We start from the raw sequence: 55,195 nt of genomic DNA on the forward strand, positions 1-55,195 counted from the left end.
GGGGAGTGGCCATGGGCAAAAGATTACACCGACGGGTTTACTTTCTCAAAAACTACACTACACTGGGCAGTGTAATTTTCTGGGTGTCCCGTTCGTCCCATGCCCCGAGCCATCCGCCTTCGCCGCTTCAGCCTGATCACCGGAGCCTTGATCGTGAGCGCCTGCCTGTTCTCCTCCGTCCGCACCCACCCGCCCCTGGGGCACTACGCCGACTCTCCGCAATTCGCCGGCGGGCGCTTCCGCAACCCGCTGCCGCGCCCGGCGCTTGGCTTCTGGAAGACCCTGCGCCTGATCCGCGACTCGCTGTGGAACAAGCCCGCCGACGCAGTCCCGGCGGTGGCGCCGCCGGTGCTGGCGCTGACCGCGCAGCAACTGGCCCAGGCGCCCGACCACAGCCTGTTCCGGCTCGGCCATTCGACCCTGCTGGTCAAGCTGCGCGGCGGCTGGTGGATCACCGACCCGGTGTTCGCCGAACGCGCCTCGCCGGTGCAATGGGCCGGGCCCAAGCGCTTCCACGCACCGCCGATCGCGCTGGACGAATTGCCGCCGCTGCGCGGCGTGATCCTGTCGCACGATCACTTCGACCATCTCGACGCGTCCACCGTGCGTCGTCTCGCCGACACCGCCGGGGTGTTTCTCGCCCCGCTGGGCGTGGGCGATCGCCTGATCGCCTGGGGCGTCGACCCGGCCAAGGTGCGCCAGTTCGACTGGTGGCAGGGCACGACCATCGACGGGGTGCGGTTCATCGCCACGCCGGCGCAGCACTTTTCCGGGCGCGGCCTGTTCGATGGCGACAAGACCTTGTGGGCGTCGTGGACCATCCTCGACGAGCCCGACTCCGATCGGGCGCCGGGCGGGGCTTCGCTGCGGCTGTTCTTCAGCGGCGACACCGGCTACTTCGACGGCTTCAAGGAGATCGGCCGCCGTTACGGGCCGTTCGACGTGACGATGCTGGAAACCGGCGCCTACGACGCCAACTGGCCGTTCGTGCACATGCAGCCGGAGCAGACCGTGCAGGCCCACCTCGACCTGCGCGGGCGCTGGCTGCTGCCGATCCATAACGGCACTTTCGATCTGGCGATGCATCCGTGGACCGAGCCCTTCGAGCGGGTGGCCGCGCTCGCGGCGGAGCAGGGCGTCGCCCTGACCACGCCGCGCATGGGCGAACGCCTCGATCTGCGCGCCCCGCAGGCGATGACGCCGTGGTGGCGCGATGCCGGCGAGCCCATAGCCGCCGAGGCCGCGGTCCAGCGCACGGTCGCCCTGTGAGGCTGCGCCTGCGCGAACGGCTGGACGCCCAGGCCCGGCGCGGGATCACCGCCGCGCTGTTGCGCGCCGATCTCGGCAGCCGGGTCAACTTCGAACCCGACCTGGAACAGGACGCGCAGATCGTGCGGGTCGAAAACTGGCTGAGCGTGGCCGAAACGGTCGACGCCATCGCCCGCAGCGGTTATGCGGTGGCGGCGGTGATCGACGCCAGCAACGACGCTCCGCGTTCGGCCCGCGCGGGCTAGGGCGAGGCGCGGCCTTCTTGCCGGTCGACGAAGAAGTTGTAGATCGGGCCGAACATCAGGGCGATGTACCAGCCGACGGCGTAGCTCTTGACCAGCCCGAGCAGGACCGCGGACCAGGTCAGCAGTTCGAAGTCCGGCATCGCTGCGGCCAGGACCGAGCGCGCGGCCGGCCAGTCCGGAACGAACAGGTGGGCGACCACGCACAGCCCGAACGAGGCCGACAGAAACAGGCTCAGCGCCATGCCCAGCGCTCCGACCGGCAGGCGCGCCGTCGACCCGGCACGGTCGGGTCTGGAAGCGGAAGTGGCGTTCATCGGCGTGCTCCTTTGCAGCCACGCTTACTACAACACCGGCCGGGCCGGCCCGCGTTGACCTGGATCAAGGCCGCCGGCCCGGCTGAGGCCGGACCGGCGTGTCCAGAACCGGTGTGTCCAGAATCGGCGGACCGGGTCGGGCCGGCCCATTGCTGCACGCCGCGAGACGGAACCGCCGTCAGGCCGACGGCGGGTGCTGCTGGGCCGGGTGCGAGGAGTGGTGGCGGAAGCGTTTGGTCAGCCACTCGCCGAGGTCGTCGACCACGGTGAACGCCGCCGGGATCACGATCAGGCTGAGCAGGGTCGAGGTGATCAGGCCGCCGATCACCGCGATCGCCATCGGCGCGCGGAAACTCGAGTCGCCGGAGAAGCCCAGCGCGATCGGCAGCATGCCCGCGCCCATCGCCAGGGTGGTCATGACGATCGGCTGGGCGCGCTTGCGGCAGGCGTCGACCAGCGCGTCGTGCTGGCTCAGCCCGTGCTCGTCCTCGGCGATCACCGCGTAGTCGACCAGCAGGATCGAGTTCTTGGTGGCGATGCCGATCAGCATCAGCAGGCCGATCAATGCCGGCAGCGACAGCATGTTCTGGGTCAGCAGCAAAGCGCCGAACGCGCCGCCGGCGCACAGCGGCACCGCGGTCAGGATGGTCAGCGGCATCAGCGCGTGGTTGAACAGCAGCAACAGCACCATGTAGATGCAGATCAGGCCCGCCGCCATCGCCAGCAGGAAGCCGACGAACAGCTCGACGAAGACCTCGGCGTCGCCGGTGTTGAGGAAGCTCACCCCCGGCGGCAACTGCTGGACGCTGGGCAACTGCTGCACTGTTTCCATGACCTCGCCCAGCGGCCGGCCGTTGAGTTCGGCGGTCAGGGTGACGTTGCGCTGGCGCTGGTAGCGCGAGATCTGCGACGGGCCGCTGCCCAGGCGCACCTCGGCCACCGCCGCCAGCGGCACCGGGCCGTAACGGCCGGGCACGCGCAACTGGCCGATCAGCGCCGGGTTGGCCAGGGTGGTTTCGGCGAAGCCGACCCGGATCGGAATCTGCCGGTCGGGCAGGTTGAGCTTGGCCAGGCGCTGCTCGTAGTCGCCGGCGGTGGCGATGCGCGCGGCCTCGGCGATGTCGGCGGTGGCGACGCCCAGGTCGGCGGCGCGGGCCGGGTTCGGCACGATCTGGATCTCCGGGCGCAGCAGCGAGGCCGAGGAGGTGATGCTGCCCAGGCCGGGGATGCCGCGCAGGTCGCGTTCCAGCGCGATCGAGGCCTCCTGCAGATGCTGCGGGTCGTCGCCGGACAGCACCAGCTGCAGCAGGTTGCCCGGTTCGGAGCTGACGTAGCTAACCCGCACCCCGGGCAGGTCGGCCAGGCGCTCGCGCGCGTCGCGCTCGAGCGCGCGTTGGTCGCGCTCGCGATCGTCGGCCACGCCCCAGTCCAGCACCAGGGTGGCCTTGCGCACGTCGGCCACGCCGGTGGTCGACGGGTCGCCCAGGTCGAGCACGCTGCCGATCGCGGTGTAGACCTGCTTGAGCTCGGGGATGTCCTTGAGCAGCAGGCGCGCGCGCTCGGCCAGCGCTTCGGTCTCCTCCAGGCGCGTGCCCGGCGGCAGTTCCAGGCTGAGGTTGCTGCGGCCCAGGTCGGACTGCGGGATGAAGGTGGCCGGGATCAGCGGCACCAGCGCCAGCGAGGCGACGAACAGGCCGGTGGCGATCCACAGCGTGCGCGCGCGATGGCGCAGCGCCGCGTCGACCCAGCCCAGGTACCAGCGCATCAACCGCGAATCGGCGGGCTCCTCGCCATGCGGCTTGAGCAGGTAGGCGGCCATCATCGGGGTCAGCAGGCGCGCCACCAACAGCGAGAACAACACCGCCGTGGCCGCGGTCCAGCCGAACTCGCGGAAGAACTTGCCGGCGATGCCGGGCATGAACGCCACCGGCACGAATACCGCGGCCAGGGTCAGCGAGGTCGCGATCACCGCGTTGCCGATTTCGCCGGCCGCCTCGCGTGCGGCCTCGATCGGCGGCTTGCCCATGCGCAGGTGGCGGACGATGTTCTCGATCTCGACGATCGCGTCGTCGACCAGGATGCCCACCACCACCGACAGCGCCAGCAGGGTGATCAGGTTGAGGGTGAAGCCGAACCAGTACATCACCGCGAAGGTCGGAATGATCGACAGCGGCAAGGCCAGCGCCGAGACCCAGGTCGCGCGCCAGTTGCGCAGGAACGCGAACACCACCAGCAGGGCCAGCAGCGCGCCTTCCCACAGCATGGTCATCGACGAGTCGTAGGAGCGGTGGGTCTCGTCGATGGCGGTGGTGACCAGGCGGAAATCGATGCCCGGATGCTGGGCCTTCAGTTGGTCCAGCGCCTTGTGCACGCCGGCCTCGACCTCGACCTCGCTGGAACCGCGGGTGCGCGACATCGAGAACGCGACCACGTCGCGGCCGTCCAGCAAGGCCGCCTCATTGGGGTCGGCCGCGGCATCGCTGACCTTGGCCAGCGCCGACAGCCGCACCGAACGCCCGTCGGGCAGGCTGATCGAATAGTCGCGCAGCGCCTGGGCGTTGCCGACCGTGCCCAGGGTGCGGATGGTCTGCTGGGCGCCGTCCAGTTCGGCCTTGCCGCCGGCGCGCTCGACCTGGATCGCCGCCAGCTGGTGCGACACCGCACCGGCGGTGACGCCATAGGCGAGCAGGGCGTTCGGGTCCAGGTCGACCCGCACCTGGCGCTGCACGCCGCCGACCCGGGTGACCCGGGCCACGCCGGGCACGCCGTACACCGCCCGGGTGACCTCGCGGTCGACGAACCAGCTGGCCTCGTCGGCGCTCATCTGCGGCGCGACCAGGGCATAGGTCATCAGCGAGCCGCCGATGTCGACCTTGGAAATCACCGGCTCCTGGATGTCCTGCGGCAGGTCGGTGCGGATCCGGGTGACCGCGTCGCGGGTATCGTCCAGCGCGGTCGCCAGGTCGGCCTCCAGGAAGAACTCGATCTGGGTCGTGCTGACGCCCTCGCTGACGGTCGACATCACCCGCTTGACGTTGGTCACCGTGGCGACCGAATCCTCGATCTTGCGCGTGACCTCGGCTTCCAACTGGCTCGGCGACGCGCCCGGCTGGGTCACCGTCACCGTGGTCATCGGAAAGGCGATGTCCGGGAAGCGCGCGACCGGCAACTGGTGGAAGCCCCACAGCCCGGCCACGCACAGCACGAAGAACACCATCACCGCCGGCAATGGCCGGCGGATCGCCCATGCGGAGAAATTCATGGCGTCGCGCTCTCCTTGGTCGTCGCCGTTGCCGCGACCACGCGCACCCGATCGCCGTCGCCGAGGAAGCCGGCGCCCTGCGCGACCACGCGCTCGCCGTCCTTCAATCCCTGGACGATCTCGACCATGCCCTGCGCGGTCTGGCCGGTGCGCACCCGCCGGCGCTGCACCGATTGCGCGTCCTTGAGGGTGAACACGTAACTGTGGCCGTCGCGCTGCACCACCGCGGCGCTGGGCACCATCAGGGCGCGGCCGTCGCCGGTGACGATGCGGCCTTCCAGGTACACGCCTTGCTTCAGCGCCCCGGGCTCGGGCAGGTCGGCGTAGACGGTGCCGGTGCGGGTCTGGCCGTCGACGCCCGGGCTGACCGCGCGGATCCGACCGGCGATGGCCTGGCCGGCGTGCGTCAGTTCGACCGTGTTGCCGACCGCGACCAGCGACAGCTGATCCTCGGGCAGTTCGGCGCGCCACTCCAGGCGCCCGTCGCGGATCAAACGCAACAATTCGTTGCCGGCCGCCACTACCTGGCCGGGTTGGACCAGGCGCTTGGAGATCACCCCGTCGGCCGGCGCGCGCAGCTCGGCGAAGTCGCGCCGCAACCGGGCCGCGTCGCGCCCGGCCCGTGCGGTCGCGGCCTGCGCCTCGGCCTGCACCCGGGTGGCGTGCAGTTCGTCCAGATTGCCGGCGCTGATCAACTGCTGCGTGGCCAGCTTGGCGCCGCGCTCGTAGCTGACCTGGGCCAGCGACAGCGAAGCCTGTGCCTGGCGCAGCGAGGCCTCGGCCTGGGCCAGTTCGCTGTCCAGGGTGCGGTGGTCCAGGGTCAGCAGCACCTGACCCTTGAGCACGCTCTGGCCGACGTCGACGTTGAGCGCGGTCACCCGCTGGCCGCTGAGCTCCACGCCCAGCTGCATTTCCTCGAACGCCGACACCGGCCCGGACACCAGCACGCTGCGCGCCAGCGGCCGCAGCTGCGCCGGCGCCAGCGACACCGGCAAGCCGGCCGAGGTTTTAGCCGCGGCTTCGTCTTCCTTGGCGCCTCCGCACGCCGCCAGGGACAAACCGAGCAGAACAGGGACTAGCCAACGCCGGGGGCGTGCACGCATGGGGATTCCGTAAGGGCAGGGGAAACGGGGGCGCGCGGCAGCGCAGCCTTCGTCGTGCGGACCGGTCGGCGGCTGCGATCTCTGCGCGCATCGCGACCAACGTAGGCAGACGAGTTTAAGAAGGGATTAACGAGGCGCCCGGCCGGCCCGCGGCGCGAACGATACGGCTGCGGCGAGTCGGTGGGGAAGGGAGCGGGGGAGTCGGCGGGCGTTCCGGCCAGCGGCGCGAGAGCGCAGTGACGACAGGATGGCGGCATGGCCGCAACGGCGCGGGCTCCCGAATCAACGAGCCGGATGCGCCTCGCCTCGGGGCGCCTTGCTTCGGCTTGCCGCCGTTCCACGGCAGGGAGCCCTCTCCCTGGATGCGCCATTGCGCCACTTTCGTTGCTCGATCTCGGTAATGATAGGCGAAATCCGGCGAGGCGCCAGTTGCTCTCGAACCCGCCGTCGCGGCGCGGCCGCGTCCCGACCCTTTTGTCCAGGAACCTGCGATGCCACTGATCGCCCACGATCCCCCGGAACTGTTTCCGCCCTACCGCGGCTATGTCCACGCCATGGAAGTGGCGGGCGGCACGCGGCTGCTGTTCATCAGCGGCCTCAACGCCTTCGAGGCCGACGGCAGCACCATGCCCGAGTCGTTCGAGGACCAGGCGCAACTGATCTGGAAACATATCAAGACCATCCTCGCCGCCGCCGGACTGGGCATCGACAACCTGGTATCGCTGCGTACCTATCTGGCCGACCCCAAGTTCGACCAGGCCAACGCCCGCATTCGCGCCGAACAACTGGGATCGCATCGGGTCTCCTCGACGGTGGTCTGCTGCACGCTGCTGGAACCGAACTGGAAGCTGGAAGTGGAGGCGGTGGCGGCGGGTTGAAGCCGGCCAACGCGCATCGCCGCCGCCGGTCCTCTGGCCGGAGAACGCCGGCGGGCGAGACCGCCCGCGATCGTTCGCCGCGTATGTTGCGGCACAGCGCCGGGTTATGAGCGCTGCCGCGCCGGCCCTGCGTCCTTATGTCGCGGAAGCGACTCCAGGAAACCGCGCGTCAGCGCCACCGCGCGATCCAGATGGGTTTCCAGCAGCCAGTGCCCGCCGTCGTCGAACAGATGCAACTGCGCCTGCGGCAGGTCGCGCAGGTAAGCCCGCGCCGCGGCCTCCGGCATATAGCCGTCGCGCGGTCCCCACAGGATCAGGGTCGGCGGCGCCTGCTCGCGCAGATACGCCTGGTAGCGCGGGAACCATTCCAGGTTCTCCTTCAAGCCTTCCATCAGTGCCACCGCGATATCGGCGCGTGCGGGCGTGGTCAGCGCCCAATGCAGGGTCCATAGATCGGGACTCATCCGCGGCTCGAGATCGGCGACGACCCCGTTGAGGAATTCGTCGCGATAGCCTTGCTCGCTGACCGCATCGGTCAGCGCCTTGCCGGTCGCGTCGGTCGGATGCGCGAAATGACGCAGCAAGCCTTGGTACTGGGGCCCGAGCGTATCGGCGTAGATGTCGCCGTTCTGCACGATCAGGCCGGCGACCTTGTCCGGCGCCTGGATCGCCAGGCGCAAGCCGATTTGCGAGCCGTAGTCGTGCAGATAGAGCACGTAGCGCTGCAGTCCGAGCCGCTCGGCGAACGCGGCCAGGAAGCGGGCATAGCCGGCGAAGCCGTAATCGAAATCGTCCGGCGTGTCGCTGTAGCCGAAACCGGGGAAATCCGGCGCGATCAGCCGCCAGCGATCGGCCAGCGCCGGCATGAAGTTGCGGAACTCGAACGAGGAGCAGGGATAGCCGTGCGGCAACAACAGCACGGGGGCGTCGGCCGGGCCGGCCTCGCGGTAGAAGGCCTCGCAACCGTCGACGACGATGCGGCGATGGCGGACGGCGTCGCTGCTGCGTGGTATCGGCGATGCGATCGGCGCGTTCATGCGTTGGCTCCGGTCCTGGCGGGCTTGGGTCCATTTACCCGGTGGCGTTGTTGTTCGCGCGTGAGCGCTGCGCCGGCGCCGTACACGCTGCGCTTACCTTTCGCGGCCAATCCGGTCGGCAACCCGCGCGACCGCCGTGATTCGGCAGTCATCGGATTCGCGACGCTTGCGCTGCCTCCCAATCCTGGGGAATACCCTAGGTGCAATTCGCCTCGCGCCGCTGTTAGCGTGTGACGAACGACCGAATTCACGGGGCCGACATGAGCACCATCTCCGGATCGGGCGGCTATCTGCCTCCAACCGGCGTCCCGGCCGATGCGTCGAGCGGCCCGGGCCTGCCGACTGGCGCCGTGCCCACGAACGCCGGCCCCGTGCCGACCGCTGAGACGATCGAGCACCTGCATCAGGGCGAGGGCTCGCCCTGGACCGCGCAAGGGCTCGGTTACGACCAGGCCGAGAACGCGTTCTTCACTACTTACTATCGCGACGATCCGTCGGACACGATCAGCATCGATCCAGGCAACAACGGCACTCAGATCGAGATTGCCAATCCGCAGGACGCCTTGCCGAACGTGCGGCTGTCGGTACAGGATCGCGCCAGCGGCGGCGAACTGCGCGACGTCTATCTCGCCGGTCTCGACGGCAGAGCCGAGTTGAGCAAGGGCGGCGGGGTCGCCGTGGCCGGCGACTTCGTCTACGTGGCCGATACCAGCCAGGTATATGTGTATCGCCGCAGCGACATCTACAACGCCACCCCGGGCGAGATCGTTGAGGCGGTGCACGTCAACCAGGTCGAGGAGGGATCGGCCAGCTACATCAACATCCACGACGGCAAGGCCTATGTGGGGCGCTGGGTCGAGAACCACCCCTGGCGCAGCGCCGGCGACGGCGACCCCGAGGCCCACGTCTACCGGATCGACCCGCAAACCGGCCGTTTCGTCGACGATAGCGGCGGCTATCGTTACGACAGCGATCCGCGCGAGACCTCCGCCGACCCCTTGGCCACCATCGAGACTCCCTACAACGTCCAGGGCATCGCGGTAGACGACGACGGCATCGTATTCAGCGCCAGCTTCGGCGACTTTGGCCCGGCCCCCAGCGACCTGATCTGGCAGAACTGGTCCGATCCGTCCCGCTACGAGCTGAGCGAAGAGCAGCACGAGTACGACGTGCCCGACTACAACGAGGGTATCCAGATCGTCGAAGGCGACATATTCGTAGCCACGGAAGAGGGCGCCGACAAGTACGACGGCGAGGGCGGGCTGAACGAGATCCGTCGCTACGACCTGGACGAGGTCAAAGACGACTGAGTGATGGTTCGCGGCGCGTCAGCGGGTAACGAGTCGCTTGCCAGGGCAACGATAGGCCGGGTGAAGTGGGGTCGGCCTGGTGCGCTGGCATGGGAGGGTTGTCGAGTCGAGTAGGGCGCTACGCCGCACGCCGCCGAGGTGCGCGCGCCGTGCCGGTGTCATCCGCGTCCCGTCGCACAGACCGTCAGATTCGGAATCCGCACGCCGCCGTCGGCGGTCGCGTAAGGCTGCAGACACTCGCCCAGCCTGCGGTCGAACTCCATCCGCTGCGCGAGCGGCTGGTCGCCCAGCAAGGCCGAGAATTCCGGCGACACATCGATCAGATAGCGGCCGCAGTCTTCGGCCGACGAGAACTCCAGCGCCATGGCCATTTCTTCGCTGCGCACCTCGCTGAAGCCGGCGCGAGCGAACAGATCTTGCAACTCCTCGTTCGCGGATCGATGCGAAGCAGGAGCTTGCGGCGCAGGCGAGGGCAGTCCGAACAGTTCCCGCGCCACCGTCGCCGCCAGGTCGGCCATGGGGCGCCCCTCCGGCCCGGATTGCCAGACCGCAGTGACGAACCGACCGCCGGGTACCAGAAAACGCCGGATCGCGACCAAAGCCTGGAACGGATCGGGCAGGGACGTGACGCCCCAGCGGCAAAGCGCAGCATCGAAGCGAGCGTCGGCGAAACCCGCCTCGACCGCATCGGCCTCGACGAACTGCACGTTCGCCAGCCCTAGTTCCCGGGCCCTGTCCCGAGCGATATCGAGCATCGCCGGCGAGAGATCCGTCGCCACGACCCGTCCCGATGGCCCGACCCGGCTCGCGGCCATCAGCGCCGGCTCGCCGATGCCGGTGCCGATGTCCAATACCCGTTGTCCGGGCTCGATCCTGGCCAAGGCCAACATGCGCCGGCTCACGCCTTGCGCGCCGTTCTCGATGGTCGGCCACCACTTGGCCCAACCGGCGGCGACACTGTCCCATTGACGGCGTTGCTCGTGTCGACGGCGCGCGGGATCGTTGGACGGGAGGCTCACGAATACGCTCTCTTTTTCCCTTGTAGGCTACCGCCAGCATGGTTTTGGCCGGTTTCACCGGGTTTAACACGTCGTACTTGAGGGCCGGCCTGCAGGCATACGGAGATCTTCCGGGCTATCTTGTCCATACAGGGAGAATCCATCGTGAAGACAAGGATTTGGGCGGTCATGCTGTTGTTGCCGTCGATAGCCGGCGCGCAAATGGTTTACAAATGCGTAGGCAAGGGCGGGGCGATTTCGTACCAAAGCGAATCTTGTGCGGGCGGCAAGACTGCCAAGTCCTGGTCGGCCACACCCGAAGCGCCTCCTACGAACGAAGAGTTGTGGAGGCAGCATCGAGCCAAGAAGAAGGCCGAGGCCGACTCGCGCTACCTGTCCCGGCTCGCCGGCCGATCTCGGTCGGGCGCGGCCACCGGAGCAGCCGTCACCTCGGGCTCGTCGGGCAGCAGCCAGTGCGAACACATGAAGCGGATGCGCGACGCCAACGTTGATAACAATACCGGCTACGACGGCCGGCGAAACTGGGCGGACCAGGTTTACAACGCCTGCAAATGAGAGCTCTTGTTCGCGGACAGCGCCGCACAGGATCGTACCGGCCTGCGCTTCACCGGCCTGGTGACGGTGGACACCTGGACGGCTGGTGCATAGCAAGGAGCTGCAACCACAGACGGCCCCGGCGGCGTATCGCCGGTTCCAGGCGGTGCTGAATCGCCCCTTAGACCAGCGCAGGGGACGAGTCGTAACGGTGACCTCCTGTCGGTGTGAATACCGCCAGGAGAGCACGCAGGAGCCGCATCAGCCGCAACCAGATGCCTCGTCTATGATTTCGCATAATGCATATTATGTTATAGAAAAGTACGGCTTACCCAGCCCCCAAGCCCCCAGCCTTGGCATCCTTCGCTGCTTCGCCAGGCTCTTACCATCTGGAAACTCCCCCTTGAACCAGTTCCTCGCCAACGCCGCCACCAGGTTTTGCGGCGCTGTACGAGCGCTCCCGTCACACCAAATCTAGGCGGCAACGGTTAGCTCGCACTGTCGCCGCTTCGCCCGATTGGTTTGTACGCTCGGCGTGCCTGGACATTCGTCGATCCTGATCGCCTCGTCCAGGCGGTGGCCATGGCTTGTTGCCAGTTCGCCTGGTTCGACCGGCTGGCGGCGGGTCTCACGTGGCGAATTCTGCGCCCCTGGGGCTGCCGCAGCGGCTCAGAATTCAAGCTCAGGCGGGTTGGCCGAGGCATCCATGACGGTCGTCGCTCGCGGCACCGTCGGTGGATTCCGAATTCATGCAACCGGCCGGGACCTGCGCGGACAGACAGACGCCAGCGCTCGTTCGCGGCTCACGATCGGAGGAAATCGCCGTGAGACGCCGCTGCCGAACCGCAGCAGTACGGGCGGCTCGGATGCGGGCGCCGAGGGCGCATTCTGGCCCGCTCTGGGCGGCGCTTTGGCGCAGATCTCGACTTCCGTGGCGCGTCACTTATTCGTCTATCCGTTGGCCGATTCGTATCGCCGCCGTTGAGGCACGGCGCTGCGACGGTTGCAGCAGGACGCTACGCCGGCTTCCAAACATCGAACTTCGCATAACGCACTTCTGTCTGCGACCTCATAGATCCCGGCACCGCTGATAACGCCCTTCGCGGTCGCGCAACTGCTCCCAGCCGTTGTCGAGCCGCTTCATGCCGAGTGCGCCGGCAGGCCGATCACGCTCGGCGACGGGTGCGGCCGGCCGAGGCCGCGCGCCAGCACCATCGAGGCGTTGTAGTCGGTGCTCTCGCAGACCTGGCGCAGCCAGGGTTGTGCCGGGTGGTGTTCGGTTAGGCGCTTGCAATCCACCGGTTGATAGCTGGCCGCGACGCTGCGCGGCGGCGCCGGCGGGCGCGGTTTCGGTTTCGAGACATGCAATTGCGCCATCGCCAGCGTCGGCCACAAGGCCACGATCAAGATCGAAGTCCGCATCCCTGCCCCCTCAGGCATCGCAGTCGAATCTATGGGTTCATCGCATGTTTCGGTCTGCCGACTTTCGGCCTGTCGACCTCTGCAGCCGTCGCGGCGTCGAACCGGATCGGCCGCTCGCGGTCGCCGGCTTCAGCGGCATTCGGCCTTGCCCGGCTGGATCTGGAATTTCTGCGGACCCGGCATGGTCGACTTCTCGTAGATCACCTTGACCAGCACCGAGCAGGCCTGCGAGGACACGCGGTAGCCGCCCTGGGCGCGCTCGATGCGTTCGATCGGCGCCTGCTTCAATGCCTCGGCCACTTCTTTGCTGCCGGTTACGGCCTGGATTTCGCGGCTGCTCTGCCAGAACGGCGGCAACGCGGCCAAGGCCGGCACGGCCATGGCCGACAACGCGGTGGCGATCGCGATGCGATGGATGCGATGAATGGCCCTGCTGCGCATGCCCTACTCCGCCGGGCGTCGTCGCGCGCCCTGTGCGCCGATCCTACCGCGCTTGCGCATTATCGCGCCGTCGTCGCGCGCTCCAAGATGAGCACTCGGTCGCATTCGGTCTCGCGCGGCGCAACGAGGCTGCCACATCGGACCGATACGGTGACGCTTCCCCCTGCTCTCACGTGCCGAGCCGCCGCCATGCACGATCGCGACGATACCGCCCTGCCCCGCCGCCGTTTTCTCGGCCAAAGCGCCGCCGCCCTCGGGCTGGGCGCCGCCCGGCTGGCCTTGCCTGCGCTCGCCGCGCCGGCGGTGATCGCCTCGGAGACGGCGCGCCCGCGCCTGGATTACGGCATTCAGTTCGGCGATGTCGGCGCTCACGGCACGACGGTCTGGGCGCGCAGCGACCGCACCTCGCGGATGTGGGTCGAGATCGACCGCGACGAGCGCTTCCGCCGCCCGCTGCGCCTGTGCGGGCCTTGGGCCACGCCCGCCAGCGACTTCACCGCGCGCCTGGATCTGCCGCTGCGGCCCGACGGCCAGCCGCGTCATGTCCGGGTCGCGTTCGAGGATGCCGACAGCGGCTTGCGCAGCGCCTGGAGCCAGGGCCGCCTGCGCGCGGCGCCGGACCGCTCGCGGCCGGTGCGCTTCGTCTGGGGCGGCGACGTCGCCGGCCAGGGCTGGGGCATCAATCCCGAGATCGGCGGCATGCGCATCTTCGAGGCCATGCGCCAGCGCGACCCGGATTTCTTCCTGCATTCCGGCGACAGCGTCTACGCCGACGGCCCGATCGCCGCCGAGCAGGCCGCCGAAGATGGCCGGATCTGGCGCAACCTGGTCGCCGAAGGCGTGCATAAGGTCGCCGAGAGCCTGGACGAGTACCGCGGCCGCTACCGCTACAATCTGCGCGACGCGCACCTGCGCCGGTTCGCCGCGCAGGTGCCGCAGCTGTGGCAGTGGGACGACCACGAAGTGGTCAACAACTGGTCGCCGGGCAAGGACCTGGAAGCCGATCCGCGCTATGCGGTGAAGGACATCGACCTGCTGGTGCGGCGGGCGCGCCAGGCGTTTCTCGAGTATTCGCCGCAACGCCGGCTGCGCGACGCGGCAGCGACGCGGATCGACCGGGTGGTGCATTACGGGCCGCTGCTGGATGTGTTCATGCTCGACATGCGCAGCTACCGCGGCGCCAACACCCACAACCTGCAAGCCGCGGCCGATGCCGATACCGCCTTCCTCGGTCGCCGTCAGCTGCGCGAACTGATCCATAACCTGCGCCGTTCGCGCGCCACCTGGAAGATCGTCGCCGCCGACATGCCGCTGGGCCTGCAAGTGCCCGACGGCACCGACGCCGCCGGCCGCAAGCGTTGGGAAGCGGTCGCCAATGCCGACCCGGGCCTGCCGCGCGGGCGCGAGCTGGAGTTCGCCGAGCTGCTGCGGGCGATCCGCGACGTGCCGAACGTGGTCTGGCTGACCGCCGACGTGCATTACTGCGCCGCGCATTACTACGACCCGCACCGCGCCGCGTTCCAGGATTTCGCCCCGTTCTGGGAGTTCGTCGCCGGGCCGCTCAATGCCGGCTCGTTCGGGCCCAATGCGCTGGATGCGACTTTCGGCCCGCAGGTGGTGTTCCAGAAGGCGCCGCCGCATGCCAACGCCTCGCCGCTGGCCGGCTACCAGTTCTTCGGCGAGGTCAATATCGATCCGCTGACGCGCGAGTTGCGGGTGGATCTGCGCGATCTCGACGGGCGCAGCGTGTATGCCAAGAGCTTGCCGGCGGTTTGATCGCCGCGGCGGCGAAAGAGTGCCGGCGTCTCCTGGGTAGGAGCGACGCGAGTCGCGACCGCGGGGGCGCAGTTCGCGACGCGGCGATCGGGAAGCCGCGCGATCGCGGCTCGCGCCGCTCCTACCCCTGAAGCGACTTTCAGCGATCAGTGCTTGAGGTCGAGCTTGGCGGTCTTGTCGCGGTAGCTGCGCTTGGGGTCGGCGCCGAGCAGCAGTTTGACTCCGGCCAGCAGGCTGTTCTCGTTAAGCCAGACTTCGGCCTGGTCCGGGTCCAGCCGCAGCAGGGCGAGCTTGGGGTCGTCCTTGCCGCCCTCGTACCAGGCGGCGATGAAAGGATTCCACAGGCGTTCGATCACCGTACGGTCGAGCTGGGAGCGCAATTGACCGGTCACGGTCGCGAACACTTCGTGGTCTTTCGAGGTCAAGGTCATCGTCGCGGCGGCCGCGCCGCTGCCCAAGGCCTCGACCAGACCGTTGTCGGTCGCGGTAAAGAACCAGATCGGCCCGTGCTCGTGCTCGTACAGGGCGGTCATCGGCCGCGGCAGGCCCGGGCCTTCGGCGCTGTCTTCCAGGCCCAGCATCACGGTGCGGTCGGACTGCAGCGCCTTCCAGAATTTCTGTTCCAGCTCTTGCGGGGTGTGGGACATGAGGGTTCTCCTGCGTCGAGATCGAGGCGTCGAGGCTTGAGTCGGCGGATCCACTGCCGGCGCGGCTCTCGCGCCACTCCCAAAGGGTGAGGACAGCCTCGCGGTTGCGGCGTTAAGCGCGCACAGCGGCAGCGTGAAGAAATCCGGATTCACGCCGCGGCGACGACTCGTCTCGCCGGGAGCGTTCAGGCGTCCAGGGTCGCGCCGCCGTCGATGCGAAGATCGTGCAGGGTGATGTGGCGGGCGCGATCGGACAGCAGGAAGCAGATCGCTTCGGCGATGTCGTCGGGATCGGCGATGCGGCGCAGCGGAATGCCGAGCCGATAGCGCGCCGGCACGCCGTCGAGGATCTCGCGCCGCGCGCTTTCGTCGCCGGCGAAGGCGCGTTGCATTGCGGTGTCGGTCGAGCCCGGCGAGACGATGTTGCAGCGGATGCCGTGCGGCGCCAGTTCCAGCGCCAGGCAGCGCAGGTACTGGTGGGCGGCGGCCTTGGATGCGGCATACGCGGCCATGCCGACCCGCGGCGCGGCGGCGGCATTGGAGCCGACCGCGACGATGCTGCCGCGGCCGCGTTCGCGCATGCGCCGGGCGACCGCGCGGGTGGTCGCGAACACCGCGCGCGCATTGACCGCCATGCACGCGTCCCAGTCCTCGAAATCGAGATCGAGGCTGGCGCCGACGCGCAGGATGCCGGCGACATGGGCCAGGTGCTCGATCGAACCGCGTTCGCATTCGATCGCCGCCACCGCGGCCTCGACCGCGCCGGCATCGGTCAGATCCAATGCGGTCGCGGCGACCTCGGCGCCGGCCTCGCGCAAGGCCGCGGCGGTGGCCGCCAACGCATCGCCATCGCGATCGATCAGCACCAACCGCGCGCCCTGCACCGCCAGCCGCTGTGCGGTGGCGGCGCCGATGCCCTGTGCCGCACCGGTGACCAGGACCAGTCGCCCGGCGAACTCGCCTTCGCTGCGGATCGCCGCGACAGCGCTCATGCCGCCGCCTCGTCGAACGCATCCATGATCCGGTGCCGTTCCTCGTGGTAGCGGTCTTCGTCCCAACTTTCTTTCCAGTACGGAACCGCGTACATCATCGAGCGCGGCACCTCGCGCTCGCGGGCGAGGAAGTCGCGGATCGCCACCACTTGCGCGGTTTCGCCGGCCAGGGTCACCGACCAGGCCTGCTCGGCCGGCCACGGCATCGTCCGCAGGGCCTCCAGCAGCAACCGGCTCGGCGCGGCCGGCGCGCCGTCGCGCGAGAACCAGCGCGCATGCAGGCGCGGATGCGCCGGCAGGTCGAGAATTTCGCCGGCATCGGGCACTTCCAGCAGCGCGTCGACCCGCGCCTGTGCCGGCAATTGCGCGATCACCGCGCACATCAGCGCATAGCTGCTCGGGTCGCCGATCAGCAGGAAACGCTCGGCCTGCGGCTGGAACAGCGGCGGGCCGCCCGGGCCGGCCAGGCCGAGCGGATCGCCGGGGCGCGCGGTCGCCGCCCAGCGCGAGGCCGGGCCGTCGTCGCCGTGCAGGACGATGTCGACGTCGAGTTCGTTGGCCTGCGCGTCCAGGCGCGCCACGGTGTAGGTGCGCACGTGCGGGCGCGGCGCGTCCGCCGGCCACACCGGGCCGCGCTCGCCCAGGCTCGGCAGCGCCGGCGCTTCGCCGGCGACCGCGGGGAACAGCAGCTTGATGTGGGCGCCCTCGCTGCCGAGCGGAAACCCGGCCAGCTCGGCGCCGGCCAGGGTGATCCGGCGCATCTGCGGGCTGCGCTGGACGATGCGCGCGACCCGCAGCAGCCGCGGACGCGACGGCGCGCTCATGCGGCCTCCGCGGCGGTATCGCGGCTGCGCTCGATCAGCGTCGCCAGCGTGGCCTGGGGTGCGGCGATGACCGCGTCCAGCAAGCCCAGCAGCGCCACCTGGTGCGCTTCCAGCACCTCAAGCGGATAGGCCTGCGGATTGGCTTCCAGATCCAGGCGCAGTCCGTCGGGCAAGGGCGAAACGGTGATGTCGAGGTCTTCGACCGACCCCACCGATACCGGGTGGGCGCGACTGCGCAGGCCTTCGAAGATGAAACCGCGGTCGAACGGCATCAGGTTCAGCACCGGCCCGTACAACTGCGCATGGCTGTCGGCCAGGCCGAGATCGCCGCGCAGCCATTCGTAGTTGTAGCGCTGGTGCGGGCGCAGGGCGCGCAACTCGGCGGCAACCTCGCGGACCAGGACGTCGAAACCCTGCGCCGGGTCCAGCGCGATCCGCAGCGGTACCACGTTCATCGCCATGCACGGCACGCCCAGCGCGGCGCTGCCGAGCCGGTTCATCACCAACAGGCCGAGCGCGATCTCGCGCGCGCTACTGCGCGCATGCATCCAGGCCGCGATCGCCGCGACCAGCCAACTGGCCCAGTCGGCGCCGACCGCCCGCGCCGCGCCTTGCCAGGCCTGGTACTGCGCCGGCGGCAGCAGGCGCCGCAGCGAATGCGAGCTGTCGTCGGGCGCGCATTTGCGCCCGAGCGTGACCGGCTCGCCGGCGCCGGCGAAGCGCTCGAGCCAGAACGCGCGATCCTCGGCGCAACGCGACGACTGCCGATACGCGGCGTCCTCGGCCACCACCGGCGCCAGCGACCAGTCCCGCGCCGGCGCCGCCGCACGCCCACCGACCGCGGCACTGTACAGCTCGGCGACGCGGTGGATCAGCAGCAGGTAAGCGAAGCCGTCCAGGGCGATGTGGTGCACGCGCAGATACCACAGGTGCCGCTGCGGACCGAGCCGGATCAGCGCGCTGGCGAACAAGGGGCCCTGTCGCAGATCGGCGCGCCGCGCCAGATCGCCGCGCATCCACTCGCGCGCTTCGCTCCAGGGATCGACGGCGTTCGAACAGTCGATCAGCGGCCACTCCACCCCGCGCGCGGGATCCAGGCTCTGAGACAGCCCGTCTTCGCCCTCGCGATAGCGCATATGCAGGGCGTCGCAGGCGCGCAAGGTGTCCAGGACCGCTGCGCGCAAGGCCTGGATATCGAGCTCGCCTTCCAGTTCGACCGCTTCGGCGGTCCACAAGGATGGGCTGTCCGGATCGAGCTGCTGCGCCGCCCACATGCCGTATTGCGGCCCGGTCAGGGCCAAGGACTCCGGTGCGCTCATCAGGCCGCCCGGCGCGAATCGATCAACTGCCACCAGTCGGCGACGCTGGCGCGCTCGGCCAGTTCGACCAGGCCGATCCGTTCGCCGCCGGCCGACCAGCGTTCCAGCAGGCTCATCAGCCGGATCGAATCCAGGCCGATCTCGAACGGATTGTCCTCGCTGCCGACTTCGTCCAGCGGCACTTCGATGATCTGCGCCAGTTCGCTGCGCAACTGCGCCAGGCTGCGCGGCAAGCCCAGGCCTGCGCCCAGGGCGGCCTCGCAGGCGGCGCGGCCGATCACCACGCCGCAGCGGCGCGAGACGTAGTCCAGCGCCATCGCATGCTCCTGGGCGGAAAAATCGGCGACTGCATCGCCGATCAGGAACGGTTGGATGTCGTGCATGAAGGCGTCGGCGACGGTCATCATGCAGCCGATGTGGGCGTAGATGCCGCACACGATCAACTGGTCGCGGCCTTGCGCGCGCATGCGCTCGCGCAGGTCGCTGGAGACGAAGGCGCTGTAGCGCCACTTGGTCAGCACCGTGTCCTGCGGCCGCGGCGCGATTTCGCTCGCGACCGGGGTCAGTTCCGGCTTGGCGGTGATGCCCGGACCCCACCAGGGTTGCAACAGGCCGCGCTGGCTGGCGCTCTGCTCGCCGGGCTGGGCGGTGTAGACCACCGGCACGCCGGCGCCGTCGCAGGCTTCGCGCAGGGCGCGGATGTTGCCGATCAGTTCCGGCACCGGCGCCTGGCCGCGGTCGTAGAAGGCGAGGAAATAGTCCTGCATGTCGTGGATCAGCAGCACCGCCCGCGCCGGGTCCGGACGCCAGTCGACGCGATTGGCGGGCAGGCGTTCGGCGCCCGGCATGGGGTAGCTGGCGATGGTGGGGATGGTCATGTCGGGTCTGCGGTCGCTGAAATGGAAGTCGCTGAGGTGGGCGCCGTCGAAACGGGCGCTGTTGGAATGGGCGCTGTAGAAATGGAGCCGGCCGCCGACGCCGCGGTGGAGCTCGCGTCGGCGGGCTCGAAGCGCGCGCGCAGGGCTTTCTTGTCGATCTTGCCGACCGCGGTGCGCGGCAGTTGCGCCAACACTTCGATCCGGTCGGGCACCTTGTAGGCGGCGACGCCGCGCTCGCGCACGAAGCGCTGCAGCTCGCGCGGCGCCGGCGCCGGCTCGCGCAGCACCACGAAGGCGCAGCTCTTCTCGCCCAGCCAGCGGTCCGGCATCGCCACCAGGGCGGCGTCGAACACCGCCGGATGAGCGAGCAGATGGCTTTCGACCTCTTCCGCGGCGATCTTCTCGCCGCCGCGGTTGACCAGGTCCTTGGCCCGGCCTTCGACCACCAGATGGCCGCTGGGCAGACGCCGCACCCGATCGCCGGTGCGATAGAAGCCGTCGGCGGTGAAGGCGCGTGCGTTGTGCGCCTGCGCCCGGTAGTAGCCGCGGATCGTGTAGGGGCCGCGGGTCAGCAGATGCCCGATCTCGCCCTCGGCCACGTCGACGTCTTCGTCGTCGACGATGCGGATCTCGTCGTCCTCGCTGATCGGGCGCCCTTGGCTGGTCAACGCCAGCTCGGCCGGATCGTCGTCGCGGGTGTAGTTGACCAGCCCTTCGGCCATGCCGAACACCTGCTGCAGGCGGCAACCGAAGGCCTCGGGCACGCGCCGGGCGACATCGCCGGCGAGGTGCGCGCCGCCGATCTGGATCGTGTCCAGGCTGGACAGGTCGTAGCGCCGGCGTGCGCCCGACTCCAGCCAGGCCAGCGCCAGCGCCGGCACCACCGCGGTCAGGCTGACCCGCTCGCGCTGGATCAGTTCGAAACAGGCCTCGGCCTCGGGCCGCCGCGCCAACACCACGCAGCCGCCGGCATCGAACACCCCCAGGGCGCCGGGCGAACTCATCGGGAAGTTGTGCGCCGCCGGCAGCGCGCACAGGTAGACGCAGCGCTCGTCGAGGCCGCAGATCCGGGCGCTGGCGCGGACGCTGTACAGATAATCGTCGTGGGTGCGCGGGATCAGCTTGGGCACGCCGGTGCTACCGCCGGACAGCTGCAGGAAGGCGACCTCGCCCGCATCCGGGCCGTCGGCCGGATCTCCGGTCGGCAGCGGCGCGTCGTACAGCGCATCGAATGCGTGGAATTCCTGCGCCTCGCCGACCACGATCGCCTGCTGCAGGCAGGCGTGCTCGGCCTGCAGTTCGCGCAGCAGGTCGCGGTAGTCGAAGCCGCCGTCGCGGTCGGCGACGATGGCGGCGCGGGCCTGGGCGTGGCCGACGAAGTAGCCGATCTCGGCGCGCCGGTGCGCCGGCAAGGCGAACACCGGCAGCGCGCCGATCCGGAACAGCGCGTAGCAGGCGACGTAGTGTTCGGCCAGGTTCGGCAGCTGCAACACCACCCGGTCGCGCGCCACGATGCCGATCCGGCGCAGGCCGGCGGCGAAAGCGCGCACGCGGCGGTCGAATTCGGCGTAGGTCCAGCGGCGCTCGCCGCAGACCAGCGCGATCCGCTGCGGATGCTGCGCCGCCACTTGCGCCAACCGCGTGTACAGGCCGATCCCGGCCCAGTAACCGCGCTCGCGATAACGCCGGGCGAAGTCCGCCGGCCACGGCACGAAGCCGTCCAGATGCGCGTCCCCCTGCGCCTGCGCCGCTACGCTCATGCCTCGCCCTCCCCCGCCTCCACGGCATGCGCCAGGCCCATCGCGCCGAGCATGGTGCCGAGCTTGGCGCTGGTTTCGGTCAGCTCGGCCTCGGGTTCCGAGCCGGCGACGATGCCGGCTCCGGCGAACACGGTCGCCTGCTGTTCCTCGACCAGGGCGCACCGGATCGTCACCGCCCATTCGCCGTCGCCGTCGGCGTCGCACCAGCCGACCAGGCCGGTGAACAGGCCGCGGTCGTAGCCTTCCAGTTCGCGGATCGCGTCGCGCGCGAGCTGGGTCGGCGCGCCGCACACCGCCGGGGTCGGATGCAAGGCCAGGGCCAGGCGCAGCGAACTGGTGGCCGGATCTTTCAGCACGCCGTCGACGCGGGTCGACAGATGCCACATGGTCGGCGTCGCCAGCAGCGACGGCGTCGCCGGCACCTGCAACTCGCGACAGTACGGGGCCAGGCTGGCGGCCACCGCCTCGACCACCAAGGCATGCTCGTGCAGGTCCTTGGCCGATTCGAGCAGGCCGCGGGCGCGGCGCGCATCCTCGTCGGGATCGGCGACGCGCGGGATCGAGCCGGCCAGCGGATTGGAGACGATGCGCGCACCGCGCTTGGCCAGCAGCAGTTCCGGGCTGGAGCCGATCAGGCAGGCCGGCGCGCCCTGCACCGCGGCCAGGTCCATGGCGAAGGTGTAGGCCGAGGGCGCACGCGCCAGCAGTTGCGACAACAGCTGCGGAACGTCGACCCGCGCGCCGATGCGCAGGCTGCGCGACATCACCACCTTACGCAGTCCGCCGTCGCGGATCTGCGCCAGCGAGCGTTCGACGTTGCGCTTGAACTGGGCCGGCGCCGGCACCGACTCGATCGCCGGCCTGGGCCGTTCGTTGCCGGGCACCGCGCTCAACGCCGCGCCGCGATGGCGTGCGCGGCCGGCGGCGAACACCGCCTGACTCGGCAGCCACAGGCACGCGCCCTGGCCGCGGTCGAACGGCACTGCGCCGAGCAGCGGCAGCCGGCCGTGTTCGAGCGCGGTCTGCGCGAGCAAGCGCTCGGCCGCGCCGGCCAGGTCGTCGTCGATCGCCCGGGTCAGCGGCGCCAACAGCCCGCGCGCATGCCATTGCTGATGCGAGGAAGAGAACAGCGAGTCGTGCGGCTGATAGCCCGACAACAGCGGCGAGGCGGCGCCGGCGATCGCGAGCGCTGCGACGGCGGCGGTGTCGTTGCCGGTGTCTTGGCGCGCCAGTCCATTGGCGTCGCCGATCATGGCGCGCCTCCGCACGTATCGGCGACAGGGCATGACGCGCACGGCTGCGACAGCGCGCACGAACGAAGACGGGCTGGCGCGTCGATCGCGCCGCGAGTGGATTTCACGGAAGCACCTGCAAGCTCTGGGGGATGGTCGAGCTTGCGGGCGTGGGCGCCGGCTGGCTGAGGGACGGGCGATGGGGCGCCGTCGAATGGGCAATAAAGTAAGCGCAGCCGGCGAGCTTGGCAAGGCGATAACGCCGGCGATGCGCGCCGGATAATGTGCTGCGCCGCACGGTCCGGAACGACCGTGCGGCGTCGCATCGCGATCGTGCGCCGCTGCGCTGCGATCAGTAGTCCTGGTAGTAAACGTTGTCGATGAAGACATCGACGTTCGACCCGGGCGGATCGGCGGCGAGCATGAACATCTGCTTCAGCGCATGCAGGTCGAGGTCGTGGAAGGCGCTGAACGGGATGCTGACTTCGTGCCAGTTGCCGTCGCGGACCAGGCCGTATTGCTGGCCACCGGGGGCGAACACGATCCAGCTGTCGCCTAAGGAACTGTTGAGGCCGATCTTGAAACTGTTGCCGGCGGTGGTGCGCATATGGAACTTGAGCCGGCCGTTGCCGAAGCGGCTCATGTTGCGATAGCCGGTGTACACGCCGAGCCCGTACCACGCGCCGGCGTTGGCGCGGAAGGCCATCGACTGGCTACCCTCGTACGCCGGCGCGGCGATCGGAGTCAGGTTGTTCCACAAGTACAGCTCGGCGTCGCTGCCGTAGTTCAGGCGCGCGTTCATGTCGCCGCGCTCGGTGTAGACGCCGAACTTGCCGGCGGGTGCGTTGGCGCCGGTGTACAGCTCGCTGCCCGGGTTCTGGTACAGGCGGATGTAGTCGATCTCCATCTTGCCGGGTAGCGGCGCGCTGATCCCGGCGTTGGAATAGATGCCGGTGTAGCTGCCGCCGACGGCCAGGTTCAGCAGCAGGAAGTGCTGCTGGTGGAACTCGTGCAGCGAGGCGCCCTCGATGTCGGAAATCGCGAACTCGAAGTACGGCCGGCCGTCGATGGAGACGCGGATGAACTGCGGGTCCCAGGTCATGCGATAGACGTGGAAGCCACCGGACAGGTCGCTGGGGCTGTCGTAGTCGCGGCCGTAATCGGCCTGCGAACCCTGGTAGTCCCAATGCACCGCCGCGCCGACCCGGCGATTGGTCAGCCCGGCGCCGATCGCCGCGGCCGAGCCCATTTCGACCAGGTCGATCTCGCCGCGCGCCGGCCAGTTGCCGACCGTGCCGAGCATCCAGTACGCCGGCCACAGGCCGTTGCGCAGGTCCGGCACCTTGATCCGCGCCTCTAGGGTGCCGTACTTGAAGTGCAGCCGGCCCTCGGTCTTGAGCCGCGCCGAGGTGAACGCGCGGCTGCCGAAGGCCTCGCGCCGGGCTTCGATCACCAGCCGTCCGTTCTCGATCCGCGCGTTCTCCGGCCGGCTGGTGTAGTACTGCAATTCGCTGTTGCCCCAGCCGCACAGGCCGATCTGGCAGCCGTCGCCGACGTCGTAAGTCCAGCGGTTGCGGTCGATCGACGGACCGTTGAATTCGTCCCGCCAGACCAGGGTCTGCGCGGCGGCGGGCATTGCCGCGGCCAGGCCGAACAGCGATGCGAGCAAGGCGGTCGTTGCCAAGCGCGTGGGATTCATGAGCCGGTTCTCCTGCAAGCGATGGGGAGGCGCCCGCGTGCGCAGGCCGCTCGAATGTCCTCTCAATGACAGCGCTGTCAACGGCGCCGGCCGCGGCGGAAGCGCAGATGATCCGGTTTCCAGGCCGGGTTCACGGTTCGGGTGTGGCGCGGATGCGGCTGCGCCGGGCCGCGTGTTGCAGGACAGCAGCGGTTCGCGTCGCGCCGGGCTGGCGGAACCGCCGCCAGCGGAGATAATCCGGGCTTTCCTCGCCCGATTCCGCATGCCTCTTTCGCATCTGCTGTTGCGCGCGCTCTTGCCCGCCGCCCTGCTCTGCGCCGCCCTGCCCGGCCGCGCCCTGGAGCTGCCGCGCCGCTGGATCCACGGTGCCGCCGGCGAGCCCGCCCTGCAGGTGCAGGCGGCCGCGCCGGGTCTGTGGATCCTGCGCCAGTCCAAGGCCTCCAACTTCGAGGCGCCGTTCCTGTACCTGCTCGCCGGCGAGGATCGCGCGCTATTGCTCGACAGCGGCGCCGAGCCCGCCGTCGGCACCGCGCTGCCGCTGCGCGCCGCCGTCGACGAGTTGCTCGCGCAATGGCAACGCGAACGCGGCCGCAGCGAACTCTTGCCGCTGGTGGTCGCGCATACCCACTCGCATCGCGATCACATGTACGGCGACGCCGTGTTCCGCGATCGTCCGCACACCCAGGTGGTCGGCCGACCGGTCCAGGAAGTCGCCGCGTTCTTCGGCCTGGCGCGCTGGCCCGAAGGCGAAGCTGGCTTCGACTTGGGCAGCCGCGAACTGCGCGTGCTGCCGCTGCCGGGCCACGACCCGGCGCATATCGCCGTCTACGATCCGCTCACGCGCAGTCTGTTCAGCGGCGATAGCCTGTATCCGGGCCTGCTGACCGTGCGCGATCTGCGCGCTTACCGCGCCAGCGCCGCACGCCTGGCCGCGTTCGCCCGGCGACGGCCGGTGACGCAGGTACTGGGCGCGCACATCGAGATGAGCGCGCGCCCCGGCGAACTGTACCCGCTGGGCAGCACCGTGCAGCCCGACGAACACGGTCTGGCCCTGGACGGCGCGATCCTGCCGCGCTGGCGGGCCGAGGTCGAGGCGCTCGGCGACTTCCTGCACCAGGACACGCACCCGCACTACGCTTTCGCCCGCGTGCCTCAGACGGGCGAATTCGCCGACCCGCCCAACACTCACGGCATGCTGGTGGCCGGCGTCGACACGGTCTATCTGTCGCATCTGCCGATGCCGCACTCGCCGCACGACTACCAGCTGATCTTCCAGGCGCAACTGCCGGCGCAGGCGCTGACGCGCTATCGCGAAGACGCCGCCGGGCATCCGCAGCACTACTACACCCTGGTACCGAGCGAGCGCTGGGTGCTGCCGGACACGATCAAGCCCGGGGCGAGCTTCCGCGCCGACCTCTACCGCGGCCATTTCGAGCGCGGCGGCACGCCGATCGCACGCGACCTGCAGGTCGGCGTGGGCCGGATCGTGCATTTCCGCCGCTTCGAACCCGGGCGCAAGCCCGATGCCGCGGCCTGGATCGCTTTCGGCGGCGGTCGCGAACGTTTTCTCGCCCATCGCATCGAAGCCGCGCCGGACATGGACCAGATCGTCCGCATCGACGGCTCCGCGACCGGCGCCGCGCTCGACGAAGGCCGCCCGTTGCGTCGGCCGTGGGCCCGCGGCCTGGGCGAGTTGCGCGTCGGCGACCGCGTCGGCCGGGCCCGGGTCGAGCGCGTGCTGTACACCGAATACGGCGATCTGGCGCGATGACGCGCCGGCCCGCGGCTTGACCTTCCCACGTGGGAAGGTTGCATGCTGCGCGACGCGGGCGGGCGATTCGGCTTGAAACCCAAGTCGGCCTGCACCATCCTGTGCCCCGCACTCCTGTCGGCGCCTCATGACCTTGTATTCGCTACTGCTGCGCGTGCTGCTGATCGTCGCCCTGAGCCTGAACGGCTATGCGACGGCGGCCATGTCCGTGAGCGGAGCGCATGCGATGCACGGCGGACGCGGATCCGATCGCGTTGCCGCACCCGTCGCGGCCGTCGCCGACGCATCGGCCGCAGCCGAGGCGCAGGCCAGTTGCCATGGCCACGAAGACGGCACCGCGCCGGCACCGACGGCCGTCCCTGAACCGACCGCGCCGGACGGCGCGCCCGCCGGCGACGACGATTGCTGCGGACAGGCCTTGTGCCAATGCGATTGCCTGCAGGCCGCGGCGATCGTCCGCATCGCCCTGCCCTTGCCTGCGCCGCTGGCGGCCGCGGCTCCGGCCCTGCCGGCGGAAACCGGCGCGCCGAACGCCGAATCCAATCGCCTGATCCGGCCTCCCATCGCCTGAGTCCCGCGCCGGAGCCCACGCTCCGCCACCCGCAGCGCTGCGCGCCACAGGCGTGCGGCCTGCAGCGCCCGTCCGTGGCCGCAGCCGCGCTGCGCTTGCCCGGACCCGAATGCTTCGCGACACTGCTCGCGACGCTTCCCGCAAGGAAGGTCTGATGAACCGATACTCCCGTTTCGGCGGCAACGACGCCGCGCATCCGCCCGACGCCGGCCGCCGCCGCTTCGTCGCCGGCCTGGCCGTCGGCGGCCTGGTCGCCGGCAGCGGCCTGTGGCGCAACGCCGCCGCCGCGCCGCTGGCGACCGCGCCGCAAGTGCTCAGCGGCACCGAATTCGACCTCTCGATCGGCGCCGCGCCGGTCGATTTCACCGGTCGCGTGCGCCAGGCGATCACCGTCAACGGCAGCCTGCCGGCGCCGCTGCTGCGCTGGCGCGAAGGCGATACCGTGACCCTGCGCGTGGCCAACCGCCTGCGCGAGGGCATGACCTCGATCCACTGGCACGGCCTGATCCTGCCGGCCAACATGGACGGCGTGCCGGGGCTGAGCTTCGACGGCATCCGCCCGGGCGAGAGCTACGTCTACCGGTTCAAGGTCGGCCAGTCCGGCACCTACTGGTACCACAGCCATTCGCTGTTCCAGGAACAGGCCGGCCTGTACGGCGCGATCGTGATCGACCCGCGCGAGCCGGCGCCGTTCCGTTACGACCGCGAGCACGTGCTGTTGCTGTCGGACTGGACCGACCTGGACCCGGCGGCGCTGTTCCGCCGGCTCAAGAAGATGTCGAGCTACGACAACTACTACAAGCGCACGGTCGGCGATTTCATGCGCGACGCGCGCGAACGCGGCCTGCGCGAAACCCTGCGCGACCGCGGCGAATGGGGGCGGATGCGGATGACCCCGACCGACCTGTCCGACGTCAACGGCCATACCTACACCTACCTGCTCAACGGCCGCACCCCGGCCGGCAACTGGACCGGCCTGTTCCGGCCCGGCGAAAAGGTGCTGCTGCGCTTCGTCAACGGCTCGGCGATGACCTACTTCGACGTGCGCATCCCGGGGCTGAAGATGACCGTGGTCGCCGCCGACGGCCAGTACATCCACCCGGTCACGGTCGACGAGTTCCGCATCGCCGTAGCCGAGACCTTCGATGTGCTGGTCGAACCCAGCGGCCAGGACGCCTACACGATCTTCTGCCAGGACAATGCCCGCACCGGCTACGTGCGCGGCACCCTGGCGGTGCGCGAGGGCCTGCAGGCCGAGGTGCCGCGCAACGATCCGCGCCCGCTGCTGACCATGGAGGACATGGGTCATGGCGGCATGGGCCACGGCGGACACGACATGGGCGGCATGAAGGGTATGGAGGGCGGCTGCGGCGCCAACATGGGCCATGGCGGCGGCATGAAGGGCATGGAAGGCGGTTGCGGCGCCAACATGGGCGGAGGCGATCATGCGAAGCACGGCGCTGCGGCATCGCCGCAGGGCGATCCGCGCCTGATCGACATGCGCGCGATGAGCGTCGCGCCCAAACTCGACGACCCCGGCATCGGCCTGCGCGGCAACGGCCGCAAGGTGCTGACCTACGCCGACATGCGCAGCCTGTTCGACGATCCGGACGGCCGCGAGCCCGGCCGCGAGATCGAGCTGCACCTGACCGGCCACATGGAGAAGTTCGCTTGGTCCTTCGACGGGCAGAAGTTCGAAGGCGCCGAGCCGATCCGCATGACCTACGGCGAACGTCTGCGGGTGGTGCTGGTCAACGACACCATGATGACCCACCCGATCCATCTGCACGGGTTGTGGAGCGACCTGGAGAACGAGCGCGGCGAATTCCATCTGCGCAAGCACACCATCGACATGCCGCCGGGGACGCGCCGCAGCTACCGCGTGCGCGCCGACGCGCTCGGCCGCTGGGCCTACCACTGCCATCTGCTCTACCACATGGAAGCCGGGATGATGCGCGAAGTGAGGGTCGAAGAATGAACCGCCTTCGTCCGCATGTTTCCGCATTGAGCCTGGCGCTGTGCGCCGCGGCCCTGGCGCCGGGCTTCGCCGCGGCGCAGTCGGCGCACGCCGGCCACGCACCGCCGCCGGCGGCTGCGCCCGCGACGCAGTCGGCCGAGGCCGATCGTTCGCAGATGGATCACTCGAAGATGGGCCACGGCGAAGCCGCCCCTGCGCAGCGGGATCGCGCGCAGACCAAGCATGGCGAGGCCGATCACTCGACGATGGACCACTCGCAGATGAACCACGGCGAAGTCGACCATTCGCAGATGGACCATTCGAAGATGGGCCACGGCGAGGCCGATCGCCCGCCCGCCGAGCGCAAGGCCGCGGCCGCGGGCGAGCCGCGCGAGCCGATTCCGGTGCCGACCGACGCCGACCGCGCCGCGGCGTTTCCGCCGCTGCAGCACCATATGCAGCACGCGCCGGCGGTGAATCATTACCTGGTGTTCAACCGGCTCGAATCGGTCGAGGCCGAGCACGGCAGCGCCCAGGCCTGGGAAGCGCAGGGCTGGATCGGCACCGACACCGACCGGCTGTGGCTGCGCAGCGAGGGCGAGCGCGAGCACGGCGCCACCGAATCGGCCGATCTGGAAGTGCTGTACGGCCGGGCGATTTCGCCGTGGTGGGACGCGGTGGCCGGCCTTAAGCACGACTTCCGTCCCGAGTCCTCGCAGACCTGGGCCGCGTTCGGCGTGCAGGGCCTGTCGCCGTACAAGTTCGAAGTCGCCGCGACCGCGTACATCGGCGAATCCGGACGCACCGCGCTCAACCTGGAGGCCGAGTACGAACTGCTGCTGACCAACCGGCTGATCCTGCAACCCTTGATCGAGGTCGATTTGAACGGCAAGGACGACGCCCGGCGCGGCGTCGGCCGCGGGCTGAGCACGGTCGAGGCCGGCCTGCGCCTGCGCTACGAGTTCAACCGCCACTTCGCGCCGTACATCGGCCTGAGCCGCGAACGCGCCTTCGGCGATACCGCCGACTACCGGCGCGCCGACGGCGAGGACGTGGACGACACCCGGTTCGTCGCCGGCATCCGGCTCTGGTTCTGACGAGGACGCCATGAACAACACGCTACGCAACACGCTGCGGCTCGGCGCCGCGGCGACGGTCGCGCTCGGCCTCGGCGCGGCCGCGACCTGGGCCGGACTGTACGACGTCGGCGCCGACGCGCCGCATTCGCGCCCGGTCTATGCCCTGCTCGACTACGCCCGCGAACGTTCGATCGCGGTGCGCGCGCGCGAACTGCAGGTGCCGCCCCTGGACGATCCCGAACGCATCCGCCAGGGCGCCGGCAATTACGAGGCGATGTGCGCGGGTTGCCACCTCGCGCCCGGCCGCGATCCGACCGAGCTCGCGCGCGGACTGTATCCGGCGCCACCGGACCTGAGCCGGCACGAGGTCGATCCGGCGCAGGCGTTCTGGACCATCAAGCATGGGATCAAGGCCTCGGGCATGCCGGCCTGGGGCGCGAGCATGGAGGATGCCCATCTGTGGAATCTGGTCGCGTTCCTGCGCCGGATGCCGGCGATGAACGCCGCGCAGTACCGCGATTGGGTCGAACGCAGCGACGGCCATTCGCACGGCGGCGGCGAGACCGCCGGCGTGGGGTCCGGCCACGCCGACGCCGGGCACGCGCATCCGGCGCAGGCCGATTCAGCGGGCGCCGGCACAGCGGACCACGCCGCGATGACGCATCCCGCGGCGAAACCGGCCCGTCCGGCAACGGCCGGTTCGCCGCAGGCGGTGCCGACGACACCGCCGCCGCCCTCGCCCGCCGATACCGGCGCCGCCAGCGGACACGGGCACGGACACGATGGACACGGCGACGACCCTGCTCATCCGCCCAAGCCCGCGCCGGCTCGCTCCGCCCCGACGACGCCGGCGCAGCCCCCAAGCGATGTCGAAGCCGTACCGGCCGAGCATGAATCACATTCGCACCGGCACTGAACGCGCCTTCTGGTCCGGGTAACGTCCCGGCCGCGGCGATCCGGCATCGCCGCGGCCGACCGGGCGCCGACCTTGGGGGCTGCGCGGCCGACAGGCTATGATCCCCGCAGGACGATCCGGCCCGAGTCGAGGAGCACGCCATGTCGATCACCTCCAAGGCCCGCCGCGACGCCAAGAAGCGCAAACTCGCCAAGGCCCGCAGCGCACCACCGCCGGGCCCCGGCATCGAGCCGCACGCCGAACTGCGCGACGACGCCGGCCGCCTGCTCGGCGGCATCGTCCGCCGCGAAGGCGAATGGACCCTGGGCCTGGGCGGCCGCATCGTCGGCGGATCGGAGAGCGCCGCGCGCGTGCTGGCCCTGCTCGAACGCGCCGCCAGCCTGCATCGCCGCGAAGGCCGCGAGGTCAGCCTGGGCTGCTCGCCGGCGCTGCGCCGCGCCGCCGACAGCGAAGTCGCCCAGCGCGGGATCAGCTTCGAGCAGTTCCGCGCCGAACTCGAACGCGAACTGGCGCTGGAAACCGACCCGGACCACGGCGGACTCGACGCGGCCGCCGTGCGCCACTAATTTCACCCGCCGCGGCGATCACCCGGCGCTGACGCCGCAACGGTTTTGCTAGGCGCATGCCCTGCACGCAGCGCCGGTCATGATGGACCTCAAGAGCGGCACGCCGTACTGGGCGATCCGCAACGGCCTGATGCACGCGTTTCCGCCGCTGCGCCAAGACCTGCGCTGCGAGGTCGCGGTGATCGGCGGCGGCATCAGCGGCGCGCTGATCGCCGACGAACTGGCCGCGCACGGCATCGACACGGCGCTGTTCGAGCAGCGCGACATCGGCTGGGGCAGCACCGCCGCCAGCACCGCCCTGCTCCAGTACGAAATCGACACGCCCCTGCTCGAGCTGTGCCGGCGCTACGGCGAAGACGCCGCGGCCGCCGCCTACCGCGCCTGCGCCGAAGCGATCCCGGCGCTGGAGTCGGTCGCGCGCGGGCTGCGCGACGTCGACTTCGCCCGCTGCGACAGCCTGTATTTCGCCAGCAAGCCGCGCCACCGCACGGCGCTGCGCGACGAGGCCGCCTTGCGCCTGCGCCACGGCCTGCAGTTGCGCTGGCTCGACGAGCAGGCGCTGGCCGCCGACTACGGCTTGCGCGCGCCGGGCGCGATCCTCAGCGCCTGCGCCGCCCGGGTCGATCCGTATCGCATGACCTTGCGCCTGTTGGCCCGATTGCAGCGGCGCGGGGTCGGCGTCTACGACCGCACCCGGCTGCAGTTGCTGCGCTCGACCTCGCGCTCGGTCGAGCTGCGCAGCCAGGGCGGCTTGCGGGTGCGCGCCGGCCACGCGGTGGTCGCCGCCGGCTATGCCGGCCAGCACTGGCTCCGGCAGCGCCTGGCCCGCAACCGCAGCAGCTACGCCTTCGTCACCGATCCGCTCGACGACGCGACGCTCGGCGGTTTGCGCGACACCCTGGTGTGGGAAACCGCGCGGCCCTACCTGTACCTGCGCGCCACCGGCGACGGCCGCCTGCTGGTCGGCGGCGCGGACGATGCGGTCGATCTGCCGGCGCGGCGCGATCGGCGCGTGCCGGGCAAGGCGCGCAAACTGGTCGCCGCGGTCGCGCGGCGTTTTCCCGGGTTGTTGTTGCGGCCGGCGTTCGCCTGGGGCGGCACCTTCGCCGAAACCGACGACGGCCTGCCCTGGTTCGGCGCGCATCCGCAGCACGGCCCGCGGGTGTTGTTCGCGATGGCCTACGGCGGCAACGGCATCACCTACAGCATGATCGGCGCGGGCCTGCTGCGCGCGGCGATCGAACGCCGCAAGCATCCGCTGGCGGAGCTGTTCTCGTTCGATCGTCGAGGATGAGATTAAGGCGCGCCGCTCAGCGCACGGCGGCTTCGAATTCGGCGAAGGCCGGCCGGTCTTGCGCGGCCGCGTGCACGCGGGCCAGCCGGTAGCCGCGGCCATCGGCTTCGACGGTCGCGCCGAGCGCGATGCGCTGGCGCCGCACCTGGGCCGGCGGCGCCGAGGCCAGAGTGAACTCCGCCGGCCAGTGGATCCATTCCAGCGAGCCGTCGGCCGCGTCCAGGGCTTGCACGGCGATCCGCGAGGCGCCGATGCGCGTGCCGCCGTCGCCGGCGAACACCGGAATCGATGCGGCGGCATCCACGCAGGGCGAGTCGGAACTCGGCCCCTTGAGCAGCACGGTCGCGCGTTCGCGTTCGTGCGACGGCTCCAGGCGCACGACCTGGTAGCACTGCGCGCCGGCCACCAGCCACTGGCCGGGCGCGTACTCGGCGGTCGCGGTCCATTCCCGGCCCGGCTCCGGCATCAGCGCCAAGCGCGCGCTCATGCGTCCGTCGTCGTGGCGCTCGACGCGCTCGATCGCCAGCGAATGGCCGTCGTCCAGGCGCACGACCGTGCCTTGGCGAATGACCCGGCCGCCGGCTTCGGCGGCGTCAGCGTGCGGCATGTGCATCGACAGGACCAGGATGGCGGGCAGCAGCCCTTGCGACAGTGTCATGGGATCGTCCGGACGGGCGCCGGCGGCGGCCTCCGCGCGGTCGAGCTTAGGCCAAGCCGCGCGCGGGCGACAAGCGCGGCGCGCGCAGCGTGACCGCGATCACTTGGTCGCCGACGACACGCCGTAGCTGAACGAATCCATCGCCTCGTCGAACGGGATCTTCTTCACCCCTTCGGTGCCGTGCGGGTTGTACACCTCGACATAGCGCTGGCCGTTCTCTTCCTTGACCCCGACCACGGTATAGACGTGCCAGTCGACCAGGCCGTGCTTGGTGGCCACGTCCTTGTTCACGCCCTTGAAGTCGTCGGGCGTGCCGAGCACCACCGCCTTGCCGCCGTCGAGGTCGCTCTTGAGGTCCTCGAAGCTGTAGTCGTCGGTGTCGATCTGATCGGCGTCGTGGCCGGTCAGCAGGCTCATGATCTCGGCCGAGTTGCCGCCGTGGTTGATCGCGTCGTAGCCGCCCTTGTACTGGGCGTAGGCCTTCTCGACGATCTTCGGCCAGATCTCGGCCTTCTCGCCCTTGCCGTTGACGAAGTCGCCCGAGCCGTTGGCGGACTTGTCGGAGAAGTTGCCGTCGACCTTGATCTCGACCTTCTTGTATTCGCCGCCGCCGAAGAAACCGGGGATGCCGAGGAAGCCGTTGTCCTTCTCGTAGAAGGTCACGGTGTAAGTGCCGTCGCCGTTGTCGCGCACCGCGTTCTTGACCAGTTCCGGGTTCTTGGCCGCGACCGCGCCGATCCCGGCGACCACGTAGCAGTCGTTGAGGCCGCCCTGGGCGATGTCGTCGTAGTCGACCGCATGGCCGTCGCCGGCGCCCTGCTCGAACACCTTGGTCTCGCCCTGGATCGGCTTGCAGTCGCCGGTGCCGTCGCAGGCGTTCTTTTTGTCGCCGCCGAGGTTCTGGGCCTGGTCGCCGGGCAGGAAGGGATCGAGCGCCTGCAGGGCGCGCTGGCCGATATCGGTGACGGACGAGGTCCAGGACATGACGCGGCTCCGGATGCGGGGAATGGGCCGAAGCATGCGCGGCGGCGCGGCGCCTGCCCAGCTAGGGCGTGCCCCATCTCGGGCCGTCCCGAGCGCACCACGGCGGCCTCGCCGCATGCGCCGCAGCGCGGTTCGCAACTCCAGCCGAGACGATACGAGAACGGGCCGCTTGCGCGGCCCGTCGTCGTATCGCTGGTCGGCTGTCCCGCCGGTACTGAGCGGCGACGCTCAGTCGGCGATCCAGGATCTACGAGCAGGCGTTTACGAACGCACCGGCACCAGGGTGATTTCGACCCGGCGGTTCTGCGCCCGGCCGGCCTCGGTGTCGTTGCTGGCGATCGGGCGGGTCTTGCCGGCGCCGGTGAGGATGAAACGGTCGCGCATCAGGCCCTTGGACATCAGGTAATTGCCGACGCTGCCGGCGCGCTGCTCGGACAGGCGCTGGTTGACCGCGTCCGTGCCGATGCTGTCGGTGTGGCCGGCGACCTCGACGATGGTCTGGTTGTACTCGGTCAGGGTGCTGGCGACGTTGTCGAGCACCGGATAGAACTGCGGGTCGAGATTGGCGCTGTTGAAGGCGAAGGTGATGTTGCTCGGCATGTTCAGGGTGATGTTGTCGCCGTTGCGGACCACGTCGACGCCGGTGCCGGCCATGCGGTCGCGCAGCGCGCGTTCCTGGCGGTCCTGGTAGTTGCCGATCGCGCCGCCGGCCAAACCGCCGACGCCGGCGCCGATCAGGGCGCGCTGGCGGCGTTCGGTGGCATCGTCGCCGCTGAGCAGGCCCGCGGCCACGCCGGCCAGGGCGCCGATCAACGCGCCCTTCTGGGTCTTGCTCATCCCGCCCTGCTGCTGCGGCGGCGGGTTCTGGTTCGGATAGCCCTGGTTCGGATAGGGCTGCTGCTGTCCGCCGTAGTAGCCGCCTCCGCCGGTCGCGCAGCCGGCGAGCATCGCGGTCATGGTGGCGGCGGCCAGGGCGAGCTTGAGCGTCTTCGAGATCGGGGTTTTCATGGCGGTCCTCGGCTGTGGCGGTGTTGCGTGCGCGCCCAAACTAATCACGCCGCCGTCGCGGGCGGGTGACGAGCGCGCGCGCCGCTGCGCCGCGATTCAGCTTGCCGGGAGGCGCCGCGCGGCGCTCAGGCCGAGATCGGTTCCGGCATCAGCGCGTCGGCGCCGGCCGCGTCCAGGGGCACGTCCCAATTGCCCATCAGCGCCAGGTACAGCAGCTTGTCGAATTCGCTGCCGAAGCGCTGGATCACCGCGTCCGGGTCGGGGATCAGTTTGCCGTCGGCGATCAGGCCGAAGTGGACCTTGCCGTTGTAGCTGAGGATCGAAATGCCGATCCCGATCGAGCCGGTCTGCGGTACCCAGAACATCATCCCGTCCAGGCGCGAGCCGGCCATGTACAGCGGCTGCTGCGGCCCGGGGACGTTGGTCGCCACGGCGGTGGCCTTGCGGCTGAACAGCTCCAGCGCCAGCCCCTGGACCTGCGACGGCGCCATGCCGAGTGCGGCCAAAAGTCCAAATGCAACAATGGCTTGTCGGGAATTCTTGAGATTATTCATGCACTCGGCGACGCGCTCGACCCGGCGGATCGGGTTGTCTTCGCCGACCGGCAGGTCGAGGAACACCAGGCCGAAGTGGTTGCCGAGCTTGCGCGCGTGTTCGAGCGGACGCAGGTTGACCGGCACCGTGGCGCGCAGGGTCAGGCCGTCGACCTGGTCGCCGCGTTCGATCATGTAGCTGCGCAGCGCGCCGGCCGCGGTCGCCATCAGCACGTCGTTGACCGTGCAGTCGCAGGCGCGGCCGACCGCCTTGACCTCTTCCAGGTCCAGCGGCTCGGCCCAGGCCACGCGCTTGCTGACCCCGAGCTTGCCGCGCAGCAGCGAGGGCGGATCGTCCGACAACGACAGCGCGTGCAGCAGTTCGCGCGCGATCTCGCCGCCCTCCTTGGCCAGCATCGCCGCCAGGGTCGGGTCGCGGTACATCTCCATGCCCTTCTCGACCACCTTGCTGCCGAGCTTCATGTAACGGTCGACCGCGCCGACCCGACGGGCGACGTCGACGCCGTCCTGCTTGAGCCAGGCCTGGGCCAGGTCGCTGCCCTTGGCCGGCTGGGCGGTGGTGTCGGTCAGCGACAACAGCACCTGGACCAGGGCGATGCCGTCGGCGTAGCTGTGGTGGATGCGCGCGACCAGGGCCGAGCCGCCGTTGTAGCGCTCGACCAGATGGAACTGCCACAAGGGCCGGCTGCCGTCGAGCGGGCTGGACGCGAGTTGGCTGACGAAGCGCTCCAGGGCGCGCTTGCCGCCGCGCCCCGGCAGCGCGGTGTGCTGCACGTGCCAGTCGATGTCGAAGTCGTCGTCGGTCTGCCAGTAGGCGCCGGCGGCGGTGTCGACCGCCTTCTGCCGGAACCGGGTATAGGCCAGGAAACGCTGCTTGACCACGCGCTTGAACGCATCCACCGACATCGGCTCGGCGAACATCAGCACGCCGGTGATCATCATCGGGTTGGTCGGCCGCTCCATCCGCAGCCAGGCCGTGTCGACCCGCGACATCGGTTCGCGCCGTGCGCGCTTGCGCGATTGCGTGGTCGATCCCGCCTCTGCCTTGGCCATGCGTCCTCCCCGGATGTTCGGCGAGTGAATCATGCGGTCGCAGGAGCGGTCAACGCGCTTGCGCGCGTTGCGCGCACGGGGATGGGGAATCGGGAATAGAGAATCGGTCAAAGCATGCGCTGCTTTCCGATTCCCCATTCCCCATTCCCTATTCCCGACCCCGATAGGCCTGCAACGCCGCATCGCGCCCCGCGGCCAGGTCGACCAGGGGCTGCGGCGGGTAGTCGGGGGCGATTCGGCGCAGGCGGGCGGGGTCTTGCCAGGGGGCGAAGCGCAGCGGCACGGGCAGCGGCGCCAGTTCCGGCAGCCAGCGCGCGATATAGGCGCCGTCGGGGTCGAATTTCTCGGCCTGGGTCACCGGGTTGAAGATGCGGAAGTACGGCGCGGCGTCGGCGCCGGTGCCGGCGACCCACTGCCAGCCCAGGGTGTTGTTGGCCAGGTCGGCGTCGACCAGGGTGTCCCAGAACCAGCGCGCGCCGTGTCGCCAGTGGTAGCGCAGGTGCTTGGTCAGGTAGCTGGCGACGATCATGCGCACGCGGTTGTGCATCCAGCCGGTGGCCCACAGCTCGCGCAGCCCGGCATCGACGATCGGCACGCCGCTGCGGCCCTGTTGCCAGGCTTCCAGCTTCAGCGGCGACAGCCGCGCCCAGGCGAAATCGTTGAAGCGCGGATTGAAGTTCTGCTCCGGCGTGTCCGGAAAGTGATGCAGCAGGTGATGGGCGAACTCGCGCCAGCCCAGTTCGCGGATCGCCGCATCGACATCGCCCGCGTTGCCGGCGTTGCGCTCGGCCTGCAGCGACGCGACCGCGCGCCAGGGCGCGATCTCGCCGAAGTGCAGGTGCGGCGACAGGCGCGAAGTGCCGACCCGGTCGGGCCGGTCGCGCTGCTGCGCGTAACCGCGCAGGGCGCCGTTGACGAAGGTCTCCAGGGCCGCCAGCGCCCCGCCCTCGCCCGGCGTCCAGTCGGTCCAGAACGAGGCATCCCAGCGCGGCGTCGGGGTCAGCTTGAGCGCCGCCAGCGGCACCCCGTCGGGGCCCTGGGCGACGGCCGGCAACGAGGCCGGCGGCGGCCAGCAACTGGTATCGCGCCAGTCCGCCAGCGCCGCGCGCCAGAACGGGGTGAACACTTTGAACGGTCCGCCCTGTTTGGTGCGCAAGGTCCACGGCTCGAACAGCAATGCGCTGTTGTGGCTTTCGGCCTGCACGCCCATCCGCCGCAGCGCCTGCTTGATGCGGGTGTCGCGGCGCTCCAGATACGGCTCGTAACGGCGGTTCCAGAACACCGCCCGCGCGTCCATCGCCAGGACCAGCGATTGCAGGGTCGCCAGGCTGGGGCCGAAGAAGTGGCGCAGGTGCGAACCGCGCTTGCGCAAGTCGGCGTCCAGCGCGGCCAGGGCGCGATGACGCCAGGCGTCGGAGGCCGCGCCCGGGCGCCAGTGGCCGTGCTCGTCGGGGGCATGGATATAGACCGGCACCGGCGCATAACCGGCCTCGAGCGCCGCGCGCAGGGCCGGATTGTCGGCCAGGCGCAGATCGTTGCGGAACCACACCAGGGCGACGGGCGGAGCCTCGGGCATGCGGCGGGCGGCGGGCGGCGTCAGGGAGGGGCAGTATGCATGAGCGGGGAAAGAGTGGAGAGGAACGAGAAACGAGTAAAAGCCGGGGACATCGCAGTCCGCGAACGAAACAGGGACGGAGGGGGTTAAGCGATGCTTAACCCCCTCCGTCCCTGGCGCTTCCCCTAACTGTCGAAGCGGGGAACGAGCGTCGCGTAGCCACTCGCTCCCGCTCCTTCAAGGCGGCGCAGCCGCCGCCTCGTTCTGCTGGCGCTTACTGCGACTGCAGCTCGGCGATCGCCGCCTGGGTCTGGACCAGGCCCCAGCCGGTGTTGTCGTCGCGGCCCGGCGCGTCCAGGTCGATCGCGGTCACCGCCAGCGCATCGCGCACCTGCTGCGCGGTCGCGGTCGGCTTGGCGCTCCAGGCCACCGCGGCCACGCCGGAGACGTGCGGGGTCGCCATCGAGGTGCCGTCCATGTCGACGTAGGCGGTGTTGCTGGCCTGCGGCACGGTGTCGACGGTCGCGCTCTGGCCGGACAGCCCGGCGATGATCGCCTCGCCGTCGGCCTTGGCGATGCCGACCGCCGGGATGGTGCTGTGGTTGGCCGCACCGGTCGCGGTGACGCCGAGGGTGGCGTGCAGCGCGCCGTCGACGTTGTTGTAGATCACCACGCCGACGCCGCGGCCCTTCTGCACCGCCTGCACCTTCTCCAGGAAGCTGTTGGTGCCGCGCTGGCACAGCACGACCTTGTTGCGCCAGGTCGAGGTGGAGGACGTGCACAGGCCGCCGTTGACCCAGCCGGCGCTGGCGGTGGCCTGCTTGGAGCCGTCGATCGGGTTCATCGCGAAGCTGCTGTTGCCGACCTTGAGCGGGTCGTCGGCCAGCGGGAAGGTGCTGTGCACGGCCACGCCCGGCGCCGACAGCTCGACCTCGCTGTTGTACTGGGAGAAATCGGCCTTGGCGTTGTTCGAATCGACCGCAGCCACCGAGACCACGCTCGGGTAGGACGCCGGATAGCTCAGGGTCGCGTTGCCGTCGTTGCCGGCCGCGGCGATGCTGAGGATGCCCTGGTCGGCCAGGCTCTGGAAGGCGTTGCGCTCGGTGGTCGAGCTGCCGCCGCCGCCCAGGCTCATGCTGATGATCTTGGCGCCGGCCGTGGCGCAGCGGTTGGCCGCGTCGACCAGGGTCGAGCTGTAGGTCCAGGAGCACTGGCCTTCGCCGGAATAGCCGTTGGTGCCGAACACCTTGATGATGTGCAGCGAGACCTTGCCCGGGCTGACGCCGACCACGCCGGTGGCGTTGTTGGCCGCGGCGATGGTGCCGGCGACATGGGTGCCGTGGCCGCAGGTGTCGTTGTTCCAGCCGCTCGGATAGCCGGTCATGGCGATGCCGGCGAAGTCTTCGTGAGCCGAGTTGATGCCCGAGTCGATCACGCAGACCTTGATCCCGGCGCCGGTCGCGGCGCCGGCGTCGATCGTGCCGTCGCGGTCGGCGTCCCACACGTCGCGCGCCTGCACCTTGTCGATGCCGTAGGGCACGGACTGGGCCGAGGCGTAGCGCGGCAGGTCGGGTTCGACCGAGGCGATGTTGGGGTTGTTGCGCAGCGCCTGCTGCGCCTGCGGCGGCAGGGTCGCGACGAACGCGTTGAGCTTGTCGAACTGGAAGTGGATCGCACCGCCGCCGGCCTGCAGCGCCTTGCGCACGTTCTCGCGTTCGGCCGACTGCTTGAACTTGACCCAGACGCGATTGGGATCCGGGCCCTGCGCCGCGGCCAGACTCGATACCGCCAGCATGGACAGACCCAGGCCCAGTGCGCACACCAACTTGCGTTGCTTCATTCGTGACTCCCCGAGATGAAAGGCGGCCCGGACGCGCCGGGCCGGTAGCGATACGCCGCGGTCTGGGCCGCGACGCACATCCGACGCTAGCGCCGTCGGGCGCGACTCGGGAATGAGTGAACCCCCTCAGGGAACATGTAATTTTGCTACTTAAATCACAAATTTAATATGATGAATCCGGCGCTTCTGGCCGCTGTAGGGTGGACGCTGCGTTAGTGCGTTTCGGTCAATCGGTAAGCCGTTTTGTGGCCGCCCAAACAAGGGAGCCCTCGCTTGATGTCTTGGCGTGCGCAGCTCATCCGGTCGAGGTGCGCACTGAAACCTCGAGCAAGCGGCGAACGAAGAACACTCATACGCATTGCCGCCCGAAGCAGCGCTCAATACAGCGTCAAGCTCAGTCATAAAACGAAAATTCGCCTGGCGACATGCTTGGGCCGAACTCGATAGCGATAGCGATCGAGTTCAAGGACTGAACAGGACTAAAGGCGCGATGTCGCGATATGCGCGACTAAGGGGACGCTCGCGCGGACACAGAGCCGTCGCCGAGCGAATAGCGAACCCAGGTCAACTTCAATAATCGTGCCGCATGAGCGCGAATCGAACTTCATGACTGCTCGAAGAACATGCATCGCGACACACCTTGACGAGCTCTGCAACACACTTCTAATTTCTTCGCCGGATTCGCCGCGCGGAAGGGAAACGGCGCTTCGATCGGCCGAGTTTCGACCCTTCGATGACCTCGCCTTAGGCGGCATGCATCCAACGCACGCCACCGTACGCTCACTTTTAATCTAGGCAGTGGAAATGAAGTCAGGATCGTGGGTCGCCACATTTTTGAGCCTGTTTTTGCTATCCCCCAACAGCCTTGCGTCCCCTGCGCTGCACACCGAGGACCTGATGCTGCCGGTCCAGATCGATGGCCGAACCGAGGCCCTGGGGGCTTACTTGGCCAGGCCGGACAAGCCGGGCCGGTATCCGATCGCACTGATCGTCAATGGATCGTCCCCTGAGCCGCGCCAACAACACGCCGATGGACTAGCGCACATCGCCCGCGATTTCGCTCATCGAGGATGGCTGGCTGTATCGGTCAGTTTTCGCGGCTATGGGTATTCCTCCGGCACTCGGCATGACGATGCGGGAAGTTGCAAATCGCCGACTGTCGCCAAGTTTTTTGAGCCCTACGCTAAAGATCTCGCCGCTGCTTTGAGCACTATCAAGCACCGCCCCGATGCCGATCCGTCCCACTCGATAGGCCTCGGAATCTCGATTGGCGGCGTTTCCGTACTTGCTTTGGCCGCCCAACCGGATCGGCCTTTGGATGCGGCCATCAATCTTTCCGGCGGGCTCTATCCGGACTATTCGCTCCGCGAAGAACAATGCCCGGAATTCAACGACGACTTGGTCCAGTACGTAGGAAAATTGGCCGAACGCAGCCGTGCGTCCACGCTGTGGTTGTATGCCGAGAACGATCAATCGTTCTCGCCAGAGCTCGCGCGCAGAATGCTCAAAAGCTACCGGGCCAAGGGCGGCGCTGCCGAACTGGCCGTCCTCCCGCCGTTCTGGCGCGATGGCCATCAGCTCTACAGGCATGAAGCGAGCCCACTGATTCGGCCCCGGATCGACAGCTTCCTGCGAGGCCTCAAGCTACCCTCGATCGATTCGCATGCCCTGGCGTCCTTGAACGCAATCTTGCCCCCCGAATCGCGGAAAAGCCTGCAGGTCTATCTCGAAGGAGATTCGAGCGAGAAAGCGCTGGCGCTTTCTGGCGACAAGAAACTCTTCTGGGGCAGAGGGTATGGTTCGCTCGACGATGCCCGCAGCACTGCATTGAAACAGTGCCAGAGCGAAGCGACCGGTTGCCGCATCGTCGCCGAAAACAATGAACTGGTGGAGTCTTGGCAGGATCCTGCCGCGATTTGAGTTCTAGACGAGATTCCGACAGGCATGCCATTGCGACCGATCCGCCGCAGAACAAGATTCCGCGGCGGATCGGTGGTCTCAAGTCTCGCCAGCCTCAGCTCTCGACGAAGCGCACCCGGCGGGTGATCGAGCAGGTCAGCTCGTAGCCGATCGTGGCGCTGGCCTGCGCGATGCGTTCGACCGGCAGTTCCGGCCCCCACAGCAGCACCGGATCGCCGACCTTGGCCCCGGGCACGCCGCGCAGGTCGATGGTCATCAGGTCCATCGACACCCGGCCGATCAGCTGGGTGTCGTGGCCGGCGACCCGCACCGGAGTGCCGGACGGCGCCGCGCGCGGGTAGCCGTCGCCGTAGCCGATCGCGGCCACGCCGATCCACATGTCTTCCGGGCATTCCCAGGTCGCGGCATAGCCGATCTTCTCGCCCTTGCGCACCCGGTTGACCGCGATCAGCCGGGTCGACAGGGTCATCGCCGGGCGCAGACCGAAATCGGCGCCGGTGCGGCCTTCGACCACGCTGATCCCGTACAGCAGGCCGCCCGGGCGGATCCACTGCGCATGCGCGTCCGGCCAGCCGAGCACCGCGGCCGAATTGGCCAGCGAACGCGGCCCGTCCAGGCCCTCGGTCGCGGCGGCGAAGGCGCGCAGTTGGGCGCGGGTCTGGCCGTGGCCGGCCTGGGCCGGGTCGAGCTCGTCGGAACTGGCGAAATGGTTCATCAGCACGATGCCGTCGGCGACCGCCGCCGCCTCGCTCAGGCGCGCATGCGCCTGGCGCACCTGGTCGGGGGCGAAGCCGAGCCGGTGCATGCCGCTGTCGACCTTGAGCCAGCAGCGGATCGGCTCGCCGGGACCGGCTTGCTCGAGCATCTCGATCTGGCTGGGATGGTGGACCACCGATTCGACTCCGAGCCGGCGCAGTTGCGGCAGGTCGTCGGCCTCGTCGAAGCCCGACAGCAGCACGATCGGCTGCGACAGGCCGGCGGCGCGCAGGCGGTCGGCGTCGGACAGGGCCGCCACGCCGAAGGCGTCGGCGCCTTCCAGGGCGCGGGCAACGCGCTCCAGGCCGTGGCCGTAGCCGTCGGCCTTGACCACCGCCATGACCCGGCTGTGGGGGGCGAGCGCCCGGGCCTGGGCGAGGTTATGACGCAAGGCGTCGGTGTGGATGCTTGCGCAAGTCGGTCGTGCCATGCGCCGCATTCTAGCGAGCGCCGTCGGCGCGCCGATGAGCTGAGTGTGAAGTCGCTGCGCTTGTGCAGGACGGGCAAAGCCGGGGACGTCGGTTGCGGGGGCGCGGTCGCGTGGCAGGAGCACCCCCCTGCCCCCTTTTCAAAGGGGGGAACAGCAACAGCGCGGAGGCAACGACGGTAGCGCGGGGCAGTCGCGCGAAACATTGCTGCGCAGCGGATGCCCGCGTGGCGGATGCTCTTGTAGGAGCGGCGTGAGCCGCGAGCGGCGGCCTGCGCGGCCCCATCCATCGCGTCGCCACGCCCATCCGCCGCAGGGTAGGAGCGGCGCCCCACGGGGATTTCCTCCGGTCACAAGCCGCGACCGCGAACCCTCGGGCAGCGACGAAGGCTGCGGCGGGCCCATCCCCCTGCCCCACTTCTCCAACCGAACGACGGCGAGAACGAAAAAGCCGCGCGGACAGACGCCCGCGCGGCTTCGATGTCGAGCCTGGAACGATCGGCAGGAGCGCGCGGCTTGGGCAAGCACGGAAGCGGTCCGAAACCCGCTCCCGCTCCGCTAGCGCCTATGCTCCAGCTCGTGAGCGCTCAGGCTCAGTCGCAGCGACGCTCGATCACCGTCTCGGTCTTGTTCTGCTGGTGCTCCTGGATCTTGCGGCCCGCGAGCGCGCCGCCGACCGCGCCGGCCGCCGTCGCCAGCTTCTTGCCGTTGCCGCCGCCGACCTGGTTGCCGAGCAGGCCGCCCGCGACCGCGCCGATCGCGGTGCCGGTGATCTTGTGCTGGTCCTTGATCTGCTTGGGACGCTGCACTTCGACGTCGTAGCAGCGCGGGGTCTTCTTGGACTTGCTCTGGGCGCCGGCGACGCCGGTGGCCGCGACGCAGGACATCAGCACGATCGCGAGGGTGGATTTCAGGTTGGAGTTCATGGACGCACCGATGGAAGGGAGGAAAGAATCGAGCGATACGATGCGCCGCGCTGCGTCACGAACACGTCAATCGCCGAGCGTTCGGCGGTGCGCGACGCGCAGCGGCGGCATCGCGCAGCAGGCTAGCGCGATGCAGCTGAACGGGCGATGCAGCAACGCGATGGCGATGCGCGAGGACGCGGCGCATCTTCGACAACGTGCGCGGCATCACTGATTGGCGCCGGGCCGAAGACGGCCCGGCCCCACTCCAGCGATCGCGCTATCCGCATCGCTTCCGGGCGCGGACCGCAACGGGACCCAGCCGGGCGGCGCGATCGCGCTCAGCGCGGCTTGCTGTGCCAGAGCGCGTTGACGATGATCCAGCGGCCGTCGAAGCGGCCCATGTGGAAGTAATCGACGAACCAGGGCGTTTCCGCGCGCACCGCGGCGGCGTTGCCGGCCACGTCGAGCACCCGGCAGCTGCGGTTCCATTGTTCTTTGGGGGTCTTCAGCGCGCCCTGCTTGGTCAGCTCGACCAGCTCTTCTTTGGACATGCGGCGCAGCCCGAGGCGCTCGTACGGGGTATCGCCGATCACCGCGCGCTTGGCCAGGTCCGGGTGCAGGGCGCGCGCGACGCGTTGCGGATCGGCTTCGAGCTGGCCGTCGAGGTAGTCGAAACAGGTCGCCTCGATTGCGGCGATCGTCGCCGACTCGGGCGGTGCCGCCGGGGCGGTGGCGCTTGCGGCCGCAAGCAGCAGGGAAAACATCGACATCCAGGCCTCCATGGGGCGCATGCGGACCGGGAGCGGTCCGCCGGCGCCGAGCATAGCCGGGCGCCGCAGCGCGGCCAGTGCCTGTAGTCGGGGCGGTGGGACGAACGCCGGTTATCGCGCTGCGGACCCGCTCGCGCCGGCCTACTCGAACGAACCGATCGAATCGTGGCTGAGGTTGTCGAAGCGGGTGTATTCGCCGAAGAACTTGAGCTTGAGCGAGCCGGTCGGGCCGGAACGCTGCTTGCCGATGATGACCTCGGCCAGGCCTTTGTCCGGCGAGGTTTCCTTGTTGTAGTAGTCGTCGCGGTAAATGAAGATGATGATGTCCGCGTCCTGCTCGATAGCGCCGGATTCGCGCAGGTCGGCCATCACCGGACGCTTGTCGGCGCGCTGTTCCAGCGAGCGGTTGAGCTGCGACAACGCGATCACCGGCAGGTTGAGCTCCTTGGCCAGGTGCTTGAGCGAACGCGAGATCTCGGAGATTTCCGTGGCGCGGTTTTCGCTGTTGCCCGGCACCGACATCAGCTGCAGGTAGTCGATCACGATCAGGCCCAGGTCGTGCTCGCGCTTGAGCCGGCGCGACTTGGCGCGCAGCACGTCCGGCGACAGGCCCGGGGTGTCGTCGATGAAGATCTTGACCTCGCGCAACTGGCGGATCGCGCCGGTGACGCGCGCCCAGTCCTCGTCCTCGAGCTGGCCCGATCGCAAGCGCTGGGCGTTGACCCGGCCGACCGAGGAGATCAGGCGCAGGGCCAGCTGGCTGGCGGACATTTCCATCGAGAACACCGCCACCGCCTTCTTGGTGCGGAAGGCGACGTGCTCGGCGATGTTGAGGGCGAAGGTGGTCTTGCCCATCGCCGGACGCGCGGCCAGGATCAGCAGGTCGGTGTTCTGCAGGCCGGCGGTCATTTCGTCGAATTCGGTGTAGCCGGTCGGCAGGCCGGTGACCGCGCCGCCGTTGGCGTAGCGCGTCTGCAGCACGTCGAAGGCTTCCGACAGGGCCTTGGTCACCGGGGTGAAGTCGGTGCGCCCGCGGGCGCCGGCCTCGGCGATCGCGAACACCTGCTGCTCGGCCTTGGACAGGATCTCGCTGCTGTCGCGGCCGTCGGGCTGGAAGCCGTCGTTGACGATCTCGGTGCCGACCTCGATCAGCTTGCGCATCACCGCCTTGTCGCGAACGATCTCGGCGTAGGCGGCGATGTTGGCCGCCGAGGGCGTGGTGCTGGCCAGCTCGATCAGGTAGGCGCCGCCGGCGACTTGCTCGGACAGTCCCTGCGAGTCGAACCATTCGCCCAGGGTCACCGCGTCGAACGGCCGGCTGCGCTCGGCCAGCTCGCGGATCGCGCGGTAGATCAGCTGGTGGTCGCGACGATAGAAATCCTCTTCGACCAGTTGGTCGGCGATCCGGTCGTAGGCGTCGGGCGCCAGCATCAGCCCGCCGAGCACCGCCTGCTCGGCCTCGACCGACTGCGGCGGCACCCGCAACTGGTCGACGCGCTGCTCGGCGCGGGTCTCGAAACGCTTCTCGCCGCGGAAACCGGATCGTGCGCTCATCGGGAAGGCGTTCCTCTGCTCAGCATGGCGGCGGCCGGGTCGGCGACCGGACGAGCCGCGCGGGCTCGAAAGGGATGACGGGCGCACCGGCCGCGATCCCGCCGCGGCGCGTCGCCGGACGAAGAACGGGAAACCGGGCGCGCCTGGTGAAAACATGCCGCATGAAGCAGCATCGTAGACGCGATGCGCCGGCGGGGGTTGCAGACAGCTCTGTAGCGGACCTGTGGCGAAGTTGTGGATAAGGCGTGGACAACTCGCCCTTCTATCGCCCGACCGGGTCGCCCAGGCTGAGACTCGCCCGCGCCTGCGCCGCAAAAACGAAAGGCGCCCAGAAGGCGCCCTTCGCATGCCGCGGTCGGATCGATCAGGCCGCTTCGGGAGCGACGGTGACCTTGACCGTGATTTCGACGTCGGCGTGCAGGTGCAGCAGCACGTCGTATTCGCCGGTGCGGCGGATCGGGCCTTCACCCATGATCACTTCCGACTTCTCGACCGGGTGGCCGGCCTTGGTCAGCGCCTCGGCGATGTCGCGCGGGGTCACCGAGCCGTACAGCTTGCCTTCGGTCGCGGCGTTGGCGTAGACGGTGATCTCGACGCCTTCCAGCTTGGCCTTGCGGCCTTCGGCGCCGTCCAGCTGCGACTTGGCCTTGGCTTCGTACTCGGCGCGACGCGCTTCGAACTCGGCCAGGTTGGTGGCGGTGGCCGGAACGGCCTTGCCCTGCGGCACCAGGAAGTTGCGGCCGTAGCCCGGCTTGACGTTGACCTTGTCGCCGAGGTTGCCGAGGTTGGTGACCTTCTGCAGGAGGATCAGTTGCATAGGATTGCTCCGTATTCGTTAGCGGGCCTGTAGGCCCGCAGCAGGATTCGCTGTCCGAAAAGGCTTTGTGCGCGAGGCGGGACCGCGGCCCTCGCCCCTGCCCTCACCCGCAAGCGGGAAAGGGAGACAAAGGGTTCGCCCGCCTGAGGCGGGCGAACGGCCTTACTCAGGCGTTGTGGTTGTCGGTGTACGGGATCAGGGCCAGGAAACGGGCGCGCTTGACGGCCGTGGCCAGCTGGCGCTGGTACTTCGACTTGGTGCCGGTGACGCGGCTCGGCACGATCTTGCCGGTCTCGGTCAGGTACTGGCGCAGGGTGTTGAGATCCTTGTAGTCGATCTCTTTGACGCCCTCGGCGGTGAACTTGCAGAACTTGCGGCGGCGGAAGAACTTGGACATGGGGGCGATCCTCAGGCGGCTTCGGCGTTGTCGTCGGCGTTGTCGGCGGTGCCGACAGCGTTGTCGCTGTCGTCGTCACGACGACGGCGCTCGCCGCGCTCGGGCTTGTCGCCCTTCTCGTCCTTGAACTTCATGATCAGCGACTGCTCGGTGTCGGCTTCGTCGCGCTTCATGACCAGGTGACGCAGGACGGCGTCGTTGAAACGGAAGCCGTCGACCAGCTCGTTCAGCACGGTCTGGGTGACTTCGATGTTGAGCAGGACGTAGTGGGCCTTGACCAGGTTCTCGATCGGGTAGGCCAGCTGGCGGCGGCCCCAGTCTTCGAGACGGTGGATCTTGCCTTCGCCGCCTTCGATCAGCGACTTGTAGCGCTCGATCATGGCCGGCACCTGCTCGCTCTGGTCCGGATGGACCAGGAACACGACTTCGTAATGACGCATGGTGTGATTCCTTGTGGATGAAGGACCGCCGACGGCAGCCCGGTTCAGCCCCCCAACGCCGCAACGGCGCGGTGGAGCAAGGTCCCCTGCCCGGCCTGAGGCCGCGCGGGAGCCGGAAAGTATGGCAGCCCGGGGCTTGCGGGGCAAATCGCCCCTACGCCCTGCCCCAGGCCGAGCGTCGCAGCCGGCCTTTCAGGCCCAAGGCCCCGGCTTCGACGAATCCCGAGCCCCAGCCAAAAATCTCAGTCCTTGCCGAGATTGCTCTTCTTGCGCGCGATCCAGGCATCGATGTGCTTCTCCAGCACCGCCAGCGGCACCGAGCCGGTCGCCAGCACCTCGTCGTTGAACTCGCGCAGGTCGAAGCCCTCGCCCAGGGACTGGCGCGAACGCTCGCGCAACTCGGAGATCTTCAGCTGGCCGATCTTGTAGGCCAGGGCCTGGCCCGGCCAGCCGATGTAGCGGTCGATCTCGTTGACCACGTCCTGCTCGGTCTTGGGCGCGTTGTCGAGGAAGAAGGCGATCGCCTTGTCGCGGCTCCAGCCCTTGCTGTGCATGCCGGTGTCGACCACCAGCCGCACCGCCCGCCACATGTCGTAGGCCAACTGGCCCATGCGGTCGTAGGGGTCGTCGTACAGGCCCATGTCGTAGCCCAGGCGCTCGGCGTACAGGCCCCAGCCCTCGCCGTAGGCGACGAAATAACCGGTGCGGCGGAACATCGGCGCATCGGCCAGTTCCAGGCCGCTGGCGAACTGGAAATGGTGGCCCGGCACCGCCTCGTGCAGCGACAGCGGGATCATTTCCCAGGTCGGCCGGGTCTCGGGCTTGTACAGGTTGACGTAATAAAACCCGGCGCGGGTGCCGTCGACCGCGCCCGGCAGGTAATAGGCCGTGGTCGTGTCGGGGGCGACGTTGTCGGGGATCGGGCGCACGCCGTAGGGCTGGCGCGGAATCTTCTTGGAGATCTTGACCAGCTCCGGATCGATCCGCTTGGACACCGCGCGATAGGCGGTCAGCAGCGCCTCCGGCGTCTTATGGAAGAACTTCGGGTCGCTGCGCAGGTGGGCGAAGAACTCGGCCAGGCTGCCCTTGAAGCCGACTTCGGCCTTGACCTTCTCCATCTCGGCGCGGATCCGCGCCACTTCCTTGAGCCCGATCTGGTGGATCTGCTCGGCGCTGAGGTCGGTGGTGGTGAAATCGGCGGCGAGGAAGTCGTAGTAAGCCTTGCCGTCGGGCAGCTCGCTGGCGGCGATGCTGCTGCGCGCGGCCGGCAGGTACTCCTTGTCGAAATAGGCGGCGAAGTCGCGGTAGGCCGGCACCACCCGCTCGCGGATCAGTTGCTGCGCTTCGCGCTGCAGGCTCTCGCGCTCGGCCGCCGGCACGCCCTCGGGGAAGCGCGCGAACGGCTTGTACAACGGGCTCTTGGCCGGGTCGTCGACGATCTGCTTGGCGATCTGCGCCGGCACCCGCTGCATCAGCACCTTCGGCGGCACGATGCCGGCCTTGACGCCCTCGCGCATCAGCGCCTGGTTCTGCTCGATCAGGGCCGGCAGGCCGCGCAGGCGCGCCAGCCAGTCGCGGTAGTCCTTCGCGGTCTGGAACGGTTGCGCTTCCAGGATGCCGTCGGCCAGTTGCACGCCGCCGCTCTGCCCGACCGGGATCAGGTACTCGCGGAAACGCTGCCGCTGCACCGACTTCTCCAGGTTCCAGGCGAACACGTCGTAATTGAGCTGGTCGGCCTCAGACAGACTGCTGCGGTCGATCGCCTTCAGCCGCGCCAGGGCGGCGCGGTCGGCGGCCTGGCGGGCCTGGGTCGCGGCCAGGCCGACATCGCTCCAGCGGTCGTTGTAGCGCTTGTCGCCGTTGAAGGTCGCGCCTTCCGGATTCTCGCGCAGGCCGCGCTGCCATTCCTCGTCGAACAGGGCGTGCAGGGCTTGCGCGCTGGCGTTGCGTTGGACCGCGGCCGGCTCGGCCTGGGCGGAAGCGGCGGCGATGGGCAGGGCCAGGCCGGCCGCGATCGCGGCGGCGAGCAGAACGGGTCGAAGCATGGCGGGTTCCCCGGGAAACAGTCCCCGAGTCTAGCCCGCGGCGCCGGCGGCGCCTTATGGCGAAAGTTGGGCCGGGCGCCGAAATCTGGCGCGCCGAACGAAGCGCTTCGAAGCTGGCGCGCCGATTCAGACCGGCCCAGGCAGGCGCGATGCCCTGCGGCGATCGCCGCCGGCCGCGCGCCCGCGCCTCAGGCCGCGTCGGCCGAGGTGGTGAAGCTTTCGCCGCAGCCGCACTCGGCGGTGGCGTTGGGGTTCTGGAACACGAACATCTCGCCCAGTCCCTGCTTGAGGAAGTCGATGCGGGTGCCGTCGACCAGCGGCAGGCTGATCGGGTCGACGTAGATGCGTACGCCGTCCTGCTCGAACACGGTGTCGCCTTCGCGCGCCTCGCGCGCCAGGTCGGCGGTGTGCTGCCAGCCCGAGCAACCGGTCTTGGTCACGCCGAAGCGCAGCCCCAGTGTGCCGGGCGATTCGGCCAGGAAGTGCTGGACGCGGGCGAGAGCGGCGGGAGCGAGGGTGACGGCCATGGACGGGGCTTCTTGGGGACTTGCGGTGGAGGGTCGGCGCAGCGGATCGCGACGCCGGATTCATGTTATCAGCCCGGCCGCGGCCGGCTGTACCCGATATGGCGGCTGACCGGACCGGTTCAAGCCTGGGTTCAGGCCCGTGCCGCCGGACCGAGGCGCCGGGCCCAAGGCGGCACCGTGACCGCCGCCGCAGTTCGCCGGACCCTGCCCCCGGCGCGTGCGGCCGGCGCCATCCGTTATGATCGCCCTCCCTCACACGCAACGCGCTAAGGCGGCACGACATGACGGTGGTAAGCGTCGAACAGGCACTCGCAGGCAAGGTTCCGGCGGGCGGCGAGGTCACGGTACGCGGCTGGGTGCGCACCCGGCGCGATTCCAAGGCCGGTCTGAGCTTCGTCAACGTCAGCGACGGCTCCTGCTTCGCGCCGATCCAGGTGGTGGCGACCAACGCCCTGGCCAATTACGAAGACCAGGTGAAGCACCTCACCACCGGCTGCTCGGTGATCGCCACCGGCACCCTGGTCGCCTCGCAGGGCCAGGGCCAGAGTTTCGAGATCCAGGCCAGCAAGCTCGAAGTGGTCGGCTGGGTCGAGGACCCGCTGACCTACCCGATGCAGCCCAAGCAGCACTCGCTGGAGTACCTGCGCGAGTTCGCCCACCTGCGCCCGCGCACCAACCTGTTCGGCGCGGTGACCCGGATCCGCCACTGCCTGTCGCAGGCCGTGCACCGGTACTTCCACGAGAACGGCTACTACTGGATCAGCACCCCGATCGTCACCACCTCCGACGCCGAAGGCGCCGGGCAGATGTTCCGCGTCTCGACCCTGGACCTGGCCAACCTGCCGCGCGACAAGGACGGCGCGGTCGATTTCTCGCGCGACTTCTTCGGCAAGGAAACCTTCCTGACCGTGTCCGGCCAGCTCAACGTCGAGGCCTACTGCCTGGCGCTGAGCAAGGTCTACACCTTCGGCCCGACCTTCCGCGCCGAGAACAGCAACACCACCCGCCATCTGGCCGAGTTCTGGATGATCGAGCCGGAGATCGCCTTCGCCGACCTGATGGAGAACGCCCAGGTCGCCGAGGACTTCCTCAAGTACCTGTTCCGCGCGGTGCTGAACGAGCGCGGCGACGACATGGCCTTCATCGCCGAACGCGTCCAGCCCGACGCGATCACCCGCCTGGAAGCCTTCATCAACTCGCCGTTCGAGCGCATCGACTACACCGATGCGATCTCGCTGCTGCAGAAGTCGGGCAAGAAGTTCGAGTTCCCGGTCGAATGGGGCCTGGACCTGCAGACCGAGCACGAGCGCTGGCTGACCGAGGAACACGTCGGCCGCCCGGTGGTGGTGCTGAATTACCCCGAGCACTTCAAGGCCTTCTACATGCGCCTCAACGACGACGGCAAGACCGTCGCGGCGATGGACGTGCTGGCCCCGGGCATCGGCGAGATCATCGGCGGCAGCCAGCGCGAGGAGCGCCTGGACGTGCTCGACGCGCGCATGGCCCAGTTCGGCCTGGATCCGGCGCATTACGGCTGGTACCGCGATTTCCGCCGCTACGGCACGGTGCCGCACGCCGGCTTCGGCCTGGGCTTCGAGCGCCTGGTGGTCTATGTTTGCGGCCTGTCCAACATCCGCGACGCGATCGCCTACCCGCGCGCCCCGGGCAGCGCCGAGTTCTGAGTACATCGGAGCGGCTGCGTCCGCTCCCAGCCGTCGTTCCCGCGAAAGCGGGAACCCAGGGCTTCATCGCGACCGCGCCGTGAAGTCTCTGGATCCCCGCCTTCGCGGGGACGACGATCACCGTCGTGCGCGGCGAGCGGCCGGCAACGCGCTCCCCGCGCCTCATCGAGAGGCAGCGAGTGATCCTGTTCCTGGCCCTGACTTTCGTCGGCATCGCGATCTCCGCCGCGTGCGCGTTCGCGATCTTCTGGCCGCTGGCGCTGGTGCATCTGCGCGACCGCCACCCCTCGCTGCGCGGCGAACTCGGCGAGGCCGCGTTCGTCAGCCCGCAGGCCTGGCGCTGGCTGCTCGGCAGCCGCTACCGCAGCGCCGGCGACCGCAACCTCGACGGGCTGGCGACGCCGGCGCGGATTTCCCTGTTGACCGTTTTCGCCGCACTGGCCTGCGCCGGCCTGCTGTGGCTGCTTTCCATGGTGGTGTCATGAGCGAATCCGAAATCTCCAGCGCCGGCGACGCCGGCGCTTCCCGCAGCGAGCAGTGGTGGCTGGCCACCCTCGGCCGCACCGTGATCTGGGCCCGGCTGCGGGTGCGCGAGGCCGGCACCGCCGAGGTCTTCGACAGCGACGGTAATACCCTGCCCTACGACAGCGAGGACACCGCCCGCGCCGCGCTGATGGACGCCGAGTTCGTCGAACTCGACGGCCTCGACGAGGACGACGCGCAAGCGCGCGGCTTCGCCCTGGCCGAACTGGCGCCGCCGCGCGCGGGCGACGACGAGGGCCTGGCCGCGCTGATGATCCAGAAGCTGCCGCAACGGCACTGAGCCCGGCCATGTACCTGCCCCGCGCATTCGCCGAAACCGACCTGGGCGCGCTCGACCGCCTGGCCGACGCCTACGACTTCGCCAGCCTGATCACGGTGCGCGAGGGCGCGCCGGAGGTCAGCCACCTGCCGCTGCTGTACCGGCGCGAGGGCGAGCGGATCGAACTGCGCGGCCACTGGGCCCGGCCCAACCCGCAGGCGCGCCACGCCGGCCCGGCGCTGGTGGTGCTGCAGGGCCCGCACGCCTATGTCTCGCCGGGCTGGTACCCGGACAAGGAAAGCGCGGCGCGGGTGCCGACCTGGAACTACGCCCTGGCCCATCTGCACGGCGAGTTGCAGACCTTCGAGGACGAAACAGGACTGGCGCAGTTGGTCGACGACCTCAGCCGCCGCCACGAAGCCCGCCTCGGCAGCGACTGGCGCTTCGAATTCGAACGCGACGACCACCGCCGCCAGTTGCGCGGCATCGTCGGCTTCCGCTTCCTGGTCGAGCGGATCGAACTCAAGTTCAAGCTCAGCCAGAACCATCCCCAGGCCAACCGCGACAGCGTCGTCGCGCGGTTGCAGGCGCAGGATCGCGACGACAGCCGCGCCATCGCCGCGCTGATGCGCGAGCGCGCCGCGCAGGCCGAGTGACCGGTCGGGTGACCGACCTAGTGAATTGGCGCGCGTTTGCGCGGTCGAAGGACGGCCCGCAAACGCCGGCCGGGACCATCGTCCGAGTGAATCGAATCGAGCGAATCGGAGACTGCGTATGGATCTGAACCTCAGCGGCAAGCACGCCCTGGTCTGCGGCGCCTCCGAAGGCATCGGCCGCGCCGCCGCGCACGAACTGGCCCTGCTCGGCTGCGACGTCACCGTGCTGGCGCGCCGGGCCGAGGCCCTGGCCGAGGTCGCCGCGGCGCTGCCGCGCCAGGGCGCGCAGGCGCACGGCTGGATCGCCGCCGACGTCGCCGACGCCGCCGGCCTGGCGGCGCAGGTCGAGGCCCTCGCGGCCGGCAAGCCGGTGCAGATCCTGGTCAACAACACCGGCGGCCCGCCGGGCGGCCCGGCCCATGCCGCCGCCGACGCGGCTTATTTCGATGCCTTCCAGCGCCATCTGATCGCCAACCACACCCTGGTGCGCGCGTTGCTGCCGGGCATGCGCTCGGCGCGCTGGGGGCGGATCGTCAACGTGATCTCGACCTCGGTACGCGAACCCATCGTCGGCCTGGGCGTGTCCAACACCATCCGCGGCGCGGTCGCCAGTTGGGCCAAGACCCTCTCGCGCGAGCTGGCCGGCGACGGCATCACGGTCAACAACGTCCTGCCTGGGTACACCAAGACCGGACGCATCGAACAGATCATCGCCGACCGTGCGCGCAACAGCGGCCAGTCCGAGCAGGAAGTGATCGAAGCGATGCGCAAGACCGTGCCGGCGCAGCGCTTCGCCGAACCCGGCGAGATCGCCGCCTGCATCGCCTTCCTGTGCTCGCCGGCGGCCGGCTACGTCAACGGCGTCAGCCTGGCCGTCGACGGCGGCCGCATGCAATCGATCTGAGCGCCCAATCCCCTTGTAGGAGCGGCGTCGCGGCGGCCGAGGCGCGAGCGTTCGAACCACCACAGCAGGCTCGCGGCGGTCAGCCAGGCCAGGAACCAGGGCCAGGCGGGCATGCGCGCCGGCGCGGTCGGTGCGAACCAGCGCGGTTGCGCTGGCTCCAAGGCGACCGCCGCCGACGACGGCCGCACTAGCGCCGCGGTCGCCTGGCGCAATTCGTTCGCGCGCAAGCCCGGCGCCTCGTCCTGGGCGCGCACCACGAACGGCACGCGTCGCGTGCCGTCGACCAGCAGATGCCAGCCGGCCTGTTGCGGCCAGAATCCGGAGCAGCGCCGCGCGCCGCTGGCCGGATCGGGCAGCAATCCGATCTGGCCGCCGTCTGGCGCGAACACCCGAGCCGAATCGCCCAGCCCGCACAGCACGCTGCGGCGGTGCTGGCGGAACGGGTCCGATTCGGCGGCCTCGTCGCGCAGCGGCGTTTCGACCGCGTTCGCCCGCGCCAGCGTGGCCACGGCCTGGCTCCACAGCTGCGCATGCAGTTCGTCGCGCCCGGCCAGCACCAGGCGAAAACTGTCGCCCAAGGTCCATACCGCGACCCGGCCGCGGCCCCGGGCGCGCCAGGCCGCCAACGCCGCGCCGTCGGCGGCGCGCAGCCAGACCTGCGCCGTCGCCGGCAAGGCCAGCGCCCGCCGGCTCAGCAGCGGCGTCTCGCCAGGCGCTTGCTCCGGCCGCCGCGGCGCATCGGCGCTGCCGGGCCCCAGGCGCGCCCGCACCGCGGCCTCGTCGCGCGCCTGCGCCGGCCAACGCGCCGGCAGCGCATCCGCGC

General features: G+C 69.5%; 52 protein-coding genes (1 of these 52 running past the window's edge). 21 read left to right on the forward strand and 31 right to left on the reverse strand.

Features of this window, described 5'->3' with window-relative positions; all coding sequences use genetic code 11:
- Positions 1-99 precede the first annotated feature (99 nt).
- Together K4L06_RS18080 and K4L06_RS18085 are read left to right on the forward strand one after the other, a co-directional pair.
- Positions 100-1,269: an MBL fold metallo-hydrolase gene (locus tag K4L06_RS18080; protein ID WP_221672716.1), complete on the forward strand. Its 1,170-nt coding sequence runs from the start codon at positions 100-102 to the stop codon at positions 1,267-1,269.
- Positions 1,266-1,514 (forward strand): hypothetical protein, encoded by a 249-nt coding sequence (locus K4L06_RS18085; RefSeq protein ID WP_221672717.1) that lies wholly within the window; start codon positions 1,266-1,268, stop codon positions 1,512-1,514. The genes K4L06_RS18080 and K4L06_RS18085 overlap by 4 nt, the downstream gene beginning before the upstream one ends.
- On the opposite strand, the gene K4L06_RS18090 is transcribed toward K4L06_RS18085, so the two are convergent.
- From K4L06_RS18090 to K4L06_RS18100, 3 genes are all read right to left on the reverse strand, one after another.
- Positions 1,511-1,828, reverse strand: coding sequence for a hypothetical protein (locus K4L06_RS18090; RefSeq protein ID WP_221672718.1), 318 nt, complete (start codon positions 1,826-1,828; stop codon positions 1,511-1,513). The two genes, K4L06_RS18085 and K4L06_RS18090, sit on opposite strands and share 4 nt — an antisense overlap.
- Before the next feature lie 178 nt (positions 1,829-2,006).
- A complete protein-coding gene (locus tag K4L06_RS18095) occupies positions 2,007-5,090 on the reverse strand; it encodes an efflux RND transporter permease subunit (protein ID WP_221672719.1) in 3,084 nt (1,027 codons plus the stop codon).
- Complete coding sequence (locus tag K4L06_RS18100; protein WP_221672720.1) at positions 5,087-6,193, reverse strand: efflux RND transporter periplasmic adaptor subunit; 1,107 nt, start codon at positions 6,191-6,193, stop codon at positions 5,087-5,089. The genes K4L06_RS18095 and K4L06_RS18100 overlap by 4 nt, the downstream gene beginning before the upstream one ends.
- Positions 6,194-6,684: 491 nt before the next feature.
- Here K4L06_RS18100 and K4L06_RS18105 point away from each other — a divergent pair, with 491 nt between their 5' ends.
- Positions 6,685-7,071, forward strand: a complete 387-nt coding sequence (locus K4L06_RS18105; protein WP_221672721.1) for a RidA family protein — start codon at positions 6,685-6,687, stop codon at positions 7,069-7,071.
- 104 nt (positions 7,072-7,175) lie between these two features.
- On the opposite strand, the gene K4L06_RS18110 is transcribed toward K4L06_RS18105, so the two are convergent.
- Entirely contained in the window at positions 7,176-8,108 is a 933-nt protein-coding gene (locus K4L06_RS18110) for an alpha/beta hydrolase (protein ID WP_221672722.1), read from the reverse strand.
- Positions 8,109-8,479: 371 nt separating this feature from the next.
- Between K4L06_RS18110 and K4L06_RS18115 the strand changes: the two genes are divergently transcribed.
- Positions 8,480-9,418, forward strand: a complete 939-nt coding sequence (locus K4L06_RS18115; protein WP_221672723.1) for a hypothetical protein — start codon at positions 8,480-8,482, stop codon at positions 9,416-9,418.
- Between the two features lie 158 nt (positions 9,419-9,576).
- Here K4L06_RS18115 and K4L06_RS18120 read toward each other — a convergent pair whose 3' ends face one another.
- Entirely contained in the window at positions 9,577-10,437 is an 861-nt protein-coding gene (locus K4L06_RS18120) for a methyltransferase domain-containing protein (protein WP_221672724.1), read from the reverse strand.
- 168 nt (positions 10,438-10,605) lie between these two features.
- On the opposite strand from K4L06_RS18120, the gene K4L06_RS18125 reads away from it, so the two are divergent.
- Together K4L06_RS18125 and K4L06_RS18130 are read left to right on the forward strand one after the other, a co-directional pair.
- Positions 10,606-10,992 (forward strand): DUF4124 domain-containing protein, encoded by a 387-nt coding sequence (locus K4L06_RS18125; protein ID WP_221672725.1) that lies wholly within the window; start codon positions 10,606-10,608, stop codon positions 10,990-10,992.
- A gap of 685 nt (positions 10,993-11,677) precedes the next feature.
- Positions 11,678-11,956: a hypothetical protein gene (locus tag K4L06_RS18130; RefSeq protein WP_221672726.1), complete on the forward strand. Its 279-nt coding sequence runs from the start codon at positions 11,678-11,680 to the stop codon at positions 11,954-11,956.
- A 155-nt stretch (positions 11,957-12,111) separates the two neighbouring features.
- Here K4L06_RS18130 and K4L06_RS18135 read toward each other — a convergent pair whose 3' ends face one another.
- On the reverse strand, positions 12,112-12,393 hold the full coding sequence (locus tag K4L06_RS18135) for a hypothetical protein (protein ID WP_221672727.1): 282 nt from the start codon (positions 12,391-12,393) through the stop codon (positions 12,112-12,114).
- Between the two features lie 129 nt (positions 12,394-12,522).
- Positions 12,523-12,834 (reverse strand): hypothetical protein, encoded by a 312-nt coding sequence (locus K4L06_RS18140; protein ID WP_221672728.1) that lies wholly within the window; start codon positions 12,832-12,834, stop codon positions 12,523-12,525.
- Between the two features lie 189 nt (positions 12,835-13,023).
- Here K4L06_RS18140 and K4L06_RS18145 point away from each other — a divergent pair, with 189 nt between their 5' ends.
- Positions 13,024-14,610 (forward strand): alkaline phosphatase D family protein, encoded by a 1,587-nt coding sequence (locus tag K4L06_RS18145; RefSeq protein WP_221672729.1) that lies wholly within the window; start codon positions 13,024-13,026, stop codon positions 14,608-14,610.
- Between the two features lie 146 nt (positions 14,611-14,756).
- On the opposite strand, the gene K4L06_RS18150 is transcribed toward K4L06_RS18145, so the two are convergent.
- The 8 genes from K4L06_RS18150 to K4L06_RS18185 all read right to left on the reverse strand — a co-directional run bounded on the left by K4L06_RS18150 (position 14,757) and on the right by K4L06_RS18185 (position 23,961).
- Positions 14,757-15,257, reverse strand: a complete 501-nt coding sequence (locus K4L06_RS18150; RefSeq protein ID WP_221672730.1) for a pyridoxamine 5'-phosphate oxidase family protein — start codon at positions 15,255-15,257, stop codon at positions 14,757-14,759.
- 185 nt (positions 15,258-15,442) lie between these two features.
- Positions 15,443-16,249, reverse strand: coding sequence for a 2,3-dihydro-2,3-dihydroxybenzoate dehydrogenase (locus tag K4L06_RS18155; protein WP_255595217.1), 807 nt, complete (start codon positions 16,247-16,249; stop codon positions 15,443-15,445).
- Positions 16,246-17,073, reverse strand: a complete 828-nt coding sequence (locus K4L06_RS18160; RefSeq protein ID WP_221672731.1) for a siderophore-interacting protein — start codon at positions 17,071-17,073, stop codon at positions 16,246-16,248. The genes K4L06_RS18155 and K4L06_RS18160 overlap by 4 nt, the downstream gene beginning before the upstream one ends.
- A complete protein-coding gene (locus K4L06_RS18165; RefSeq protein ID WP_221672732.1) occupies positions 17,070-18,392 on the reverse strand; it encodes a condensation domain-containing protein in 1,323 nt (440 codons plus the stop codon). The genes K4L06_RS18160 and K4L06_RS18165 overlap by 4 nt, the downstream gene beginning before the upstream one ends.
- Positions 18,392-19,270 (reverse strand): isochorismatase, encoded by an 879-nt coding sequence (locus K4L06_RS18170; protein ID WP_221672733.1) that lies wholly within the window; start codon positions 19,268-19,270, stop codon positions 18,392-18,394. Before K4L06_RS18170 ends, K4L06_RS18165 begins: the two co-directional genes overlap by 1 nt.
- A complete protein-coding gene (locus K4L06_RS18175) occupies positions 19,267-21,030 on the reverse strand; it encodes a (2,3-dihydroxybenzoyl)adenylate synthase (protein ID WP_221672734.1) in 1,764 nt (587 codons plus the stop codon). The genes K4L06_RS18170 and K4L06_RS18175 overlap by 4 nt, the downstream gene beginning before the upstream one ends.
- Entirely contained in the window at positions 21,027-22,283 is a 1,257-nt protein-coding gene (locus K4L06_RS18180; protein WP_221672735.1) for an isochorismate synthase, read from the reverse strand. Before K4L06_RS18180 ends, K4L06_RS18175 begins: the two co-directional genes overlap by 4 nt.
- A gap of 331 nt (positions 22,284-22,614) precedes the next feature.
- Entirely contained in the window at positions 22,615-23,961 is a 1,347-nt protein-coding gene (locus K4L06_RS18185) for a glycoside hydrolase family 16 protein (RefSeq protein ID WP_221672736.1), read from the reverse strand.
- Positions 23,962-24,223: 262 nt separating this feature from the next.
- On the opposite strand from K4L06_RS18185, the gene K4L06_RS18190 reads away from it, so the two are divergent.
- From K4L06_RS18190 to K4L06_RS18220, 7 genes are all read left to right on the forward strand, one after another.
- Positions 24,224-25,732, forward strand: a complete 1,509-nt coding sequence (locus tag K4L06_RS18190) for an MBL fold metallo-hydrolase (protein WP_221672737.1) — start codon at positions 24,224-24,226, stop codon at positions 25,730-25,732.
- A 154-nt stretch (positions 25,733-25,886) separates the two neighbouring features.
- Positions 25,887-26,303: a CopL family metal-binding regulatory protein gene (locus K4L06_RS18195; RefSeq protein ID WP_221672738.1), complete on the forward strand. Its 417-nt coding sequence runs from the start codon at positions 25,887-25,889 to the stop codon at positions 26,301-26,303.
- A gap of 154 nt (positions 26,304-26,457) precedes the next feature.
- On the forward strand, positions 26,458-28,281 hold the full coding sequence (locus tag K4L06_RS18200; protein ID WP_221672739.1) for a copper resistance system multicopper oxidase: 1,824 nt from the start codon (positions 26,458-26,460) through the stop codon (positions 28,279-28,281).
- Entirely contained in the window at positions 28,278-29,357 is a 1,080-nt protein-coding gene (locus K4L06_RS18205; RefSeq protein ID WP_221672740.1) for a copper resistance protein B, read from the forward strand. The genes K4L06_RS18200 and K4L06_RS18205 overlap by 4 nt, the downstream gene beginning before the upstream one ends.
- A gap of 10 nt (positions 29,358-29,367) precedes the next feature.
- Positions 29,368-30,255, forward strand: coding sequence for a cytochrome c (locus tag K4L06_RS18210; protein ID WP_221672741.1), 888 nt, complete (start codon positions 29,368-29,370; stop codon positions 30,253-30,255).
- A 140-nt stretch (positions 30,256-30,395) separates the two neighbouring features.
- Positions 30,396-30,821, forward strand: a complete 426-nt coding sequence (locus K4L06_RS18215; protein ID WP_221672742.1) for a hypothetical protein — start codon at positions 30,396-30,398, stop codon at positions 30,819-30,821.
- An 82-nt stretch (positions 30,822-30,903) separates the two neighbouring features.
- Complete coding sequence (locus tag K4L06_RS18220; protein ID WP_221673683.1) at positions 30,904-32,115, forward strand: FAD-dependent oxidoreductase; 1,212 nt, start codon at positions 30,904-30,906, stop codon at positions 32,113-32,115.
- Positions 32,116-32,131: 16 nt separating this feature from the next.
- On the opposite strand, the gene K4L06_RS18225 is transcribed toward K4L06_RS18220, so the two are convergent.
- The 6 genes from K4L06_RS18225 to K4L06_RS18250 form a co-directional block, all read right to left on the reverse strand.
- The gene (locus K4L06_RS18225; RefSeq protein ID WP_221672743.1) at positions 32,132-32,773 is read right to left on the reverse strand and encodes a hypothetical protein; all 642 of its coding nucleotides are present in this window, start codon (positions 32,771-32,773) and stop codon (positions 32,132-32,134) included.
- Positions 32,774-32,872: 99 nt separating this feature from the next.
- Positions 32,873-33,757 (reverse strand): C2 family cysteine protease, encoded by an 885-nt coding sequence (locus K4L06_RS18230; RefSeq protein ID WP_221672744.1) that lies wholly within the window; start codon positions 33,755-33,757, stop codon positions 32,873-32,875.
- Positions 33,758-34,018: 261 nt separating this feature from the next.
- Positions 34,019-34,765 (reverse strand): OmpA family protein, encoded by a 747-nt coding sequence (locus tag K4L06_RS18235; protein WP_221672745.1) that lies wholly within the window; start codon positions 34,763-34,765, stop codon positions 34,019-34,021.
- Positions 34,766-34,890: 125 nt separating this feature from the next.
- Positions 34,891-36,372, reverse strand: a complete 1,482-nt coding sequence (locus tag K4L06_RS18240) for a wax ester/triacylglycerol synthase family O-acyltransferase (protein WP_221672746.1) — start codon at positions 36,370-36,372, stop codon at positions 34,891-34,893.
- A 148-nt stretch (positions 36,373-36,520) separates the two neighbouring features.
- Positions 36,521-37,948: a deoxyribodipyrimidine photo-lyase gene (locus tag K4L06_RS18245; RefSeq protein WP_221672747.1), complete on the reverse strand. Its 1,428-nt coding sequence runs from the start codon at positions 37,946-37,948 to the stop codon at positions 36,521-36,523.
- 253 nt (positions 37,949-38,201) lie between these two features.
- Positions 38,202-39,767, reverse strand: coding sequence for a S8 family serine peptidase (locus tag K4L06_RS18250; protein ID WP_221672748.1), 1,566 nt, complete (start codon positions 39,765-39,767; stop codon positions 38,202-38,204).
- Between the two features lie 804 nt (positions 39,768-40,571).
- Between K4L06_RS18250 and K4L06_RS18255 the strand changes: the two genes are divergently transcribed.
- The gene (locus K4L06_RS18255; protein WP_221672749.1) at positions 40,572-41,687 is read left to right on the forward strand and encodes an alpha/beta hydrolase; all 1,116 of its coding nucleotides are present in this window, start codon (positions 40,572-40,574) and stop codon (positions 41,685-41,687) included.
- A 94-nt stretch (positions 41,688-41,781) separates the two neighbouring features.
- Here the strand turns inward: K4L06_RS18255 and alr are convergent, their stop codons facing one another.
- A complete protein-coding gene (alr, locus tag K4L06_RS18260) occupies positions 41,782-42,873 on the reverse strand; it encodes an alanine racemase (RefSeq protein WP_221672750.1) in 1,092 nt (363 codons plus the stop codon).
- 590 nt (positions 42,874-43,463) lie between these two features.
- A complete protein-coding gene (locus K4L06_RS18265) occupies positions 43,464-43,796 on the reverse strand; it encodes a glycine zipper 2TM domain-containing protein (RefSeq protein ID WP_221672751.1) in 333 nt (110 codons plus the stop codon).
- Between K4L06_RS18265 and K4L06_RS18270 the strand changes: the two genes are divergently transcribed.
- Positions 43,795-44,010, forward strand: a complete 216-nt coding sequence (locus K4L06_RS18270) for a hypothetical protein (protein WP_221672752.1) — start codon at positions 43,795-43,797, stop codon at positions 44,008-44,010. The genes K4L06_RS18265 and K4L06_RS18270 overlap by 2 nt on opposite strands.
- A 106-nt stretch (positions 44,011-44,116) precedes the next feature.
- Here K4L06_RS18270 and K4L06_RS18275 read toward each other — a convergent pair whose 3' ends face one another.
- From K4L06_RS18275 to K4L06_RS18305, 7 genes are all read right to left on the reverse strand, one after another.
- A complete protein-coding gene (locus tag K4L06_RS18275; protein WP_221672753.1) occupies positions 44,117-44,548 on the reverse strand; it encodes a nuclear transport factor 2 family protein in 432 nt (143 codons plus the stop codon).
- Between the two features lie 141 nt (positions 44,549-44,689).
- On the reverse strand, positions 44,690-46,102 hold the full coding sequence (locus K4L06_RS18280; RefSeq protein WP_221672754.1) for a replicative DNA helicase: 1,413 nt from the start codon (positions 46,100-46,102) through the stop codon (positions 44,690-44,692).
- A gap of 364 nt (positions 46,103-46,466) precedes the next feature.
- On the reverse strand, positions 46,467-46,919 hold the full coding sequence (gene rplI / locus K4L06_RS18285) for a 50S ribosomal protein L9 (protein WP_221672755.1): 453 nt from the start codon (positions 46,917-46,919) through the stop codon (positions 46,467-46,469).
- A 166-nt stretch (positions 46,920-47,085) separates the two neighbouring features.
- Positions 47,086-47,316, reverse strand: coding sequence for a 30S ribosomal protein S18 (gene rpsR, locus K4L06_RS18290; RefSeq protein WP_031372470.1), 231 nt, complete (start codon positions 47,314-47,316; stop codon positions 47,086-47,088).
- An 11-nt stretch (positions 47,317-47,327) separates the two neighbouring features.
- Complete coding sequence (gene rpsF / locus K4L06_RS18295; protein ID WP_064748257.1) at positions 47,328-47,756, reverse strand: 30S ribosomal protein S6; 429 nt, start codon at positions 47,754-47,756, stop codon at positions 47,328-47,330.
- A gap of 242 nt (positions 47,757-47,998) precedes the next feature.
- On the reverse strand, positions 47,999-49,801 hold the full coding sequence (locus tag K4L06_RS18300; protein ID WP_221672756.1) for a DUF885 domain-containing protein: 1,803 nt from the start codon (positions 49,799-49,801) through the stop codon (positions 47,999-48,001).
- A 188-nt stretch (positions 49,802-49,989) separates the two neighbouring features.
- On the reverse strand, positions 49,990-50,328 hold the full coding sequence (locus tag K4L06_RS18305) for an iron-sulfur cluster assembly accessory protein (RefSeq protein WP_221672757.1): 339 nt from the start codon (positions 50,326-50,328) through the stop codon (positions 49,990-49,992).
- A 281-nt stretch (positions 50,329-50,609) separates the two neighbouring features.
- Here K4L06_RS18305 and asnS point away from each other — a divergent pair, with 281 nt between their 5' ends.
- The 5 genes from asnS (at position 50,610) to K4L06_RS18330 (ending at position 54,372) form a co-directional block, all read left to right on the forward strand.
- Entirely contained in the window at positions 50,610-52,010 is a 1,401-nt protein-coding gene (gene asnS, locus K4L06_RS18310; protein ID WP_221672758.1) for an asparagine--tRNA ligase, read from the forward strand.
- Positions 52,011-52,189: 179 nt separating this feature from the next.
- Positions 52,190-52,495: a hypothetical protein gene (locus K4L06_RS18315; RefSeq protein ID WP_221672759.1), complete on the forward strand. Its 306-nt coding sequence runs from the start codon at positions 52,190-52,192 to the stop codon at positions 52,493-52,495.
- A complete protein-coding gene (locus K4L06_RS18320; RefSeq protein WP_221672760.1) occupies positions 52,492-52,833 on the forward strand; it encodes a hypothetical protein in 342 nt (113 codons plus the stop codon). The genes K4L06_RS18315 and K4L06_RS18320 overlap by 4 nt, the downstream gene beginning before the upstream one ends.
- Positions 52,834-52,841: 8 nt before the next feature.
- A complete protein-coding gene (locus tag K4L06_RS18325) occupies positions 52,842-53,468 on the forward strand; it encodes an FMN-binding negative transcriptional regulator (RefSeq protein WP_221672761.1) in 627 nt (208 codons plus the stop codon).
- Between the two features lie 118 nt (positions 53,469-53,586).
- A complete protein-coding gene (locus K4L06_RS18330; RefSeq protein ID WP_221672762.1) occupies positions 53,587-54,372 on the forward strand; it encodes an SDR family oxidoreductase in 786 nt (261 codons plus the stop codon).
- On the opposite strand, the gene K4L06_RS18335 is transcribed toward K4L06_RS18330, so the two are convergent.
- Positions 54,318-55,195 carry the final stretch of a carboxypeptidase regulatory-like domain-containing protein gene (locus K4L06_RS18335; RefSeq protein WP_221672763.1) on the reverse strand. Its footprint extends 1,057 nt past the window's final position, so 878 of the gene's 1,935 nt are visible here — the last part of the coding sequence; its start codon lies beyond the right edge, outside the window; its stop codon occupies positions 54,318-54,320. The two genes, K4L06_RS18330 and K4L06_RS18335, sit on opposite strands and share 55 nt — an antisense overlap.

It is taken from the genome of Lysobacter sp. BMK333-48F3 (assembly GCF_019733395.1).
Lineage (GTDB): Bacteria > Pseudomonadota > Gammaproteobacteria > Xanthomonadales > Xanthomonadaceae > Lysobacter.

What these genes read in the sequence shown, in the direction of transcription:
- K4L06_RS18080 (WP_221672716.1), top strand. Translation starts at nt 100, where the DNA reads ATGCCCCGAGCCATCCGCCTTCGCCGCTTCAGCCTGATCACCGGAGCC.
- K4L06_RS18090 (WP_221672718.1), bottom strand. Translation starts at nt 1,828, where the DNA reads ATGAACGCCACTTCCGCTTCCAGACCCGACCGTGCCGGGTCGACGGCG.
- K4L06_RS18095 (WP_221672719.1), bottom strand. Translation starts at nt 5,090, where the DNA reads ATGAATTTCTCCGCATGGGCGATCCGCCGGCCATTGCCGGCGGTGATG.
- K4L06_RS18100 (WP_221672720.1), bottom strand. Translation starts at nt 6,193, where the DNA reads ATGCGTGCACGCCCCCGGCGTTGGCTAGTCCCTGTTCTGCTCGGTTTG.
- K4L06_RS18105 (WP_221672721.1), top strand. Translation starts at nt 6,685, where the DNA reads ATGCCACTGATCGCCCACGATCCCCCGGAACTGTTTCCGCCCTACCGC.
- K4L06_RS18110 (WP_221672722.1), bottom strand. Translation starts at nt 8,108, where the DNA reads ATGAACGCGCCGATCGCATCGCCGATACCACGCAGCAGCGACGCCGTC.
- K4L06_RS18125 (WP_221672725.1), top strand. Translation starts at nt 10,606, where the DNA reads ATGCTGTTGTTGCCGTCGATAGCCGGCGCGCAAATGGTTTACAAATGC.
- K4L06_RS18130 (WP_221672726.1), top strand. Translation starts at nt 11,678, where the DNA reads ATGACGGTCGTCGCTCGCGGCACCGTCGGTGGATTCCGAATTCATGCA.
- K4L06_RS18135 (WP_221672727.1), bottom strand. Translation starts at nt 12,393, where the DNA reads ATGCGGACTTCGATCTTGATCGTGGCCTTGTGGCCGACGCTGGCGATG.
- K4L06_RS18140 (WP_221672728.1), bottom strand. Translation starts at nt 12,834, where the DNA reads ATGCGCAGCAGGGCCATTCATCGCATCCATCGCATCGCGATCGCCACC.
- K4L06_RS18145 (WP_221672729.1), top strand. Translation starts at nt 13,024, where the DNA reads ATGCACGATCGCGACGATACCGCCCTGCCCCGCCGCCGTTTTCTCGGC.
- K4L06_RS18150 (WP_221672730.1), bottom strand. Translation starts at nt 15,257, where the DNA reads ATGTCCCACACCCCGCAAGAGCTGGAACAGAAATTCTGGAAGGCGCTG.
- K4L06_RS18155 (WP_255595217.1), bottom strand. Translation starts at nt 16,249, where the DNA reads ATGAGCGCTGTCGCGGCGATCCGCAGCGAAGGCGAGTTCGCCGGGCGA.
- K4L06_RS18160 (WP_221672731.1), bottom strand. Translation starts at nt 17,073, where the DNA reads ATGAGCGCGCCGTCGCGTCCGCGGCTGCTGCGGGTCGCGCGCATCGTC.
- K4L06_RS18165 (WP_221672732.1), bottom strand. Translation starts at nt 18,392, where the DNA reads ATGAGCGCACCGGAGTCCTTGGCCCTGACCGGGCCGCAATACGGCATG.
- K4L06_RS18170 (WP_221672733.1), bottom strand. Translation starts at nt 19,270, where the DNA reads ATGACCATCCCCACCATCGCCAGCTACCCCATGCCGGGCGCCGAACGC.
- K4L06_RS18175 (WP_221672734.1), bottom strand. Translation starts at nt 21,030, where the DNA reads ATGAGCGTAGCGGCGCAGGCGCAGGGGGACGCGCATCTGGACGGCTTC.
- K4L06_RS18180 (WP_221672735.1), bottom strand. Translation starts at nt 22,283, where the DNA reads ATGATCGGCGACGCCAATGGACTGGCGCGCCAAGACACCGGCAACGAC.
- K4L06_RS18185 (WP_221672736.1), bottom strand. Translation starts at nt 23,961, where the DNA reads ATGAATCCCACGCGCTTGGCAACGACCGCCTTGCTCGCATCGCTGTTC.
- K4L06_RS18190 (WP_221672737.1), top strand. Translation starts at nt 24,224, where the DNA reads ATGCCTCTTTCGCATCTGCTGTTGCGCGCGCTCTTGCCCGCCGCCCTG.
- K4L06_RS18200 (WP_221672739.1), top strand. Translation starts at nt 26,458, where the DNA reads ATGAACCGATACTCCCGTTTCGGCGGCAACGACGCCGCGCATCCGCCC.
- K4L06_RS18205 (WP_221672740.1), top strand. Translation starts at nt 28,278, where the DNA reads ATGAACCGCCTTCGTCCGCATGTTTCCGCATTGAGCCTGGCGCTGTGC.
- K4L06_RS18210 (WP_221672741.1), top strand. Translation starts at nt 29,368, where the DNA reads ATGAACAACACGCTACGCAACACGCTGCGGCTCGGCGCCGCGGCGACG.
- K4L06_RS18215 (WP_221672742.1), top strand. Translation starts at nt 30,396, where the DNA reads ATGTCGATCACCTCCAAGGCCCGCCGCGACGCCAAGAAGCGCAAACTC.
- K4L06_RS18220 (WP_221673683.1), top strand. Translation starts at nt 30,904, where the DNA reads ATGGACCTCAAGAGCGGCACGCCGTACTGGGCGATCCGCAACGGCCTG.
- K4L06_RS18225 (WP_221672743.1), bottom strand. Translation starts at nt 32,773, where the DNA reads ATGACACTGTCGCAAGGGCTGCTGCCCGCCATCCTGGTCCTGTCGATG.
- K4L06_RS18230 (WP_221672744.1), bottom strand. Translation starts at nt 33,757, where the DNA reads ATGTCCTGGACCTCGTCCGTCACCGATATCGGCCAGCGCGCCCTGCAG.
- K4L06_RS18235 (WP_221672745.1), bottom strand. Translation starts at nt 34,765, where the DNA reads ATGAAAACCCCGATCTCGAAGACGCTCAAGCTCGCCCTGGCCGCCGCC.
- K4L06_RS18240 (WP_221672746.1), bottom strand. Translation starts at nt 36,372, where the DNA reads ATGGCCAAGGCAGAGGCGGGATCGACCACGCAATCGCGCAAGCGCGCA.
- K4L06_RS18245 (WP_221672747.1), bottom strand. Translation starts at nt 37,948, where the DNA reads ATGCCCGAGGCTCCGCCCGTCGCCCTGGTGTGGTTCCGCAACGATCTG.
- K4L06_RS18250 (WP_221672748.1), bottom strand. Translation starts at nt 39,767, where the DNA reads ATGAAGCAACGCAAGTTGGTGTGCGCACTGGGCCTGGGTCTGTCCATG.
- K4L06_RS18255 (WP_221672749.1), top strand. Translation starts at nt 40,572, where the DNA reads ATGAAGTCAGGATCGTGGGTCGCCACATTTTTGAGCCTGTTTTTGCTA.
- alr (WP_221672750.1), bottom strand. Translation starts at nt 42,873, where the DNA reads ATGGCACGACCGACTTGCGCAAGCATCCACACCGACGCCTTGCGTCAT.
- K4L06_RS18270 (WP_221672752.1), top strand. Translation starts at nt 43,795, where the DNA reads ATGGACGCACCGATGGAAGGGAGGAAAGAATCGAGCGATACGATGCGC.
- K4L06_RS18265 (WP_221672751.1), bottom strand. Translation starts at nt 43,796, where the DNA reads ATGAACTCCAACCTGAAATCCACCCTCGCGATCGTGCTGATGTCCTGC.
- K4L06_RS18275 (WP_221672753.1), bottom strand. Translation starts at nt 44,548, where the DNA reads ATGTCGATGTTTTCCCTGCTGCTTGCGGCCGCAAGCGCCACCGCCCCG.
- K4L06_RS18280 (WP_221672754.1), bottom strand. Translation starts at nt 46,102, where the DNA reads ATGAGCGCACGATCCGGTTTCCGCGGCGAGAAGCGTTTCGAGACCCGC.
- rplI (WP_221672755.1), bottom strand. Translation starts at nt 46,919, where the DNA reads ATGCAACTGATCCTCCTGCAGAAGGTCACCAACCTCGGCAACCTCGGC.
- rpsR (WP_031372470.1), bottom strand. Translation starts at nt 47,316, where the DNA reads ATGTCCAAGTTCTTCCGCCGCCGCAAGTTCTGCAAGTTCACCGCCGAG.
- rpsF (WP_064748257.1), bottom strand. Translation starts at nt 47,756, where the DNA reads ATGCGTCATTACGAAGTCGTGTTCCTGGTCCATCCGGACCAGAGCGAG.
- K4L06_RS18300 (WP_221672756.1), bottom strand. Translation starts at nt 49,801, where the DNA reads ATGCTTCGACCCGTTCTGCTCGCCGCCGCGATCGCGGCCGGCCTGGCC.
- K4L06_RS18305 (WP_221672757.1), bottom strand. Translation starts at nt 50,328, where the DNA reads ATGGCCGTCACCCTCGCTCCCGCCGCTCTCGCCCGCGTCCAGCACTTC.
- asnS (WP_221672758.1), top strand. Translation starts at nt 50,610, where the DNA reads ATGACGGTGGTAAGCGTCGAACAGGCACTCGCAGGCAAGGTTCCGGCG.
- K4L06_RS18320 (WP_221672760.1), top strand. Translation starts at nt 52,492, where the DNA reads ATGAGCGAATCCGAAATCTCCAGCGCCGGCGACGCCGGCGCTTCCCGC.
- K4L06_RS18325 (WP_221672761.1), top strand. Translation starts at nt 52,842, where the DNA reads ATGTACCTGCCCCGCGCATTCGCCGAAACCGACCTGGGCGCGCTCGAC.
- K4L06_RS18330 (WP_221672762.1), top strand. Translation starts at nt 53,587, where the DNA reads ATGGATCTGAACCTCAGCGGCAAGCACGCCCTGGTCTGCGGCGCCTCC.